The following is a 57,671-nucleotide window of genomic DNA, read 5'->3' as shown; positions in this document are numbered from 1 at the left end:
TCGGCATGTCGCCGGTGAAATCAATTGCGCCAACGGCATAGGCATTGTCATGCAGGTTTGATGGGTGAAGACCCGCTTCGCCTCCGTCGCTGCGCGCCCATTTTGGTGCCGGACCAATCAACCGGACGCCGGTGCGCGCACTATTGAAATGCACCTCGTAAGCGCTAGAAAAAAAGACATCAATGTCTTCCTGCTGAAAAAAATCCGGTGCGCCGTGCGGCCCGTAGAGCACGCCCACCTGCCATTCCTGTGTGATTTCGGCGGGCTCCAATGCGAGCTTCAAGGCCCCAACGGGCTTATTGCGCGCTAGATGCAGCACGTGGCCCGTCTTGAGTGTACCGGTAGCGTTGCCGCCGAATTGGCCAAGCCCAAAGGTGGCACGTGAACCGAGCACAACCGGCGCGGAAAATCCGCCCCTGATAGCAAGATAGGCGCGCTGACCAGCACCCTCGATAGCTCCGATCGAAAGCAGTTGGCCGGCACGTATTGTGATCGCCTTGCCGTGCTCCAGCACTTCACCATCGCAAGTCATGGTCATTCGCGCTCCCGTCAGGGCCACTTCGGCATCCCTATAAAAGCGCAGTGTTGGTCCGGATACCGTTAGTTCAAGCCCGGTCGTAGCGTCGTCGTTGCCAACGAGGCGGTTGGCGTTGCGGAAAGACCTCTCGTCCATCGGGCCGCTCGGTGGTACGCCGACATTCCAGAGACCAAGACGGCCTGGCAGTTCCTGAATGCTGGACTGAGCACCGGGAGCCAGAACTTCGACAATATCCGGAACGAACAAGAAATCGCGCAGAGCCGTGGTAGCGACCCTGCCACTTGCAAGGAACTCCGAATCTGAGATCGCCCGCAGATAATCCAGATTGGTCTCGATACCGGAGATCGCGGTATTGGCTAATGCTGCCTTCAACTTTTTGATCGCGGCAGGGCGATCCTCAGCTGCGACTATCAGTTTGGCGAGCATCGGATCATAGAAGGCGGTCACCTCGGTCCCGGTTTCGATCCAGCTATCGACACGAACACCTTCAGGAAAGACAACTTCTGTCAGAAGACCCGCGCTCGGCCGAAAATCCGCATGCGGCATTTCCGCATAAACACGAACTTCAATCGCAGCACCTTTCGGTGTGAGCAAATCGACACCGGAAAGGATGGCTTCGCCTGCAGCCTGGCGGATCATCCATTCGACAAGATCGATACCAAATACGACTTCAGTAACGGGATGCTCTACCTGTAACCTTGTGTTGACTTCGAGGAAATAGAATTCTTCCCGGATGGGATCGTAAATGAACTCGACCGTACCAGCCGATTCATAGCAAACCGAAGAACCAAGATCTGTCGCAGCCTTGTGGAGCCGCGCGCGCGTCGTTGAGGAAAGACCGGGCGCAGGCGTCTCCTCCAAGACTTTCTGATTTCGGCGCTGCAGGGAACAGTCCCGCTCCCCGAGAGCCACAACCTTGCCCTTGCCGTCGCCAAAAATCTGGACTTCAACGTGCCGGGCATCGGCCACGAAGCGTTCGATGTAGACCCGGGCATCGCCGAAACTGGCACGCGCGATTCGCTGTACGCTTTCGAACGCGGCACGCAGGTTCGCAATGCCGTCACAGAGCTGCATGCCGATACCGCCGCCGCCGGCGGTGCTCTTCAACATGACCGGATAGCCGATCTTTTCTGCAGCGGTAAGTGCGTCGTCGATATCTTCCAGAAGGCCGCTGCCCGGGAGCAGAGGCACACCGCCTGCCTCCGCGAGCTCGCGGGCCGTATGTTTCAAGCTGAATGCCGAAAGATGTTCCGGTCGCGGACCGATGAAGGCAATACCTTCAACCGCTAGCCGCTCAGCAAAACCGATGTTCTCGGACAGGAACCCATACCCGGGATGCACGGCTTCCGCCCCGGTCAACTTGCAGGCTGCAATGACCGCATCGACGTTCAGATAGCTGTCGCTGGCGGGCGCAGACCCGAGATGGATTGCCTCGTCAGCGAGTAGCGCATGCTTGGTAAAACGGTCTGCATCGGAATAGACGGCCACAGAGGCAATGCCCATCTTTTTCAATGTCCGTATAACACGCACTGCGATTTCGCCCCGATTGGCGATGAGAATCTTCTTGAACATATCTCAGGCCCCGGCAAGGGATGCCGTGTCCCCAATAAGGACTCGTATCGGCGTCGGATCAAAGCCATTGCATGGATTGTTGATCTGCGGACAATTGGAAATGACGCAAAGCACATCCATCTCTGCGACCAGTTCGACGTAGTCACCCGGTGAGGAAATACCATCGACAATCGTCATCTCACCATTCGGCTTGATAGGTACGTTCATGAAGAAGTTGATGTTCGGCACGATGTCTCGTTTGCTCATGCCATGCTTCATCACTTCAAGCACGAAATTGTCCCGGCAGGAATGTAGGTATCTGGCGCTATGGCCGAAACGCACCGTATTGCTTTCGCAGGAACATGCACCAGCGGATGTATCGTGACGGCCACAGCTGTCAGCCGTCATCTTCAACATGACATTGCCTTCGTTCGATATAATTCTTGTGCCTATACCTATGTAGGCGGCGCCCTGCTCCCGCATTGTGTCCTGATTGGAATAACGCTCGGAATAATCATCGGCACGGTAGAACAGCGTGTCGATTGCTTGCTGGCCATAACTATCCTCGATACGGATTCTCTGCCCCTTGCGCACGATACCGGACCAGGGCGCTTCTGCGGGAATGAAATATTCCTGGACAAATTCATCAAGGTTGTTTGATGCAGCTGTTGGAGTGAAATCTGTCATTGTCGTTTACTCCTTAGGCCAACATCAGCGCATTGTTTTCAAAGCCGCGAACAGCTTCGGCGGTGGCAGTGCGGGATAAATCATCTGCTGTAGGTGCCGCGGAACGGAAGCGTGTCACGTTCAGCGCATCCGGCGCATAGATGGGGTCGGGATCTAAAGGATGGGGGCAATTCGAGAGGCCGATAATCAGATCCATCTCGGCGCGCAGCTCAACATAGTCTCCATTGTTCGCAAGCTGGCTTTGCCACTGAAAGCGCCCTTCGTCGTCAACACGGACAGGAGCAAACAGATTGAGTACAACGGGAATATCAGGGCGCTCAAGGCCGAGCTTTCCGGCTAAAAGCACCAGATTATCCCGCGTGTTGCGCGTCTTTGCACCTGGATATTTGGCGGAATTCGATGCTGCCGTGGATCCACCCAGCAAGCAATCGTGGGCCCCCGAACTGTCTTCCACGATCGAGAGCATAACCCGGCCCATATCCGAGAAGATGACGCGGCCCTTGCCGAGAGCGATTGTCCATTGCACCTTGACCGTATCCACAAGGCTTAACTTTTCGCTGGTGTCGTTTGCATTCCAGGCCACCAAGGCGACGGTCGAAGGCGCGCCCTCTTGCTCTATACGGATAGTCTCCCCGCACTTCAGTGCTGTCGACCAATACCAACCCCCTGGAATGGTTTCGGCGTGGATTATAGAAGCTTTCTCAATCACAGGTGCAGACAGTGCGCTTGGTGCTGGCAATACCTTCGGTGCGAACTCCAGTCCTTTGCGCTGATGCTCCTCGTAGCGCCGACGGTTTGCGGCGATCTCTTCTGCAGAACGTCTGATATGCATAATGGTTATTCTCCTGACAATGCCGGGTCGTCCCGGTGATACCCTAGAGAATTGATCGGGCCGTCCCGATCGGGGCTGAACTTCGATGGCACGCCTGCAAGACGAGGTGGCCAGATGGAAATGTCCTTGGTGATGGTCGCGCCGTAACGCTGCTTTTCTTCGGGGCGGTCCCGCCGGCGTTCGAAGGCGACGACGCGGCTGGCAAGAGTGAAGGCTTCGCGGATATCGTGCGTAACCATGACTACGGTCATTTGTGTTTCGTGCCACAACCGCTTCATCAACGTGTGGATCTCTGAGCGGATACCGGGATCAAGCGCTCCAAACGGTTCATCGAGTAGCAGGACTTTCGGTTTCATGAACAACGCCTGAGCGAGCGCCAGACGTTGCTGCATGCCGCCCGACAGCTGAGCGGGGTACTTCTGTTCAGCGCCCGAAAGGCCAACTTCCGCTATGAGCTCGCGAGCTTCTTCGACAGCATTGCGCCGCGCAACTCCAAAGAGCTTGGCTATGCGGCGTGAGTTGGAGAATTCCTTTCCTAGTAGAACGTTCCCCAACACAGTCAGATGCGGAAACACAGAATAACGCTGAAACACGACCCCACGGTCCCGCCCTGGCTCTGTCGGTATCGGATCACCGTCAACCAGTATCGTGCCCCGGGTGGGTTGTTCCTGGCCGAGCAATATGCGCAGAAAGGTAGTCTTGCCGCAGCCCGATGGCCCGACAAGGGCGACAAAAGCGCGGGATTCGACTGTCAACGACACGCTCTCGAGGACGATCTGGTCGCCATATTCCTTCCAGACATTCCGGATAATGAGTTCGCTCATGCCTGCTTCTCCAACTCGGACCACGGGAAGACAGCAATGCGAACGCGGTCGAGAATGTAATTGGTGACAACCGCAAGTAACGTGATCCAGACAACATAGGGAAAAATGATGTCCATGGAGAGATAGCGGCGGACAAGGAAGATGCGGTAACCAAGCCCCGAGTCCGATGATATGGCCTCGGCAGCGATAAGGAAAAGCCAGGCAGGACCGAGCTGCAACCTCAGACACGTGATAATCCGCGGCAATACCTGCGGCAGCACGACGCGCAGCGCGATCTGCCACGACGAACCACCGAGTGTTTCAGCTTTGATAATTTGCTCCCGGGGCAGTTCGAGGGCTTTGAGAGTAAGATCGCGGATCATAGTTGGCGCTACACCGATGACGATCAGTGCGATCTTGGAGACTTCGCCTAGGCCCATCACGATGAAGAGGATCGGCAAGAGTGCCAAGGGTGGCACCATGGAAATGACGGCAACGAAGGGCGAGAGCAACGCCCTGAGATAAGGCAGCATGCCAATGGCCATGCCGAGAAGTAATGCCGTTAACGTCGAAATGCCCAATCCCGCGAAAAGGCGGATCAAGCTCGCTGCGGTGTCGGACCAGAGCAGATATTCGCCGGTCCGCGGGTCCGGCAGGAAGGCCACACGATTGATGGCATCGGCAAAACCCGCAAGACTGGGCAACAGCTTGTCATTTGGATTTTCCGTCAGCCGTGCGACCGATCCCATTGTATAGGCAACAATGATCAATACGAATGGCAACAGCAGTAAGATGACCTGCGTACCCCGACTCGGTTTTATGTTGATCCAGCGCATGGACTAAATCCTCAGATGAGAAACGGAAGCGGCGCGAACTGAGCCGCGCCAGACTATCGCTCAGAGCGAGCCATCGGCCGCTGCCCTCATGTAAGTCTCGGTGAAACGCAGTTTTACGTTGCTGCTGTCACCGAGAATCTGCCCGTCTGGCATTTCGATGCCGATAACATCGGGGGACGCTGCACCACTGCCGAGCAGCCCCTTCTCGAAAAGGAACGTGCGCACGAGGTTCATCGTCTTCGGCAGGTTTTTGGAGGTTATGAATTCAACCGCGTCAGTCGGCTTACTGAAGAGTTTCGTGGCAGCAAGTTGGGCTTCGAAACCCTTCAGATCCGTCCCGGAGGCAGACCCCATCGCCTCTCGGGCCGCCCTGCCGTCATCGCTGCTTGCTGTCAGCAACGCCGCGGTTTCAAACCAGATACCTGCGAGGGCCTTGCCGAAATTGGGATTGTCTTTGAGAACACCCGAATTCGCCACCATCAGATCAATGATTTCGCCGGGTATCTGTGAACTGTCGAACACTCTCCTGGCAGTTGGCTCTTCAAGAATGGTCGAAACGAGCGGATTCCATGTAACGACCGCATTCACATCGGTGGCCTTGTAGGCAGCAACCATGTCGGCGTCGGAGGTGTTGACGACTTTCACGTCGCGCTCAGTCAGTTTGATACTTTCCAGCGCTCGGGCCAGCAGGTAGTGCGATACCGAATATTCGACAAGATTAACGTTTTGATTTTTGATATCTGCGAGCGTGGTCTTGTTCTTAAGGATCACAGCATCATTGCCGCTGGAGAAGTCGCCGACAATTACGGCTGTTGTATCAACACCACCAGCGGCCGGAATGGAAAGACCGTCCATGTTGGTGAGCGTTACCGCATCGAAGGCCCCCGCCGTGTACTGGTTCATCGACTCCACGTAATCGTTAAACTGGGTGACCTCGATTTTGATGCCGTATTTATCCGCCCATTTCTTGACGATCCCATGATCGGCCGCATAACCCCACGGCATCCAGCCGACGTAAATCGACCATGCAACTTTGAAATCATTCTTTGGTGCAGCGTCGGCAACAGCGGTGATCCCCAACGCCAACGAGACGCCCAAAACGGTAATCGAGAGCATTTTTGAAAGAATATGCATTAAAATTCCCCTTTTGCTTCTTTTCAAAAAAGGGATTGGCATAGACCATCGCGCCGCCAATCCCTTGGCCAACGAGGTCTCCCGGGCTTTTATCCCGCCGTGCATCCGGCGGGATGTGTCCCCTACCGGTGGCAGCTCTCGGACCAGCACGCTTTTTAAGCGCCGGAACCCTAGCCACCAACTCTGCTATGAAGAAAGCAAGAAGCATGCCAAACTGTATGGCATTGATTTTACTTTATATTTCTTTTCGGAATGTTCTCTGCTTGCGCAGATTATTGACGACATGCTTAGCAATTGAGCATTGCTCATCCGATGGACGAGCGGTTCTTTGCACCTTGAAGCGCTCACCAACAGCATGATTTTTGCCCGACTTTTGTGCAGTTGCGTTCCCCAAGCCTGACACCGGATGGAGGTTCGATTATCGACAGCGCTCGTTAAGCAAGGGGGACGTTGAGGAATCAGCGATCCTCGATTTTCGACGCAGAAATAATACCACGCCTTGATCGCCAACTTACGAGCGGAAGCGCAAAGCCTCTAGCAACAGGGCGAAGGCGGGTGATGCCTGACGTCGGCTTGGATAGTATAGATGGTATCCCGGCCAAGGCGGGCACCAGTCATTGAGGACTTGGCGTAGCTGATCTCCGGCAAGGTGTGGCCGCGCCAAATCCTCAGGCACAAAGGCAAGTCCAAATCCGCACAGCGCGGCATTGAGCACGTGAAATACGTTGTTAAAGATCAATTGTCCTTCGACCCGCACCTTCAGTTCCTGATTATCCTTTTCAAGTTCCCAGGCATATAAGCCGCCGAATGTAGCGAGACGGAGATTGATACATGTGTGTCCGACCAGATCCTGCGGTATGATGGGTGGAGCATGATCTGCAAAGTAGCTTGGGCTTCCGACAACCACGAAACGAATGTCAGGGCCGATCCGCACCGAAATCATGTCATTGGCAACTTGCTCGCCCAACCGCACACCTGCATTGAATCCATGAGCGGTGATATCAGTCAGGTCGGCATCAGCACTGAGTTCGACCTTGATATCCGGGTAGTCGATTAAAAGGTAACTCGTCCGAGGACCAACAATGCTCCGATCGTCAGAACGATCGAAGCCAAGCGGTACGTATTCGATGAAGTTGCTCTGCGCTGGATACGCCAACGCAGCCCTTCATCTGTGCTGTCTCCAACCATATCCCAACCTTCAGGCGCCGTAGCAAGATCGGGAATGAAAGAGCGATAAGGGCAACTGCGAAGGCGGAGGCGAAGAGCAATGTGGTGGGAAGTATGGCCACCTAGGTTCCTTAAGTTCAATTGAGGGATATTTCGTCAACAGCAGAGCCCAAGCCGTATCGGATAGAGGTCAGCGACATTTTGGGGCGGTTTCAGCGTGCAGCGTCGATGACCGAGCCACCAAAAGGCGTGAGGTTATAGCCGGTGATGAATGGCGCGTTCTTGGTAGCAAGGAACAGCACGACTAGCCCGATGTCTTCTTCGGGCAATCCAAACCGCACTAGCGCATTGGTCGGCGCCGGCAGATCGGCTTCGGCCATGGACAGGACATTCTTAACATTGCCAAGCCGCGTCATTTTGAAGGTCAGGCAGCGCGACATCCCAGATGGTCTCGGGTTCCCTTCGAATTGGAAATTTTGACGCCATGGCCATCGGTCACGAGCTTTCTCGCCAGAGTAGCACCAATATTTCCAGCACCTACAATTCCAATTTTCATTACCTGTCCTTTCGTAAAATCCAGGATTGCTCCGCCCGTAAATCCATCCTTCGTTGAGCAGTATCTATTCTGCAGCCCTTGGCGTGTTCATTGCCCGTGCGTCTGCAAGTACGACAGGCCTGGGCATCTCATCCGCGGTTGGCTTGATGCGGAACCACACTGCGTACAGAGCTGGAAGGAAGAGCAGGATCATGACGGTGCCCGCAGCCGTTCCGCCAATCAGCGTATAGGCCATCGATCCCCAGAATACCGAATGAGTCAAAGGTATGAAGGCGAGGATCGCAGCCAGCGCTGTCAGGATGACAGGACGCGTCCGCTGCACCGTCGCTTCAATAACGGCGTGATAGTCATCGAGACCGGCAGCTTGATTTTCCTTGATTTGTTCTGTCAGGATCAACGTGTTGCGCATGAGGATACCTGCCAATCCTATCAACCCGAGAATGGCGTTAAAGCCGAAAGGTTGATTGAAGACAAGCAACGTCGGGACGACCCCGGCAAGTCCGAGTGGCGCAGTCAACATGACCATCGTCATCGTTGACAGGCTGCGAACCTGGAGGATGATGACGATCAACATCGCTGCAATCATGGCCGGGAATATCTTGACGAGTGCGACATTGGCCTTGAGGGATTCCTCGATGTTGCCGCCCATTTCAATGCGATACCCGACAGGAAGCGAGGCGATCAGTGGTTGAAGCGCCTTCATGACCTGCTGTGAGACCTCCGGGGGTTGTGTCGCTTCGTTGATGTCAGAGCGTACCGTAATCACCGGGGTGCGGTCGCGGCGTTTCAGGATTGGCTCTTCAAACCGGATCTCGGAATGGCCGATCTGATCAAGGGGGACCTGATGGCCATCCCTGCTCATGAGCGAGAAATCGCCCAGCCTTGAAGGATCAAGCCGGTTGTCACCCGCGCTACGCGCGACAACAGGAACATTGCGGATGTTGTCGCGCACTTGAGTAACTGGGATGCCGCTGAGCAGCAATTGCATCTGCTGGGCTGCCTCAGAGGGTGAGAGACCGATCAGATTGAGCCGATCCTGGTCCGGGACAAACCGCAGCACCGGAGTTCGGTTGCCCCAATCCCGGTTGGGCTGTCGGATATCTGGAACGCTTTTCATGATAGCAAGAGCCTGTTCGGAGATTTTGTAAAGTTCATCCGGATCCGGTCCCATGATCCGAAACTCGACCGGAAACGGCGTGTAGGGGCCAAAGACAAGCTGTGTTACGCGCACAGATGCCTCAGGAACAAGCCCGTCCGAAACGGCGGCTCGCAGGCGATGCTTCAAAGCCTCGCGTGCGTGCGCATCGGGGGTGAGCACAACGACCTTGGCGAAGGCAGGGTCGGGCAATTCAGGTGCCATGGCAAAGAAAAAGCGCGGGGCACCCTGCCCTACATAGCTGGTGACGATTTTTGCTTCCGGCTGAGCTTGCAGCCAACCCTCGACTTTCTCCACTGCGGCTGTCGTGGTTTCAATGCTCGTGCCTTCGGGCATGCGAACTTCGACCAGTACTTCAGGCCGATCCGATGTCGGGAAGAACTGCTGTTTTACGCCTCCCATCCCGACGACTGAGACAGCCATCGCGATGCCAACGACTGCGCACGTCATAAATTTATGCCGAACCGCGAACTCGATAAGCGAGCGCAGGCGACGGTAGTTCGCCGTATCATAAATGGCGTGATGTCCACCTTCGACCGGTTTGATGTCGGGCAGCATTTTGACGCCCAGATAGGGCGTGAAGATCACCGCGACGAACCAGGAAACAATTAGCGCGAACCCTACCACCCAGAAGATGTTGCCGGCATATTCCCCCGCGGTTGATCTGGCAAAGCCAACCGGCATCAATCCTATGATTGTAACGAGTGTTCCCGACAACATAGGTGCTGCGGTATGGCTCCAGGCATAGGCGGCTGCCTTGATGCGATCCATGCCCTCTTCCATTTTCACGACCATCACCTCAATGGCAATGATTGCATCATCAACCAGCAATCCGAGCGCCAGGATTAATGCACCGAGCGTGATACGGTCGAAAAACCTGCCGGTTTCCAGCATGATGAGGAACACAACGGCAAGCGTCAGCGGTACAGCAAGCGCCACAACGACGCCGACGCGCCAACCAAGGGCAACCAGGCTCACGAACAGTACTACGCCAAGCGCCATAGCGAACTTGAGCATGAATTCGCCAACCGCCTCTTCGATGTTAACGGCCTGATCACTGACTTTGGTGAGCACCATGCCCAGCGGCAGTGTCTGCGCGATTGCGGCGGATCGCGCTTCAAGCGCCTTGCCGAGATCAAGACCATTCCAGCCCTGTTGCATCACGGCACCCAGCATGATTGCCGGCTCGCCCTCATGGCGGATGACGTAAGTCGCCGGATCTTCGTACCCGCGCCGAATATCAGCCAAGTCGGAAAGTTTTAGAGTGCGTCCGGCCGCTGCGATCGGCGTATCGGCAATCGCCTGCACGCTGTTGTAGGCTCCGTCAAAACGGATGAATACCTGTGGCCCACGCGTATCAATGGAGCCGGCAGGCGTGACCGTATTCTGTCTCTGCAAGGCCGCGGCGATATCGGTTGCCGATATTCCAAGCGTCGCCAGCTTGGCGTAGGAGAACTCGACGAAGATCTGCTCGGGCCGTTCCCCGAGGATGTTGATTTTCTTCACACCGGGAACATGCAGGAGATCCTGACGGATGACCTCCGCCTGTCGCACGAGGTCGCGCATCGGCATCCCTTTCGCCTTCAGTGCATAAAGACCGAAGCTGACATCAGAATATTCATCGTTGACGAAGGGACCAATGACGCCGGGCGGAAGGTTTCGGGCTTCATCGCTAAGCTTCTTGCGAGCCTGATAGAACTCCTCTTCGACGGCGGCGGGCGGCATGCTATCTTTCAAAGTCACGGTGAGGAAGGCGTAGCCCGGCCGCGTTGTCGTTTCGACACGATCATACCAGGTGAGTTCCTGAATGCGCTTCTCAAGGGGCTCAGCGACAAGATCCTGCATTTCACGCGCAGTGGCACCTGGCCAGACTGAAGTGACCGTCAAAGTCTTGATGGTGAAGGAAGGATCYTCCGCGCGTCCCAGCTTGACGAAGGCATATACGCCCGCAGCAGCCAATAGAACGATAAAGAATAAGGTAACGGCGCGTTCGCGAACTGCGAGGGCTGAGAGATTGAAGCTCATTATTTTGTCACCTCTTGCTGCGAGGCAATTCTGACTGCTGCGCCATTTTCGAGAAGATGTGCGCCCAGAGCGATCACCTTCTCACCAATGCCAATACCGGTGATAGATGCCATTTCCTCGCTGATCTGTTTAATTTCGACTGGCGTGAACTTCACGGTGGAAGTGGCGCCGTCGACAACCCACACGCCTGTCCGGCTACCATCGTCCAGGATGGCGCCTACTGGAACAGCCACCTCTGACTGCCTGTGCGCGTCCAAGATTTTAATCGTCACCGTCGAACCGAGCGGAGCCGAGGCGGCAGCGCCGTCGAGAACATAGCGTGCCTCGTAAGTACGGGTTTGCGGATCGGCGGCATCGGAGATCTGTCGCAGCCTAGCCTTTCCGCTGAGACCGTCGCCTCCGTAGACACGTGCCTGCGCTTCGGATCCTATATCGGGCCGCAAAGTCTCGGGTAGCCAGACAACGGCTTCACGCGGACCAGCCTGCGCGAGTTGAATGACCGTCTGGCCCGCTGCCACAACCTGTCCGGGGTCTCCAAGCGTTGCGACGACTGTTCCATCCGAATCTGCAAGAAGAACCGTATAGATGGCTGCGTTTTCTGCGACCTTGGCGTCGGCCTCAGCCGCAGCCAGCTGGGCGGAGGCTGTGTCGAGGGCGGCTTTCGCCTGTTCATATCGCTGTGGGGTGGCAGCCAAGCCGTTCTTCACCAGCGCCGCATAGCGTTTCTCATCTGCCTGTACCTGGAGCAGGACAGCCTGCGCTGCGATGACCGTATTGCGCTTCGCTGTAAGCGCGAGCTGGAGATCGGTTTCATCGATGCGCATCAGGACCTGGCCTTTTCTCACCTGCTGACCCACATCGACCATCCGCTGGACGATCTTACCCGGAACCCGGAACCCGAGGTTGCTCTGCACGCGCGAAGCGACGGTGCCGGTAAACGACCTCTCCGCTGTCTCCGTCTTCTTCGCCTCTGCAACTCTTACCAGCGGCGGAACCGTCCTCGGATCTGCGGCTTCAGCTCTTCGTTCGGTCGATTCGGAAACAAGGAAAACGCCGCCAGCGGCCGCCACCCCCAGGAGACCCACGAAAGTCAGGACGTATTTGCGTTTCATTTTACATTCTCTGCTTGACGAGTGATCTTCACAAATTAGATTGCGATCTAAATCTAATTATGCTATAGATGTCAAATGAAATCTAATCGGAGGTCGACATGAGAGTGAGCCGCGCACAGGCCGAGGAAAATCGGGAAACGGTAATCAACGTCGCGAGCCGTCTGTTTCGAGAACACGGCTTTGATGGGATTGGCCTGAAAGATCTGATGAAGGGTGCCGGCCTGACGCAAGGCGGATTCTATAAACAGTTCTCGTCCAAGGACGACCTCGCCGCCCTCGCATCAAGGCGCGCGATGGAAAGCGCCACGCACAGATGGTGGGCAGCTGCAGCAACAAGCTCCAATCCCCTCGAAGCAGTCATAGAGTTCTACCTTTCCCCGGATCATCGTGGGGAAAAGGCAGACGGCTGCCCATTGGTGGCGTTGGGGGCCGACGCGGCGCGACAAAGTGAAGAGGTCAGGCGTCCATTTGAGGACGGTATCCGCGCTCACTTTGGGGTGCTGGATGAGCTGATGAACGATACCAAGAGCTCCGATCCCAGCGCCAAGGCAATGGCGGTACTGTCTCTGATGGTGGGCGCCGTCACACTATCCCGTATCATGCAGGACGAGAATTTGTCGCAAGGCATCCTTGACGCAGCCGCTGGCGAAGTCAGGCGCATTGCGCGCGCCGAAGATGGATGAACGAACTGACCGGTGTGAGCATCGGTTGAACCGGTGATTGAACACTGTCTTTATCCGTTCCTGTTCTTCCCGACACCAGACCTGCAGCCAACAGGCCAACCCACATTTTCGAAACGCGATCCAGCATAAAGAAAGAAGTAATTTCCATGAACAAGACCAATCTCGGCATCGCCCTTGTGACGGGGGCATCCAGCGGCATCGGGCGTGCAACGGCTGTAGCCCTGCAGAACGCAGGCTTTCGTGTGTTCGGAACCAGCCGTCGTGCCGTTGCGCAGAGGAGCGGCGGCGTTACCATGCTGCTTTGCGACGTGACGGACGATGCGTCCGTGGCGAAACTGGTTGACGACGTGCTGGCCGAAGCCGGGCGCATCGATCTGCTGGTCAATAATGCCGGCATGGGTTTGCTTGGTGGCGCGGAGGAGTCCTCGATGACCCAGGCCCAGGCACTGTTCGACGTGAACGTCTTCGGCGTTTTGCGCGTAACCAACGCGGTGCTGCCGGCGATGCGACGCCAAGAAAAGGGCAGAATCGTTAATTTGAGTTCGGTGCAAGGGATTATCCCCGCTCCCTATTTCGCACTTTACTCATCGACCAAACATGCCATCGAAGGCTATTCTGAATCGCTTGATCATGAACTGCGCCCATTCGGAATTCGCGTTGTATTGGTCGAGCCCGCCTACACCCGTACGCTATTCGAAGATAATCTCGCCAAGCCAGACCAGTTGCTTGATATCTACGACTCTGCGCGTGCTGGCATGAACGTAGTCGTGCGAAAAGCGATGGAAAAAGGCGACTCTCCCGACGTGGTAGCCAAAGCCATTTTGGCGGCTGCGACCGATCCCGCTCCGAAGAGGCGCTATGCGGCGGGAAAAATGGCGCGCCAGGCCAGTTTTCTGCGCCGTTTCGTCCCCGCATTCGCATTTGACAAGAGCTTGCGAAAGCAGCTGGGACTGCCCGTCTGATGTCGATATCCACGAGCGCATTTCAACCGATAATACGTTGGGGCGACGACAAGATTACAAACTCTCACGCTTTGTACAAACCCGTAAGTCATCAAAAACGGTCGATTAGACTTGTTGATAGTTGCCTTGCAGCACAGCATTCCCATCAAAGATGTGAATTGATGAAGCTCAACAGATTCAAATTTGTCATTGGATGATTGCTTCTGAAGGCAGGATTCTTGAGAGCATGTCGGATAGCCCCCAGTCATTCCATGTCACGCGTTGTGATCCCGATCGCAACATGGCGCGATATTATAGCCTGACAATTCAGCCAACCCTTTTTGGTGAGATATCGCTCGTGCATTCGCCTGTCAGGCGGCAGGCGCGTCGTTGGTGTGGTAGATTTTGCGATGATCGTCCACGTTCCATCGATTTTCAGGAGATTGAAGTAGTCGGTGAAGCAAAAACCTGACACATCGTTGGAATCGACGCGAGCGCTGGCCGCGGTGTGGTTGATATCCATATAGGCGAACACTGCACGGGCTTCCGGCGAGGGACGGAAGGCCGTGTCAATTCCCTTGTACAGAACTTCGATCGCTCCACTCGACAGTTTGCCGTTCTCCATGCCAAATATCGTTGCCTCTTCGGCGAACGCGGGCTTCATGATTGCGCTATTGGCCTGCTTGCAGCCTTCAATATACTTGTTCAATACTTCGGTGATGGCCGCATGGTCATCTACGTAGGTCGGTTTAGTCATAATCAGTCCTTTCAGGTTGCAACTACAAGCATATTGCGGGTTGCGTGAGCAGTCTTCAGGCTGCGTCTTCAACCAAAACGGGTCCTAGACCTGCAAGACGTTTGGCACGGTTATCGGACGGCGCGAGCCAACAGGAACTGCAAGGCATCGGATCGGCGGCTTTGGCAATGATGCAGTCTAGCCTAACTAAAGGTAACATATGAAACGGGTATTCATCGTCGGCGGCGCGGGGAAAGTCGCACAACATTTGATCAAGCAGCTTGCGGGTGCTGGCCACAATGCTTTGGCCCTACACCGTAAGCCTGAACAAACTCGTGAGCTGGAAACTCTCGGCGCAACCCCTGTCTTGGGCGATCTCACAAAGCTTACCGTCAACGAGTTGGCGCAGGAGATGAAAGGCAGTGATGTCGTCGTCTTCGCCGCTGGCGCCGGTGGTGCGGGAATAGAAGTCACCAATGCGATTGACGGGCGGGGACTAATGCTTGCCGTGGACGCGGCACGAAAGGCGGAAGTGCCGCGGTTTCTATTGGTATCGGTGTTCCCGGATGCCCTGCGTGAGGGTGATCGCAAGGCAGGTTTCGAGAACTACATGCGCGTCAAAAAGCTCTCGGATGCCTATCTCGTCGCCTCGGATCTGGAATGGGTCATTGTCCGTCCCGGCACACTGTCGGATGCTCCTGGCACGGGACAAGTCAAGCTCGACGTGGCTATCTCATACGGCGATGTCCCCAGAGAAGACGTAGCCACCTGTCTGACACGAATTATCGGCGAGCCGAACATGCGCAACGTCATTTTGGAACTGACAGCAGGTTCGGAGCCGATCGATCAAGCACTATCGAGGCTGGTCGCGCGCGCAGCGAAGTCCTGACCAACCTTATCATCTGACTTTAATGTTCCATTCGTGTAGAGGTGTCGCCTTGACCCAGTCATCATCAGTCTTGGGATCACCATGTCTGTTTGTGAACGGTTCGCTTACTCACGTGCTTCGAGCAGGCAGTCAACGAGCGCATTGACGGCTGCATCTGGCCGCGTTGTGCTCAACATGCCGATCTCTCGGGTCAATCGGTGTTTTCCTAGGGGAATCATGCGTACGCCCAACGCTGAAGCCATATTGGATTCGGTTATGGGCAAAATAGCTACTCCCAACCCTTTCCCGACGAGAGTGAGAATTGCCTGCAAGTCGTCGACCTCGATCGACTCCCGAACTGAGAACGACTGGGACTTCAAAAACGGTCAACCTGTCGCCCGCCAAAAGACGTTCGTTCATAACGGATAAAGGGTTCCTGCTGGAGGATCGAAATCCAATCTCTGGCATCCAGGTCCAAAGGTACGGCCAGGACATAGGGTTCCTCAATCAATGGCGTCCACCGCAGTTCCTTCGGTACGCCATGGGAGGGTTTGATGACAACAGCAAGATCAAGCTCGCCCGCGTCGACCTGATCGAACAGATTGAGCGATATCCCTGGTACGATATGAACACGGTGCGTTGGGAAGCGCGCCCGGAACACGACAAGAGCGCGGGCAAGCAGGGTCGACTGAACTGAGGCGATGGCGCCTATCCTCAGGACGGTCGCCATCTTGTGTTCGCAGGGCTTCCCCAGATCATCGAACATGGAGATGATGGTCTTGGCTTGCTCAAGTACCCGCAAACCTTCTGCATTGATGACGGCGGATCGCCCCGTGCGTGTGAACAAGGCGATACCTACCTGCTCCTCCAGACGCTTCATCTGTCCGCTTACCGCTGCTTGGGTAAGCCCAATGCGATCACCTGCCGCCGAAAAGGTTCCAAACCTGGAGACTGCGACCAGAGTTTTCAGTTCCGAAATCATCTTCTATAACTATTCCTATGGCTGAGCCTCACAATATACAGTTTTTCATAATTTTCTGCATCGCTTAAATGTTGTTCGTTGCTGACAACCCATGGAGAACGACGAATGACCACCGCACCGATTTACCCCTTCCATCTGGCTTTCCCTGTCAACGATCTCACAGCAGCCCGCGCGTTCTACGGCGAACTTCTCGGATGTTCTGAAGGTCGCAGCTCACCTGACTGGATCGACTTCAATTTCTACGGTCATCAGGTTGTCGCCCATCTTGCGCCTGCTGAAACCGGAGAAGCCGCTACGAATGCCGTCGACGGTCATGGTGTGCCTGTCCGCCACTTCGGTGTCGTCCTGCCGATGGACGACTGGAACGCGGCTGCGGAAAAGCTTACCAAAGCCGGCATCGATTTCCTCATCAAGCCCTACATTCGTTTCAAGGGCGAACCGGGTGAGCAGGCCACCATGTTTTTCAAAGACCCGAGCGGCAATGCCGTCGAGCTGAAGGCGTTCGCCAACATCGAAAACCTCTTTGCCAAGTAACCTACACTGATGGCGTCGCCCTCTCTGTAGCTACCCAGGATGGAAGCATAAGGCGGGCAAAGCTGGATGATACCTGCCGGGCGTCAGTCGCGCGATATGGACAGTCCCGCGAGAAGTGGAGTGTAAGCGGCGAGCCTGCGCGATACGAACTCCGTAAAGAGCCGCACGCGCTTCGTCTTGCGTGTCTCCCCCTGTGTGAGAAGCCAGAGCGTTCCGTACATGTGCAGGTCGGTACCCGGCACCCTCGCCAGCAGGGGGTCGGCATCTCCGATGAAGCACGGCAGTGTCGTGATCCCGAGCCCCTGCCGTACGGCCGCAATCTGCGCCGCGGCGTCCGTGGTTCTGAATGGAACGCCCGTGGTGCGAACCTCACCCTCGCTGGCCCACTCCGGAATGCCATGCAGGCTTATGACGATCCACCGGAGGGGATCCGCCGCACCCGCACGCCATTTGGCTAGTCGACCGCGGGACATGTAGACCCCGCCAAACAGCTCTGGTCCCTTCAAGCCGTAAAGATTGAGCGGCAGGCTCTTGCGGTCGTAGACGACACGGATCGCTACGTCGGCCTCTCGGTTGGTCAGATTTGCCAGCTCGCCGGACGACAAGATTTCCATCTCGATGTCCGGATGCAGACGCGCGAAATCGGCGAAGTCCGGCATGAGCAGGTGTGTCGCCAGAATCGGTGTCAACGTAACCCGCAGAAGCCCGCGCACGCTCTGGTCGCGACCGAGGACGCGCGTTTCCAGCTGGTGTGACGATGCTTCCATTTGGTTTGCGAGCTCGAGGACCTCCTCGCCCGCAGGCGTCAGGCGGTAGCCCGAAGGCAGCTTCTCGAACATTTCCGCCCCGAGGCGTTCCTCGAGTTGTGCGATGCGTCGCAGCGCGGTCGAGTGATTCACCCCAAGGCGTTCGGCGCCGGCTCGCAGTGAGCCTCCGCGCGCCACGGCGAGAAAGTAACGAACGTCATCCCAGTCGATCATGGTGTAAGTCGATCATGGTGTAATTTGGCACCGCGCGGTGCGCCTTCCAAACTTCGTATCGCTCACACCGTACAGCAGTACGGGCAGTCATAATAGCTCCCTCAACGAGCGCGACCCAATTCTGAATGGTGGACACCGATCGTCGAGGCTGACGTCAGTTATCTGGCTGGATCGTTTTTGCACCACCGATGTGCACGCTTGCGCCCTGATACGCGCCGAACTTTGCACCTACTTCAACGATCACAGGTTTCCATACAACTTCAACAAAGGATGCAGAACATGACTAGACTGAATGGAAAGACTGCCGTGATCACCGGCGGCGCTACCGGCATCGGCCTCGCCGCTGCTAAGCGCTTCATTGAGGAAGGCGCCTTCGTCTTCATCTTCGGCCGCCGGCAGGAAGCGCTCGCCGCGGCTCTGGCCAAGCTTGGGCACAACGCCCGCGCGGTGAAGGGCTCGGTCTGCGATGAGGGCGACCTCGACCGGCTTTACGCGGCGGTGAAGGCCGAGCGCGGAACGCTGGACATCGTCTTCGCCAATGCCGGGGTGGGAAGCCAGCTTGCACTCGGCAGAATCACTGCAGAGCACATTGATGAGACGTTCGACACCAATGTGAAGGGTACGATCTTCACGGTCCAGAAGGCGTTGCCGCTAATGGACCAAGGCAGTTCGATCATCCTGACCGGATCGAGCGCCGGCACCACGGGCGCCCCGGCATTCACCGCCTACAGCGCGAGCAAGGCGGCAGTGCGCAATCTCGCGCGTACCTGGGCGGAGGACCTGAAGGGCACTGGCATCCGGGTAAACGTGCTGTCACCCGGTGCGACGGCGACCGAACTCGCGAAGGAAGCGCTGGGCGAGGAAGGCCAGAAGGCCTACGGCGCAATGACTCCGCTCCAGCGCATGGCCGATCCGGCGGAGATCGGGGCGGCAGCTGCCTTTCTCGCGTCGTCGGATAGCAGCTTCATGACCGCCAGCGAAGTCGCTGTCGATGGCGGCCTGGCACAACTCTGACGCGCCACGCCCGGCGGTCGCTCCATTCGATATCCGGAGCCCGCAGGGCTTAGTAAAACAAAGGAGAATATTATGAACTATGCAATTATCGGCTTTGGCAATATCGGCCAGGCTTTGGCTAAGGCGTTCGCCCGCAACGGCATTGAAGTATCCATTGCAACCACGCGCGACCCGGAAAGCTTTGTATCCGCCGCAGCCGCGATCGGACCCACAATCATTCCCAAAAAGCTGGCGGAAGCGGTCAAGGCAGACATCGTCTTTTTGGCTGTCCGTTTCGAGTCGCACCAGGATGTCGCGAAGGTGCTGCCCACCTGGCAGGGGAAGACGATCGTCGATGTGACCAATGCCTACGGCGTGCCCCCTGAGGAACTGGGGGGACAACCTTCTTCCAAGGCCGTCGCGCAGGCTTTCACTGGCGGTAGACTGGTCAAGGGCTTCAACCATTTGGTCGCTGCCACCCTTGACCAAGACCCAGCCGTACATGGTGGCAGGAGAGTCGTGTTCCTGGCGAGCGACGATGACGCTGCCGTAACAGAGATTGGTGCGCTTGCGGAAAATCTCGGCTTCTCGCCGGTCAAACTTGGCGGGCTTTCAGAGGGCGGACTGCTAATCCAGGCGCACGGAAATAACTGGGGTCATCTGATCTTTAAGGACTTGGTCAAGTTCGACTGATGAACACGACGTTCCCACCGGCAAGGACACGACGCACGGATCGGATCGAGCATGATCCGATCCGTGCGTCATATCCTGTCAAGTCCTCGGTATTTGGGATCTGGGAGTGGCCGCCTCAGGCAGAGGCAGCGCTTTCCGATGCAAAGTTGCGATAGGAGCGCAGCGGCCGACCCAAAAGTGTCGTCAGGCGCTTGATGTCACCACCCTCAGGCAGCATGCCGTCAGTCAGGAACCGCTCGCTCATCATGCGCATATCGTAGGCCATCCAGGCCGGCATGAACTGCTTGAGGTTCTGCTCGAAAGCCTGTGTATCGCCACCGCCGTAGATGATCGGGCGGTGGAGCACGTCTGACCAGATGGCGGCGATATCCGTACCGGTCAGTATATCGGGACCGACCAGGTTCATACGATGGATCGGAAGCGGTTGGGTAGCCTGCTCGCGGCGTAGCAGTTCAAGGGCAGCGATCTCCGCGATATCGCGGGTGTCGATCATTGCAAGCCCCTTGTCGCCGATGGGCATCGGGTAGACGCCGTAGCCGGTGATGGCATCCTTGATCGTCAGATCGTTTTGAATGAAATAAGCCGGGCGAAGGATGGTCGCGTGCAAGCCCATCTGCTCGATCATCCGTTCGACGCCGAACTTGCCGGCGAAATGCGGCACGTTCACGTAGACGTCGGGATGGATCACCGACAGATAGACGATCCGTTCGATGCCAACCGAGCGGGCGACATTGAGGGCGATCAAAGCCTGGGTGAATTCGTCCGGCACGACGGCATTTAGCAGGAACAGTGTGGACACGCCATCAAAGGCACTGCGGAGCGAGTCAACATCGAGAAAGTCACCTTTCACAACAGTAACGCCTGCCGGGAAGTCGGCTTTCGAAGGATCGCGGACGAGGGCATGGACACCAGCCCCACGGTTGACGAGCTGTTCGATGACTTGGGAACCAATACTGCCTGTGGCACCAGTAACGAGAATAGTCATTGGATTTTCTCCGGGTTAGAATTTCTTGACACCCCGAATATGGATGGTTCGTTATTGATCCAATAGACCATCGATTTAGACACAGCGTCTCACAGGTGAGACGGTATGATCTCTCTCCACGCCAACATTGAAGGGCCAACGGCGCGAAAACCACCAAACGCTGAGAATGGATCACAGTTAAATACGCTGAGGCCATGGATGCCCGGGCTGCGATCAGCAGCAGCAATTTCTCTTGGCAAGCGGGACGTTTTTAATGGCAAAAGAGTATGCTTTCGCGGCAGTCGAAATGCACATCCTCGTTGCCACTGAACAAAGGGCACGACCAATTGAATCAGCCGCATCTAATATCTAGTCTCTGGAGGCAAGCGCGGGCAAGTTGATCTTAACGCGCGGAAAGCGACAAGGCTTTCACGCCAGCGGGGAATGTCCGCGTGCGGCTTATCAAGCAATCGCAGCGTTGTCGCTTCAGCCGCGACGCCGAAACGTTTCCTATGAGTCAGACTCTTGGGGAAGCAGAGCAGGTCGAGGCGGATGGTATGGAAGTGAAACGGTCGGCGCTGAGCGCCAGACACTTGAAAGGCTATCGCCCCATCCTGCGGTTTCACGGGCTTTGCCGCCTACGACACAACGTTGTCGGCTTGGCTGGCTGTTTGGCACACAGTCGACGGAAGTTCTATGGTAAGCGGTTAAGCCATCTCTGATTGTTCGATTGAGGCAACGGCTTGATCTTAGGCGATACTGCGCCCAGATATGCTTCGCCCGGGTTTCGCTGCAGTGATCAGCACAGCGGTCTTTGCAGACTAAGATTGAAAACCCGCTAGAGGTTATTCTTCAAAAGGCGGGTTTTCCCCTTTTCCACTACCAGGTGATAAACGGTATTTTTCTCAGCCATTCATCAGAGGCGACTTGATCTAGAATGAACGTCGCAACATCTTCCCGCGAGATGTTGCCGCCGTGGAAATGACTCAAATCGGTGAGCGTCCGGATCTTGTTGCGCGCGGGCTGGTTGTTGAGGATCGAGGGACGAACGATTGTCCAATCGAGGTTGCTGCTTGTGATGATGGCTTCCTGGCGGTCTTTATCGGCGTATACCTTGCGCAGTAGCAGGGGGAAGATCAGCTTGTCGAAGAGATAACCGCCGTGCCCTGCGCTGTCGCCCGCGCCCATACCGGTGATGGCGATAAGACGCGAGACCTTCTCTGCCTTCATGGCGCTTGCAAGGGCTTGGGTTGCGATCGAAAGAAGAGTGACCTCACGAAGTGGGCTTGCGGGTGTGCCGAGTGCGCTGATCACGATGTCCTGACCCTTGACTGCCTGTCGCAGGGCTTTTTCATCGCGGGCATCTCCGACTACAAGTTTTGCTCCCTTGATATCCTGGGCTTTTTCCGGCGAACGCACCAGCACGGTGACGTCATAGCCGCGACCTACGGCCTGGCTGACAATGTGGCGGCCGGTCGGCCCGGTAGCACCGAGAACCACGATCTTCGGTGCAGCGACTAAACCTGTTTCTGTTGCAATCGTATTCATGAGAGTATCTCCGGGTTGGAAGTTCTTGACACCTCGAATATGGCTGGTTCATTGTTGATCCGATAGACCATTAATTTAGTCACGACGTCTCACACATGGAACACTCATGGATCTCGTCGCACTTGCCGATTTTAATCTCGTGGCTCGTCACGGTGGCTTCGGCAAAGCCGCCCGTGCGGGCGGGCGTCCCAAGGCAACCCTTTCCCGGCGTGTTGCGGAACTGGAGGTTGCACTTGGCCTGCGGCTGTTTGAACGTGGTGCGCGCAACCTGAAGCTCACCGAGGAAGGGCGCGCCCTTCATGAACGTACAGCCGCTCTCCTGACAGAGCTGGACGAAACGGCAGCCACCATTGCCTCAGGGGCGGAGAAGCCACGTGGCCGATTGCGGATCAGCGCGCCGCTCCTTTTGTCACAGACCGCCATGGGCAAGATCGCGGCCGGTTTTGCACTGAAATATCCGGATGTGAGACTGGAAATCACGACTGAGGACCGAGCGGTTGATATGATCGAGGAAGGCTATGATCTGGTTATCCGGGTCAACCCGGATCCGGACGAAAGCCTTGTGGGCCGAGCGTTTCTGCATGATCGCCTCGTCGTGGTGGCAAGCCCCAATTTTCCCCGAGCCGCTGCAGGCCGCCCAGTTCCAGGCATTGTGCGCGGTGTTGGCAATCTGCAGACTTGGGATGTCACAACCCCGGACGGACATTTGACGATCAGCATTGAGCCAATCCTCGCCCTTTCATCCATAATCATGGTTCGGGATGCGGTACGGGCAGGCGTTGGCGCAGCCCGTTTGCCGATCTCCTTGGTGAGCCACGATATGGCCGACGGCACATTACTGCATTGGGGCGATATCGATGGGTCCGACATTGCGTTGTGGGCGCTCTACCCATCGCGCCGTCTGTTGAGCGCTCGCGTGTCTGCATTTCTGGATTTTCTGAAACAGGCCTTCCCGAATGGAACGCCCGACGAACTGGCTGCCTACATCGACAAGTAGCGGGCTAAAGCCTACTCACCCACTAGTGTGTCTCGCTAGTCGTCGCGGCCAGCACGCGTTCTGCGCCATCATCAATGACACCGCGCATGGCTTCCTTGGCAGCTCCGACATTACGATCCTTGATTGCGTCAGCAATGGCTCTATGCCGTGCGACCGAATAGCTGTGTCTCTCGGGATTAGGTATGGGCGAGCTGATCGTGAATGTAGTCACTAAAGCCACCTCAATGAGCGCGCTGATCGAGCGCATGAATGGATTGTGGGACGCATCAGCAATCGCGATATGAAACTGAAGATCGCTGTCAACAAAGCTGGACGCCGATTGGCCTGCCTCTCCCATTTTCTCAACCCAATGATAGAGATTTTCCAATTGTACATCAGTTCTACGCAGGGCAGCGAGGCCTGCGGCTTCTGGCTCCAATGCCAACCGCATTTCAAGAAGGCTTGAAAGGAACTGCGGAGTGGGACCTGCCTCGAAATGCCAGACCAGAATGTCCGGGTCGAACAGATTCCAATGGGAACGCTCGAGCACACGTGTACCAATCTTGGCTCGAGGCTGAATTAACCCCTTGGCTGCCAATGTCTTGAGGGCTTCGCGTACCACAGTTCTGGACACGCCAAACTTTTCGAACAATTCTGCATCACCGGGCAAAATACTGTTTTCAGCATAATCACCGTTGATAATGCGCAAGCCAAGCGCGCGCATGACATGACCATGATGGGTATGCGAATAACCAGCTGTGCGGAAATCATAGTTTGAAAGGTCGTTGCGTGGCAATTCATCCCCCACCGATAGCCGTTGTTCTTTTCGACGATAGGAACACCAATATACGCTGCATGGCAATGAACGAGAAAAGCAGGACACCCACAACAATCTTTGTCCACCAACTGGACAATGTACCGTCGAAGACGATGTAGGTTTGAATAATACCTTGGATAATCACACCGATAAATGTACCTGCGACATAGCCGACCCCTCCTGTCAGCAACGTTCCCCCGATGACAACAGCAGCGATCGTATCGAGCTCGACACCGACGGCTGCCAGTGAATAACCGGCAGAGGTGTAAAGGGAAAAAACAATACCTGCGAGCCCCGAGAGGAAGCCCGACATTGCATAAATTCCAATCGTGGTTCTGGCCACCGGTACGCCCATCAGCTCAGCCGATGTCCGGTTGCCACCGACTGCGTAAATATAAGAACCAAACTTGCTGAAATGCGCCATCACGATGCCAGCGACGAATACGATGATCATAAGGCAACCAATGAAGGTCAGTCTGCCACCGCCAGGGAGTCGATAAAAAAGACCCTGCAAAGCTGTATAGAATTGGTGATCAATCGGTATTGAATCCGTTGTCATCACAAAGCACATGCCGCGCGCCAGAAACATGCCCGCCAATGTTACGATAAAGGCAGGTACTTCGAGATAATGGATAATGGCACCCATACTTGCGCCGAAGACTGTGGTTATCGACAGCGCGATTGCAAAAGCAATCAGCGGATGAACGCCATAATGCGTAATAAGGACTGCGAGCAACACGCCTGTAAAAGCGATCACTGACCCCACGGAAAGATCAATCCCGCCAGAAAGAATGACGAAAGTCATACCGACAGCGGCGATACCCAGAAATGCATTGTCCGTCAGCAGATTACCTGCAACGCGGAATGAGAGCATCGCCGGGAATTGAAACACACACGCGGCGTAAGCGAGCGCACAAATCAGTAGTGTCGCATAGAAGGGTAGAAGTCGCGTGTTCATTATCGCTTTGCCCCCTTCGAGCGGAACTCTGCCTTGAGAAACGCCCATCCGCCCAGAGATGAAAACGATTGTGCCAGCAGGATGACGATGATGACCAAAGCTTTCAGGATGAGGTTGTATTCCGGCGGGAAGCCGGACAGCAAAATACCCGTGTTCATCGCCTGAATAATGACTGCGCCAAGTGCCGACATAATAATCGAGAAACGGCCACCGAAAAGCGACGTACCACCGATAACGACAGCCAGAATTGCGTCCAACTCCAGCCAGAGGCCAGCATTATTGGCATCGGCTCCCCGGATATCAGCGGCAATAATGATCCCGGCGAGTGCAGCGCAAAATCCGCAAAAACTATAGATAACAAGCAGCAAAAGTTTGCTGTTCAGCCCGGCATAACTGCTGGCACTCCTGTTGATACCGATAGACTCGATCAACAGTCCAAGTGCCGTCCGCCGCACGACTGTAATTGCTACAAATAAAAGCAATGCGGCAATCAGGATGGGCATGGGAATACCGGCAAATGAGCCGGTTCCGAAGAAGATCAGTCCAGGCTCATTGAAGGTCACAATGGAGCCTTCTGTAATCAACTGTGCGATACCGCGCCCTGCAACCATGAGGATCAGTGTCGCTACGATCGGTTGCAAATCGAAATAAGCAACAAGAATGCCGTTCCATAAGCCGCACAACAAACCTGTACCGAGCGCGGCGAGAATAACGACAGGCACCGGATAACCGGCCACAGTCATTGTGGCGGCGAGTGCTCCTGAAACAGCCATAACAGCTCCAACGGAGAGGTCGACGCCACGACTGGCGATCACAGTGGTCATCCCTATCGCAAGGATAATGACGGGCGCACCACGGTTTAGAACGTCAATCAGACTGCCGAACAGTCGTCCGTCTTGAAGGCGTATTTCAAAAAAACCGGGAAATGCCAGATAGTTGAGAAAAAGGATCAGAGCGAGCGACAGGAGCTGTGGTGCTGCCCTCGTCAACGCTGCGGTATTCAGGCGGTTCATGCCGTCGCCCCTTCTGGATCAGCCGCGATCATCTGCATGATATTTGAAGTCGTGATGTCATCACCGGAAAGCTCACCCCGATGCACGCGGTCCCGCAGGACGATAACCCGTGTGCTGTAAGCAACGATCTCATCAATCTCCGAAGAAATGACGAGGAGCGCCATGCCGTCATCACAAAGCTGATTGATCAGCGTGATGATCTCGGCGTGCGCACCCACATCAATGCCGCGGGTTGGTTCATCGAGAATGAGAAAACGCGGACTGGTTGCAAGCCAACGAGCCAGAATGACCTTTTGCTGGTTTCCGCCTGACAAAAGTTTGACCGGCTTTTCAATGTCGGTGGTTCGGATATCGAGTGCCCGCACGAACTTGTCAGCCAAAGCGGTCTGCTCACGGCGCGACAAACGGTTGAACCAGCCTCGTTGCGCCTGCAGTGCCAACGAAATATTCTCCCGCACAGAAAGATCGCCTATAATTCCATCGGACTTGCGATCTTCCGGACATAGTCCAAAGCCTAGTGCGACAGCCTCCCGCGGCGTTCGAATGTGAACTGGTTTACCTTCTATGGATGCCTGTCCCTTATCGGCGGCATCGATTCCGAACAAAAGTCTGGCTGTTTCGGTGCGGCCCGACCCTAACAGACCCGCCATACCGATTACTTCTCCCTGGCCGATATCGAGATCGAACGGCGCTATGCTACGGCTGCGTCCGAGCCCCTTGAAGGAAAATTGCCTGACCTTTGGCGCAGGTCGGGCACGGCGCACATTGTGCGTGGCAACCGCAAGAGTTCGCCCCAACATCAATGAAACGAGCTCGATTTTTGGCAATACTTCCGTCGTTGCGCTGCCTGCCAGCTTGCCGTTGCGCAGCACCGTGACCCGATCACAGATTTCATAAACCTGATCGAGAAAATGCGTAATGAAGACAATACCGAGACCACGAGCCTTCAGCTGGCGTAATATTGCAAACAGGATCTCGGTTTCGTGGCTATCAAGGCTGGCTGTCGGCTCATCCAGAATGAGAATGCGGCCGGACATATCGACAGCACGCGCGATAGCGACGAGTTGTTGGACGGCGACTGAATAACGGGACAAATCCGACGCAACATCGAGATCAAGGTCGTATTGAGCTAATATTTCCCGGGAACGTTTTTCCATCAATCGCCGATCGGTAAAACCAAATCGCATTGGCTGGCGGCCGATAAAGAGATTATCGGCAACGGACATATTGGGGAGCAGGTTTACTTCCTGATAGACGGTGCCGATCCCGAGTTTCTGGGCATGCTGCGTGTCACGCACGTTCACGGCCTGCCCATCAAGTTTGATCACACCCGCATCTGGTCGATGCACACCTGTCAAAACCTTGATAAGTGTAGATTTCCCAGCGCCGTTTTCACCAAGAAGCGCATGAATTTCACCGGCTCTTACATCAAAACTGACATCATCAAGTGCTTTCATTCCGATGAATGACTTGCCAATGTGTTCAGCGGCCAGAAGACTGGGTTTGTCCGTCATTGCGCTCTCCGGTGAGCCAAATGTCGATCAGTGGCCAGCCGCTTAAATAAGCGACTGGCACGACGGGCTTAATCAGTAGCCCAGACCCTTTTTCTCCTCATAGACCTTCTTCGGATCGTCGGCCTGCGTGTACAGTTTCGATTCCGTTTGGATCCACTTTGCAGGAGCCTTGCCGCTGTCCTTAAAAGCCTTCAGAGCATCAAACGCGGGGCCAGCCATATTAGGCGTAAGCTCAACGGTCGCATTCGCTTCACCCTCAGACATTGCCTTGAAAATATCAGGAACGGCATCAACCGATACGACGAGGATATCCTTGCCCGGCTTCAAACCAGCCTCTTTGATGGCCTGAATTGCACCTACCGCCATATCGTCATTATGTGCGTAAAGGGCGCAGATATTCTTGCCGCCGTTCTCGGCCTTAAGGAAACCTTCCATCACTTCCTTACCTTTGGACCGCGTAAAGTCGCCTGTCTGGCTTCGGACGATCTTGATGTTGGAGGCAGATGCGATGCCTTCTTCAAAACCTTTCTTGCGGTTGATGGCTGGGCTGGAGCCAACCGTGCCCTGAAGTTCAACAACCTTGCAGTCCTTGCCAGCAACGGTTTTTGCAAGCCATTCACCGGCCACCTTGCCTTCATGCACCGTATCGGACGTTACCGCAGTCAGATAAAGGCTGTCATTTGTCGTTTCGATCGTACGATCCAAAAGGATAACCGGGATTTTGGCTTCCTTGGCCTCTGCCAGAACCGTATCCCAACCCGTCGCCACGACAGGTGCAATGAAAATAGCGTCGACGCCCTGAGCAACGAAGCCGCGGATCGCTTTGATCTGGTTTTCCTGCTTCTGCTGCGCATCAGCAATCTTAAGTTCCACACCCCGTTTTTTGGCTTCAATCTTGGACACGGATGTTTCAGCGGCACGCCAGCCGGACTCCGAGCCGATTTGCGAAAAACCCACCGTCAAATCAGCAGCACTCGCTGTTCCAGCGAATGCCATGGCAATCGTACTGGCAAGCAGAATTCTCTTCATGGAAATCATGATTTCTCCTCCCGAAATTGGTCAAATTTTCAAGATCCTCCCAGACCTCACCGTATTATTATAATATAGTAATACAAATGACAATAGCACCTTTTTGACACTTTAGATTGAACAAAAATCCAACGACGCAAACCATGGTGCCTTCCTTTAACTCATGGCGTGACCCGAATGCAGGTCCGCTGGAATGAGAGCACCTCTTCAACATATCCGCGCGCTAGGTCACCCGGAGGTGTTGTCCGCAACATGTGATGGGTTCCTGAAGCACTCGATCAGCATCTCGGTAAGCACTCGCATCTTGCGCGCCGGGTGCTGGCCCGGTGGGCGAACGACAAAGATGCCGAGCTCTGGTGCTGGAAAGCTTGTCATAACCGGAACGAGCGCCCCAGAGACTAGATGTTCGCAGATCAGGTCTTCAGGCAGTCCAGCGATACCGATCCCGGCAAGTGCTGCCGAGACCAGAGCAACGCCATTGTCGGCCTTGAACCGCCCTTGCACTTTCATTGCGATGAGCGTGTCTCCATCCATCACCGGCCAGGTTTCATTTCCTTGCATCACAGCTTGGTGGGTGATGAATTCCTCCGGCGTCGCGGGCGCCCCGTGCTTTTCGATGTATGCCGGGCTCGCGACATACTTTGCGGATATCGTCCCAACCCGCCTGGCGACAAGGCTGGAATCCGGAAGCGTGCCAACTCGTATCGCACAGTCGAACCCTTCGGCGAGCAAATCGACGAACCGGTCAGTATAGCAGGCTTGAACCTGCAACGCCGTGTGACGGCGCGCCAACTCCGCGATCACCGGTGCAAAATGTGTAGAACCGAACGAGTGTGGCGCTGCGATGCGCAGGCGGCCTCGCAACTCGCCCGCCGGCAGGATCGTCTCCCTGGCTATATCGATTTCGCCACATACACGCGCTGCATAGTCTCGAAACGTGATCCCGGCTTCGGTGAGCGCCGCCCCTCGCGTTGTGCGGGCTAGAAGCTGGACACCCAAGTCCGCTTCAAGTCGTGCAAGCCGTCGACTGACGATCGATTTGGACACGCCCAGTCGTCGCGCGGCAGGCGACACCCCACCAGCGTCGGCAACTTCTACGAACGTACGCAACTCTTCGATATCCATTCAGCGTTCCCCAATCTGCGACACAGCACATCATGAATCGACGCTACCGCATCGAAAACAGGAATGGCAATCCTTTGTCAGAGACACCGCTTCGCAATTGTCTCAAGCAACCCATTCAACTCAACGGCAGCAAAGGAATTATTATGACATTTCGCAACGGCCTCGATTCACTTCTTCGTCCCGAAGATTCGGTCCTCGTCCTGATCGACCACCAGCCCTATCAACTTGCCAATCTGAACAGCCATGACCCGCAGATGGTCGTCAACAATACAACCGGCCTCGCCAAGGCGGCCAAGGTGTTTGGCGTCCCGACCATCCTGACCAGCGTGATCGCAGCGCGCGGCGGTCTTCTGTTCCCGTCGATTACCGAAGTATTCCCGGGCCAGGAGGTGATCGACCGTACCTTCATCAACACCTGGGAAGACAAGAAGGTCGTGGACGCGGTCAAGGCGACCGGCCGTAAGCAGATGATCATCGCTGGCCTTTGGACCGAGATCTGCGTCGCGATGCCTGCGATCCAGGCACTGGGCGAAGGCTGGGACGTGACCGTCGTCACCGACGCGTCGGGCGGCACGTCACTTGAAGCACATCAGGTCGGCATCCAGCGGATGATCGCAGCTGGCGCGAACGTGATGACCTGGGTGGCGGTGGCCGCCGAGTGGCAACGCGATTGGGCCCGCGCCGAGTCCGCCGAGAAATTGAACAAGGTCATCGGTCCGCACTCGGCGGGCAGCGGCATCGCCTATTTCTGGGAGCAGCAGCTTCTCAACACGCCAGTAGCTGGCTGATCCCGGCGGATGACGGGTGTATGGCGCGATGGACTGCAATGGAAGCAGATCGCGTGTCGGGGCCCGTCACTGCCCTTCGCCGAGTTGCACCGGAAGTTCCCCGTATTTGAGGTCGGTTTAACCTAACCACACAACCAACCCTCTTTGGTGAGATATTGATTGTGCCCAACTCGGGAAGAATTGGCACAAGAGGCTAACAGAGCGCGGCAAAGGATACCGGAAAGTTCCTTTACAAATGTCGCCAAGCRTAAGTTTTAGATAATTTTGATAAGAGACAAAAAATCCATAAACGCTCGTCGATTCTTCTTAAAACCATATCAAATGATGATCGAATGCCGCGAGCGGACACGGATCGGAATCGTATAAACGGTCTTTTCCGATCCGTCCCTCAACGCCTAACTGAATAAACGCATCGAGCGGCTGCCCACTCGGCAACTGGCCGGCCTGCAATGTTGAGGGCTGAACCCTGCCCGTCGATGAGACTCGGCATCTGTCAGGATGGCATTTTAACCTTGCACACAACGCATTTCTAATTGGCTGCCACACTTGGCAAACGGATAATGACTTCAAGTCCACCATGACTAGAACATGTAAACGCAATCGTTCCGTTGTTGAGGGAGACAATCTCAGAAGCAATGGCCAGGCCAAGGCCAGTGCCCGTCCCTGTCTCATCCAACCGCCTGTCACGTAGACCAATCTTACTGGGATCTGAAACCTGAATGCCCGGACCATCGTCGGATATTTGCCATTCGACAAACGCGCCATCCAGCTTAGCATTGATGTGAATTTGCGTGTTCGCCCATTGCGCAGCGTTCTCCAGTATCACACCGACAAGCTCCACAAGGTCGTTTACGTCGATGTCGACGTTCAGACCATCCATGACATTAACGACCCAGACCAGCTGTTCGCCTTTGGGTGTTCTTTTCAACACCGCAATCGTGCGGGGAACAACGCTGCTTAATGACGCGCTAAGTGCATGCATCCGAACGCGTTGACGCAGTCGGACCAGTCTTAACTGATAATCTATCCGGTCACGCATCTCGTTCGTCAGATCGACGATTGATGCTGCGCTGCGCGTGTTGCCGCCTTTTTCGAGCTCATAGGCGATCGTGCCCAACACGGTGAGCGGAGTTTTAAGCCCGTGAGCAAGATCGGACGCACGGGATCGCGCAAAATCCATAGATTTCTGTTGCATGGCAAGGAGGGCATTTACTTCGCCGACCACAGCTGCAACTTCCAGCGGGTAGATGGCATCGATTGAAGAAGCAACACCATTGCGGATACTTTCAATATCCTTACGCAATTTCTTAAACGGAAAAAGACCGAACTGCACCTGCAAGATGACGGCAACGACAAGGACGAGGCCGAGGACCAGAAGTGCTAAGGCCAGTTCCCGCCCAAATCGGGTGATCGCTTCATCGAGGATAGACCTGTCTTGAGCGACGATGATCTGAAAGCGCCGTTCATCTTTAGTTTTTGCAAAGCGTGCCGTAAGGGACAATGCAAGCAATGATTGGCCCACCGGCCCTTGAACGGTAGAAAGCTGTCCTCGTTCATTTGACGGGCTAACCTTGAGAACATGATCCCATAGCGATCGTGATCGGATGTTTTGCTGGGTACCAAGATCTGTTATCTGCCAATAGAGACCGCTGACCGGTGTTTGATAGCGTGGATCAGGCAAAGCGCCAGTAAGCAAAGGTGAGGCACCGGGCGCGTCCGGATTGATCAAGGCGACAAGGCGTGACATTGTCGCCGATAAATCTGCGGATGCGCCCCGCTCCACATTATTGGTAAATAGATATCCGATAGTTACACCCGCCAATACGAGGGCAATGGCAATCCAAATAMCAGCTCCCAGTATAAGACGAACCCGTAAAGACCGGATTCTCAAGGGGCATCCCCACCGAGGATATACCCAAAACCACGACGCGTTGCGATGATATCGGCACCTAATCTCTTGCGCAGGCGACCGACCAGGACTTCAACGGCATTTGAACCGCCCTCGAAGTCTTGCGTGTAGAGGTGTTCGGTAATCTCGATCTGTGAAACGACACGTCCGCCCTGATGTGCCATGAAAGCGAGCAGCCGGTATTCTTGTGGTGTCAATACAATTGGAACGCCTGCGCGCGAGACCTGTCTCATCCGTGTATCGAGAACCAGTTCACCAATTTCAATCTGAGATGATGCAAAGCCACCTGATCGGCGCACGATCGCACGTATGCGTGCCACAACCTCCTCCATCCGGAAAGGTTTAACAACGTAATCGTCAGCGCCGGACTCGATTCCTTCCACTCTTTCGTCCCATTGTCCGCGCGCGGTGAGAATCAATACGGGAACGTTACGTCCTGCGCGGCGCCAGCGCTTCAGGATCGTCAAGCCATCCAGTGTTGGAAGGCCCAGATCAAGGATCACGGCATCGAATGTCTCGGTGTCACCACGAAACCAGGCGTCTTCTCCATCCCTCGCATATTCCGCGAGGAAACCGGCGGCCGATAGTGCTGCGCCAAGCGACTCTGCTATGCGGCGGTCATCTTCGGCAACAAGTATGCGCATGTTTACCTCACTCTTATGAGTTTGCCTGTACGGGCATTGAAAGAATAGCGGCTGACTTCGCTGTTGGTCTCAAGCACCTTTAACTCATATTGGAGAACACCCCCCACGGAGCGTAACCGCGCGTCAATGATCTGGCCGTTGGTAAGGTTGCGGGCAATGGTTACAATGTCATCCAGTGGGAGGGCTCTATTGGCCTGGACGGCTCTCAAAGCGCCATTTGGTCCGACAAATTTCTCGTCGGGCCGGTTGCCGCCAGGACCGTTGGGGTAAGATTGCTGATCGCCTTGGGAATCATCAGAATCGGAGCCCCCGTCGTCCGAGTCCGATCCACCCACAGTGCCACCGTCACTCGGTGAACCATCCGAATCTCCATCGTCGGAGATTTGGATGTAATGGACACCCTCTACGTCACTTGCCCATTTATGTGCCTGCACCGCCTTGGGAAGGTGTAGTGCCAAGACAACAATCGCCCACCGCAACACGGCTCTCAGGGGCCGAAAACGCACTCGCATCCTCCTAAAACCATCTACGCCCGTCAAGGAGATAGCTTAGTTCAATGAAGCTGACAATTCGCTGACAACGCACTCACGGGTTTTTCAGGCGCAATAAAGTATACCCGCCACCGTCAAAGCATAACAAGTGAATTGGCAACGAGGTCAAAACCATGCAACCGAGCAGACATTAGGCGATCGCACATGATGGTACGTTTCTTCGAAATCCGAGCAAAACCAGGAGCTTCAACATGAGCGTGCTGTTTCGTTTTGTACCAGTCTTCATTTATGTGGCTGCGCTATCCGGAATGTTCTTTACGATGCTGGTTGCCTGGCCCGACATGCCTGCGGGACGTTTCAGATTTTCATACAGTATCGGACAAACCGGCGGCCCTTATGTCAAAACGATAAACTGGTAACGAGTCTTCGCCAGCCTTCGATATGCCCGACCGGGACGAATTCCCAATACGCTAGATCGCAGGGTCCTAACCTTCAGGATCGCCTCGATTAAAGTCTCCAAGGTCACACATTTTCGACGTTTGATAGCCTCCAAAAGGAATATAAAATGCAAATGCTATTTCGCGTTATGCCAGCTGCCATCTATATGGCCGCTCTATTTGCAATCATCTCGTCGACGTTGATCGTTCGGCCATCGCATGTCGGCAGATCATTCAACCTACATTGCCAGTATGAGAAATACTCCGATTGCAGATTGGTGCCCTGAGATTGACGGCACGGTGTAGAGGGCCGCTTCTTTATGGTGCATCCACCCCCGCTCGTTTCTTCGATTCATCGTGCGATCGATGCCTAACACCCGGCAGAACCTAACGCTTTACCCCTCCATAGGAAAGCATACAGGGGCAGTGCGGATGAACGTTCAGCACAAAAGCAAGCGCGCAGACCAAGCCCAACGGTGATCACGACAAACCGAAGCGGCTCGAAAGCCGCACCCGAACCTGACAACGCTGCGCGTGCGACTTGCCCGCGCCTACCCAATACACAAGAGGACAAGAATGAACTCGATCAGAAAAACACGCCGTGTAGCGATGATGTTGAGCAGCGCCCTTCTTTTGGCCATGACTGGATCAATCACCGTTCCTTTGTTTGAGATCAGTCAGGCTATAGCTGCATCATCTACAAAGATTGATGCAGGCCAATTGCAACTCAATATGCGCCGGTCTCTTTCAACCATTCTTGTTGCTTACAAAAACGAACCCAAAAAAGGCTCGCGGGTGGATGCCATGCTTATGAAAGCGACAAACGAAGCACTGCAGGCACTTGGGGGCCTTGAAAAAGGTCTTAACTCCCGCGACCCAAGGAAAATGACGACTGCTACAAGCAGTCTTTCTGTTGCAGTTGGCCGCATTGAAGCAATTTCGGATTCTGCCAGGATTGCCAATCCGACGGTGCGCGAAGGCGTCAGGGCTCTTTCCGCGAACTGGGCCGCCTATGGGACGCGCTATGCGCTTAACGAACCAGTCAAATCAAAACCCGTGAAGGCAAGTTTCGAGCAGGTAAAAGAACTTAAGGCGCAGGTAACTAAGCTTCGCTCACAGGTGAACAGGCTGCAAATCGAAACAAGGTCAAATACCCAGCTCGCAGCCAATGTCAGAAGACTGTCGTCCCAATTGGACCAGGTCGAACAGGACCGTATTGATGACGCAAACTATCAGCGAACCGTCTTTCTCCTTGGTTCGTTTATGGGCTGGATGGACGGCTATCGGGTCGTCACGACGACCTACTACCCGGCTTATACCCGCTACTTCGTAGTGGAACGGGTTACCTATGAATATTGGCAGACCTGCTGGTCCGACTATTACGAGCCTTATTACACCTATACAGACTGGGGCTACTACGACGATCCGTTTACGCCCACTGTCAACATTAACATCAATATCGACGCATCGACACAAGTGGTGGTCAACAACTACGCTGAACAGAACGTCAGCGTCATGATTGACGAGAGTCATCAAACCGAAAATTATTTCGAGAACCTGCCAATTGCAGAAACTGACATCGACATGAAGCAGGTGGACTACACACCTTCCACACCCGCTTATGAATTGGAGAAAGAAGCCGCCAGATCCTCATTGGACTCTCCAGAAACGATAACCGCTCCGATTGAGAGAGGCAGCCAGATCGAACCCAATGACAATACTGCCGATGAAACTTTAACGGGCGATTCAAATACACGAGTGCCGTCGACCGCAGAAGAACCGGTAGTTGAGCCTATCGTCCCGGGTAGCGAACCGGAGGAAAAAAAGAGTAGCGCGCAGCCTGAACCATCCGTCAGCACCTCGGAAGAGCCGATAATCATTGATCAGGATGAACAATCCCCCTCCACGAAAAAAGAGCAGGTCATCGAGCCTTCCGACAATAATGATGCGAACGTGCAAAGGCCTGATCGCGAGCCGGCGGCAATCGACGAAACGTCGCACGAAAGCGAAGATGAGCAGCCTGCTCAATGAGAGCAGGCATATGTAAGCTTTGCCGCCTGATGAGCCGTGTTCCAGTGATTGATCGGATCTGATTGAGATTAAGGGTGTGATCAAACAAAAGGTCGCGAAGCTTATCTATGCTGGAAACCATGACCGATACCAACACTAACGCTACGTGCCGCTCCTTACATGCAAGTGCCTGACATCGTGCTGAGCCGATCTGGTTTCCGTACCAGAGATGAGATCGACACCACTGCTACAAGTTTTTTCTGTCGAGCCAATCGCGGATCGCCTGTATGTGCTCAGCCTTACGTTCCAACGGCAGCCAATGGCCGCTGGGCAAGCTCACAAAACTCAGGTCACCGCAGGCGGCGCGCATTGGATCCCCCTGGCGATTGCCGAGGATGCTGCAGATCTGGTCATAGTCGCCGTTGACGAATAGCACCGGCATCGACAATCGACCTTCATCGGGCGCTTCCCGCGCATAGGCAATGTTGGCTTTGTCATTCACATACCAGGAGCAAGGCGGATGGAACCCATGCGCGTCGAACGACTTTACCAGCGCCTCGAAGTCCGCCACTGGCCATAGAGCTGCATCGGGCTGCGTCGGCGGGGCACGGTGGGCAGCTCCGAAGCGGCCTCCGTTGCGCGTGACTTTAGCCATCGGCGATACCGTGCCGACGGAAGCAGGACTGCCGGATCGATAGGCCGATGCCAGATATGCGGCCTTGTCAGTATTGAGGTCGGCGACCGCCTGGTCGAAATGCGTATTATAGTAGCGGGCATAATCCCACTGGCCATCGGGATACTCTTCGGCGGGATAGATATCGCGGTCGACCAGCGAGACGAGCGTGTCCAGGCTGTTGCCCTGCGGAAAATACGCCCAGGAGGTCAACACGACGCCGCGGCATCGTTTGGTCTCATGGGCGGCCAGCGAACCGACGACGATGCTTCCCCAGTCGTGACCCACCCAGACGGCGGGTTTGCCGCCAAGGTGATCGTGAAGTTCCGCCATGTCCTTGACGATTTCCTTCATAGCGTAGGCGTCCCTGGCCGAAGGTGCCGAAGAACCACCATAGCCACGCATATCAGGAGCGATGCAACGCCATCCATCCACGGCAAAGGCTTCCATCTGAGCGCGCCATATCAGGCTCGAGCTGGGAAAGCCGTGAACGAAGACGATCAGCTGCCCATCGGCAGGTCCGCTTTCAAGGTAGTGGGTGGTGTGGCGATCCGTGCTGACGGTGCGCGACGACAACGGCGGCGTAGGTGCTCCCCGTGCCGTGCCGGATAGGGACGCCGCCGCACACATGTCGAGAAGGGCGGCGCGCCGATCAAGCGTCGGTCCGATTGCGAAATCCACTGATTGACGTGAAGCAGTCATCGTCAGGTACTCCTGTTGAAGTCAGATGATTTCGGCCGCTATCCGGTCGTTCGATGCCGTTAGCTCTGTTCCCCAAAGCTGTTTATCAGCCCGCGGTTGAGTGCCGTGACTTACCAGACAACCCACATTGCCATGTTTCGCCATTGGCTTGGGCGCCATCACTCTGAATGGCATCAGTTCGCGGGTTACCCGCTAATGATTTTGGTTAAGTCGGCCAGAAATATTTCGTCGTCTGTCTGATCAACCATCTGTGGTGGCTCGTAGCGATCCATCACCTCGAGCAGATAGGAAGCGAGTTTTTCGTCGCCACGGGCTAGGTGTACCTCCCACCTCAGCATCAACACTTCGTAGGTGATGATGTGGTGAAAGCAAGCCAGAGCGTATCGATAGAGCCCCTTCAGCACAGCGTGCATTGCCGTTGCGTCTTCGGCATTTTCCAGCACGGGATAAATATCATCAAGATTACGCAGCGGGCTGATTGCAGTCACGAGGCCGAGCGTTGACCAGACTGTGTTCATGGCCAACATATGATTTGCCAGAGAAGATGGGTCGATGCGCAGATAGATCAGGGCCAAGAGCAGGATTTCCGCTGTCCAGATATCCTGCGACCAGTCGTTACCAATGTCTGGCCAGTACTGCCCTAGTGGAGCCGTCTTGCCTGTCGCAAACCAATTCACGGCTGCGTGCCTGAATAGATTACGCAGCGCTGCCTGTTCATCTTGTGGCCAAGACAGTAAGCCCAGTCTGGCAATCTGATCGGGCAACGAAGGAGTCAAGCACATGTCAAATATGGCACATTCAAGCGCGCGCGGTAGCCAATATCGGAATGTGGTAAGGCCGCCGGAACAATTGGGATGCTCGAGGTAGATTGGCGAAAAAGTAGCGTAGTCCGCCCTGCGAATATTGCTCTGGCCACATATCTGCTCCTCTTGCTCTACCGGGAAGCACTGCCGACAGAAACCCCGTACCGGCCGGTACGACGAGAACACCTCATAGACCTCCCCCAGACATGCATTTGCGTCTGGACCAGAATTGTCGAATGCGAAAAACAAGGGCGCATGGGCTTTCATCAACACAGCTTAATGGGAAGCGTGTGAGAAGTGAATGCTCGTACCCACCTTGGCCACCTGAATTAACTCTCAATAATATCCAATTATCGTTGTTTTTATTACATTATTCCACTTATCACGCATATATACTTAGAATAGCTTCTTCATTATGGACTCCTAGCTCGAGGATCGGTCGGGAGTTATCCCGTCTTCTCCTTCTGTCGGGTCTGATTTAGCTTTGTGGCCGTCCAAGTTCCAGATCTGCACCCAATCCCTGCGCTTGCTGGGCTCTACAGCACTGATTTCAATGTGTTTTCTGGAACTCCCTGCTCTCTCCGCTTGGCCCATTGCCTTTCCCATTCACGTCTGTTTTCTTCTTATCGGCATATATAACTGTTCGTTTTCCAATAACTTATGTGTTTGTACAAAACCGCTTATGACGAAGATAATGGGTCGATACAATTCGATTTTATCGACCCATATTCGAAAACTGTCACTCCCATCGACACTTTATGCCGACGACGGTAGTTCTTTTAATGGGTTCCACCATTTCACGCCCATTGGATCAAAATGCTTTTCGTTGGCGGTTAACACTGTTAAGCCATTGGCATCCGCTGTAGCTGCAACGGCAACGTCTGCAAAACCGGGCTCATACGCTCGAGCGCGATCAAGAATGGCACCCGCTGCGTAAGCTTCTTTGATGCCAAATGGGAGAATTCTGCTTCCATACAAATTCTCGATCAAGGTCACCCAATTGCGCAGCCTTTTGGCCTTGGTGACCGCCTCAATCCGCTCGGCACGATGAATGCCATGCCAGATTTCAGCAATTGTCACTGACGAAAGATAAATTTCGGAGCCATGCAACTCCAGCCAACCAAGAATTGGAGGGCGGTTGCTTTGAGCGGCGGCAACTGGTGATGTCGCAGATACGATGTTTGTATCAAGCAGGAACAAGCTCAGAACTCCGGACTATAGGATCGCGATGGCTTCTGACTGCGTTCGGGAACGTCACCCGTCTCTCCCGGAAACGCTGCTAGAAGTTCACCGAAGCTGGGAACCTTGGAGAGCCTTTCATATTCTTCAAAGGAGAGAACCACGGCTTCCTTGCGTCCGTGGCGCGTAACAACGGTCGGTTCCCCCGCAACGGCCCGATCAACAATTGCCGAGAAAGTTGCCTTCACGTCTTTTAATTGCGCCTCCTTCACTATGATCACTCCTATATGACTACCGATAGTCATATTATATCGCGTGGCATTTTCTGCAAGGCTCCATTTTGGAAGATTTATCGCGCCTTTCAACAATATTTGGAGCCCCGCCTCAAATTTCCACCTCCTCACCTTCCTTTGACGAGTCTGACGTGTTGTCCATTTGCGCGCAGTTGGGCAAGGAGCATGGGCCAGACGGAGAATTCGCCTTTTGCGGCTTTGTCGGTGAGGGATCTGAGATAACCGCCGGCGGAATTGATCTGATCGGCCCTTTGCAGGATGCAGGCCATGGCAATGGCGGCGTTTTCCTGGCCGAGTACCGAGCAGGCTTCCTCATAGGCAGACGGGCTGACCCCGAGCATGGAGCGCACGACAATGGCGGCGCCCATCAGTTCGGACCAGCTGGCAAGGCCGTTTTTGGCATAGGCTGATATGTCGGGACAAGCCTGGCGGACAAGACCGAGCGGAACGGGTTTTGCATCAAAGACGGAGGTAAAAGTCTCACTGGCGGGCAAGTCAGCGCGTTCTACCGCAGCACGATTGGCCGGGCCAGCAGCCGCAGCGGCCAGCGGCCCTGCCCTATCGGGGTTTTCTGATCCTATATTCCTCGTTTCAGCATCTGTCGTCTCAGCAGGTTCATTGGGTGCAGTGTTTGGCACGTGGGTTTGGCCTTGGGTTTTTCTAAAGCCGGGTTCAAGATCAGAAGTGGATTTTGTATTTGAATTTTGTTTGTGGCGCTCAGAATGAGACTCTCTGGCGCTTGTTTGTTGTAAATTCAGCTTATCCTGCAACAACTTGCAGATCTCCAGCTGTATGCACTCAAGCCCGTCCACAACCGGCTCCAGATCGCGGATCGTTGCCTGGCGCGGAATATCATCCATCACAGCGCGAAACGCCGTGTAGTGGCCGCTCCAGTCAATGTGAGGCATCTCCTCAAAGCCAAGCTCGATCAGCTTGACGATATCACGGCGCAATAGCGTCACCTTCTCCTTCATCAGCTTCAGCTGCAACCGTTCAGAACGCACTTCTTCGGCCATCGCCTCGAATTCCTGCGATCGCACCACCAGCGGGGCCAGCGAGAAGCCAAACGCCTCACCGCCCTCCCCTGCCCCTGTCGCCCCTGTTCGTGGCTTGCGCGCATAGCGCTTGCCATTGGGGCTGTCTTTACGAAAGATCACGCCGGTTTCCACCAGCGCGCTCAAATGCCGGCGCAAGGTTGCAGGTGCCATGCCGTGGGCGCGCAATGACAGTTGCGCATTGGATGGAAACACCACCAGCCCGCTCATCTCACTGAGTTCATTGTGTGGATAGAACGTCAAAAGCGCGTTCAGCACCACCAGCGCCCGGTCGGATATCCCGATCAGCGCCCTTGCCTCGCACAATGCGCGAAACAGCTTCCATTTGTCGACCGAAGCCTCTGGATCGACCTCCATCGCGCCAGCCTGCGTTGCCAGCATGCCAAGCGACAGCGATCGCCGCCCAAACGGCGTCGTGAATGCATTCCCCGACTGCATCGTCCTCTACCTTTCAATAGGCAAAAGATCCACGCTCGCCCAAACGACGCCAATTACTCTTGACACTGATTCCCGGAAATGCGATTCTCAAGTTACCACACTGTGAGAAGGGCTTCCGCGACGGCAACGTTCGGGAGCTTTTTTCTTTTGCGGTGTCTAGTCTCCTGTTTCCTTCTGGAATTCTTCAAACAAAGTCAGCAGCTTGCGCTCAACGAAAGCGCCAAATTGCGAACCAATCCGCTTGTCGAATGCTATACTAAGTGCCGCATCGGTTTCCTTGATCTTCGCCGGAGATGTTCCATCTGGCGCAGTCCAGGCCGTTACCCGCGGTTTATCTTTGGTAATTTTCATCAGATCGAAGATGATTTGGAAGCGTGCATCGCTTTTCGCGGCAAGAAAATCCGCATCATCAATGTGTTTCAGCGCTCGTGCGCGCTTCGATTTATCTTCGAGCATGTCGGCGATCTCAGCCCAGCGCTGCCGCCCAAAGGCGGGTGCTGGGCCAATCGCTTCAATCAATGGCGATGGGATGCGCTTAACAAGAGCAATCATGCGCGACAACGCCGCCTTATCAACGCCGAGCGATGACATGATCGTCTCACGGTTAAAACCCTTGGTCTCCAGCTTCGCTGCGAAATAGCAGCGCTCGACAAAAGACAGATCAGTGCGTGAGTTGTTTTCTTGGCCCTGCGAAACAATCAACTGCTCATCGGTAAGGTCACGTACAACTGCCTTGACCTTGCCACCGATCTCTTTAACGGCCGCCAGGCGCCTATGCCCATAAGCAACCTGAAACCGCCCTTCCCTTTCAGGGTGCGGACGCACCAGAATGGGAACCTGTTGTCCATGTTCGCGGATCTGTACAACCAGGCCGGATTGATCTTCCGCATCAACACCAAGACGATCAACAACGAAAGAGGCGTCCACAAGTGAAGGATCCAGCTCAATAATAGCCTGCCCTTCCGCAAGACGTTTTTCAATTTCCTCAGCGCGCTGCGCCTTGGCAGAAATACCATCGAGCGACTGCGATATAGCCCCTACAGGGCTTGCAGGCCGCAAAGGACGATCGAGACCAAGCAGTGGTCGTCCCAACGTTGTCCTCACTGGTGTTGCAGATTCTGCTTCGTCGCTTTCCGGCGTCATTTCAAACAGGTTTTTACGCGCCATGGGTTATTTCCTTCCCCACGTTCTACGGAGCAATTCCTCAATTTCACCATTGACCAGCGTCAGGCTTTCCAAAGCCCGGTCATAGGTGCCACGCGTAAACAGCGAACGGTCCACCTCATAAAGAGTTTGCTTGGTCAAACCGGCATCGGAAATCGCCGTGGATTTCAACATCTCACTCTCAAGAACACGATTACCAAAAATTGACCGCATAAAGCCGGCCATCTGATTTTGCGGGCCGTCATTGGGCTCGAAACGCGTAATTAAATAGCGCATCCAGTCATATTCAGTTTTGCCGCCAGCGTTTTCGACCACAGCAAGGAGATCGCTGGTCATGTGCAGGAACTGCGACATGGACATTACGTCAAGCATCTGTGGATGAACGGTGATCAAAATGGCCGTTGCCGCACAAAGTGCTGAAAGCGAAAGGAACCCCAACTGCGGCGGGCAATCCAGAATAACCACATCATAGGCGGATTCAATATCCGCAAGACATTCGCCGATACGCGAGAAAAACATCGTATCAGGACGCTTGTCAGCCAGAACCTTCGGTGTTTCGTGCTCAAACTCCATCAATTCCAGATTACCCGGAATGATGTGCAGGTTTGGCGTGTAGGTTGCCCGAACGATTTCGGTGATATGCCGGCGTTCAGCACCATAGCGAATAGCGCCGTACAACGTCTCGTTCTGATCAACATCAAGCTCCGGCTGGTGGCCAAACATGGCCGAGAGCGACGCCTGAGGATCAAGATCAATGGCAAGCACGCGATAACCGCGCAGTGCCAGATACTGGGCCAGATGCGCCGATGTCGTGGTCTTCGCGCTGCCACCCTTGAAGTTCATGATCGAAATGATTTGCAGCTTTTCGCCATCCCGGCGATGCCGCACATATTTCGCAGCACTCTTGCCATTGGCGTCAAGCAAACGGCGCAACTCTTCCAGATCATTGACGGAATAAAGCCTGCGTCCGTTCGACTGTGGTGCCGGGCCATGACCATCGGCCACGATCTGGCGCAGATACCCTTCGTGAATACCGATAAAATCGGCGGCCTCTGCCGGCGTGAACATACGAATTGTTTTCTGCGCTGTCGGCGGGAAAATGCGCGATTGATGAGCTTGTAGCTGACGCGCCAAATCTTCAGCGTCAGATGCAATCAACGACCGCAACGTCGTTGCGGGCGCATCTGCCGGGTTCTGATCAAGCATCTCCAACCTCTCATCTGCGCATTTTCGTCCAAACTTTAAAAATATGCGCTGATTCCAATATGGAGAGATTCTCTTTTAGTGGCAAACTGTTTTAGGTTAACCAACAGTTAAGTGCAATTTTGCCAAACAAGGCTAATAACGGTTGTACGCGTACAACTTAGTTGCAGTTATTTAGGCAACTTGGCCTCTCCGGCCACCCAACCCCAAACATCCTGCTGAGCTTCACATAAGTTGTACACGTACAACAACGATCTCCGATGATCACGTATGCACAAATCATATTCATCAAATCGAATCGCCCTCCAACGATAATATAGCGACTTCCATACCATTTCACCTCCGTTACGAAAGCAACGGAGGTGATACTGGCCTTATGTCAGAGGTGACCGAACTTTACGCGGCTCGCTTAGGCGGCTTTGTCCCAGACCGGAGCGAGACCGTTGGGGCTGACGATGCGACCATCGGTTCGAGCCAGAGCGTGGATCGCCTTCATATCATCCGAACTAAGCACGAAATCAAAGATTGCAAGATTCTCGGCGGCACGGGCCTCACCCACAGTCTTTGACAAAGCAATCACATTCTCCTGCTGTACCAGCCAGCGCAAAACAATCTGGGCAACGGTCTTGCCATTACGCACGGCTATCTCATTGAGAACCGCATCGTCAAAGACCGCGCCATCGGCCATGCCGTAATAGCCGGTAACTGACATCCCTGCTTCTCGCGCTGCGTCAATCACCGGTTTCTGATTGAGATAAGGATGGTACTCCACCTGATTGGTGACCAGCGGCGCATCGCTTAATGCAATGGCTTCGGCCATCAGTGCCGTGCTGAAGTTGCTCACGCCAATATGTCGTACCTTACCCGCCGCCTTGACTTCGTTCAACGCACCAATCTGCTCGGCAAACGGCACCACAGTGTTCGGCCAATGCAATAGGAGCAGATCGACGTGATCTGTCTTCAGTTTCTTCAAGCTCTCATTGACCGAGGCGACGAATGCATCCCGTCGATAATTCTCAACCCAGACCTTGGTCGTCAGGAAGACGTCACTACGCGCAACACCTGACTTGACGATGCCCTCGCCGACCTCAGCTTCATTGCCATAGATCTGGGCCGTATCGACGTGGCGGAAACCAAGTTTCAAAGCGTGCGGCACCATGCGCAACACATCCGCGCCCGGCATACGAAATGTACCAAAACCCAAAGCAGGAATAGAGGCTCCATTGGCTGTTACAAAATGCATAATATTCTCCTGTGTTATTCGGCCGCTGTCTGAAGGGCGGATGAGGATTGATTGAACTGTGGCAAGACCTCGCTCGCCAGTTCATCGATAACTTCGTTCAAAGGGCGCTGCGATGGCCGCAGCAGCAATGCCAGATGGTCGACGCCAATGGCATTGAGGTTTTGCAAATGCTCAATGAATGCATTGCGGCCAAGCCGTGCGCCAAACCGGCGAGGTGTGGCGGGTTCATTGGCATTCTCCGCAAGATCCAGATGGAACGCGCTGATAAACGCACCGTCATAAATACTGTTTGCCGAGCGGGCGGCACGCCAATCACTCGCTTGAGCGGCAAGTCGTTCAACACCGTTCGGATAAACGAAGCGACCGTCCATCTGCTCTGCAATCCATTCCGGTGTCTGGCGTCCCTGTCCAGCAATGATCATTGGAATATTGCCACGCGGTGGCTTCGGCAGCAGATCAAATGCGGGCTCCAGTTGTCCACGTGCAACCGGCAGGCCGTTGGATTGCCAAGCTGCGCGCAAATAAGCGACTGCGTCACGAAAGGCGTCGCCGCGGCCTTCAAAATCAAGTCCGAGCAGCGGATATTCAACTGGCCTGTCGCCGGAAGCAACGCCGAGGATCAAGCGCCCGCCGGAAAGTGCGTCAACAGAAGCTGCCGCCTTCGCAACCATCATTGGATGGCGCAGGGGCAGAACAACTGCCGCGGTTCCAAGTGCAACATTGTTGGTTATACCGGCGAGAAAACCCAGATTGACGAACGGATCATAGACTGATCCAGCATCGCCGAAATTATTCGGATCAAATACCGGGACATCGCGCATCCACACGGCTGCAAAGCCGGAGCGATCAACCTGCTGAACAAGTTCCGGGTACAAACGCAAATCAGGAACACCGAAGGGACGACCTTCGGCAGCTCGCCTTGCTTCACGTTCCGGTGCCCAGTCATTATCCAGGGGCAATTCTATGCCGAGTGTGATTGTGCCTGGCTTCCGGATAAGATCGAGGGACGAAAACTGCTTTAACATGGAGTGTTACTCCCGTTCTTGGATCGCGAGCGAACTGCTCTGTTGACGGAGGCGCCACCTGGACGCCCTGTTGATCGACATATGGCGCAAACCCATTGCTGTTATAATGCAGTAAAATAAACTAAGGTCTGTGAATTGAATTCACATAGTCAATTGAGGTGTTTCGCATGAACAACCGGGCAGGCGAGATGGAGGTCTTCGTGGAGGCCGTAGAACGCGGCAGTTTCACGGCTGCCGGTGAACGGCTCAACCTGTCACCGTCGGCAATCAGCAAGTTGATTACACGGATCGAAGAACGTCTCGGCACACGTTTGCTGGTTCGATCGACGCGGGCGCTGCAATTGACGCCGGAAGGCGAGGCGTATCACCAGCGCGCGGCTCGTATCATCGCCGAAATCGACGAGACAGAACGGCTAATGACGTCAGGTGGCGCTGCAGTTCCGCGTGGCCTTCTTCGGGTGAACTCATCGGTTGGCTTCGGCACACGCTATATCGTTCCGCTCGTCCCGGCGTTCCTCGCACGTTATCCGGATGTGGAGCTTGATCTCTCACTGTCCGATGGCGTTATTGACATCATTGAAGAGCGCGCCGACGTGGCCATCCGCACCGGTCCCATGCGGGATTCGGGGTTGAAGGCGCGCAAGCTCGGCGAGAGCCGCCGTGTCGTTGTTGCTTCTCCAGACTATCTTGCCCAGCATGGTGTACCGCAGACACCCGACGAACTGGCGCAGCATAACTGCCTGACATTCAATTTTCGCCGCAGCATGGATGAATGGGCTTTTCGCTATCCGGGTGAGGGGCGTATTCGCCCAATAGCCGTAAAGGGTAATTTTAAAGCCAATAATGGTTCGAGCGTACGGCAACTGGCAATCGCCGGACTTGGGCTCGCACGCATTGGTCAATTCCACGTGCAAAGGGATATTGATGTAGGCGCGCTTGTTCCGGTTCTGGAGGATTATAATCCCGAGGATATCGAATTTATCCATGCAGTCTTTGCCGGACACGAACATATGGCTGCACGTATCCGTGCGTTCATTGACTTCCTAGTGGAAAGTAACCCAGCAGACATGACCGTATGAGACATATTATGATGTAAAATCAAATTGTTAATTGGTTAATACGAAACTAACGCTTACCCGTGTGCTCACCCGTGTGAGAGAATATTCACAACGTTTCCAAAGGGATCACGGACAAAGAAGCGGCGGACGCCCCATAGTTCATTAGTGATATCGTAAGGGATTTCCAATCCGGCTACCTTTGCCCGTTGATATACAGCATCAACATTATCCACCTCAATGGAAAGAGCGGGGAGGGGAGTGCCTGAGCCACCCTCGCTTGCCACACTTACCTCCGGTCTGCAAACAGCATCAGAAGCGAATGTCAGTATCCAGCCGTGATCCATGACGACCTTGAGATCAAGCAGGTCTTCATAAAACTTTCTGGCAAGCTCCGGATCGCTTGCCGCGAGATTTGGCACTATGCGTCGAACAGCCATTATTTCCTCCTGTAACCGCTAGTCTCATTCTTAGCGCCTAAGGAAGGGTTGATCTATAGCCCCAGAAAGCGGAACCCCCTCAACCTCGGAGGAGGGGAGGGGGTTCGATGATTATTCGGCTGGGGCCGGAGCGGGTTGCGCATCAGGCAGGGACGATTTTTTCTTACCCGGGTCTTTCCAGGCAATAAGCCGGTAGAACATTGGAATGAAGAAAGTTGCAATAAATGTTGCAGCAAGCATACCACCGATAACACCAGTGCCGATGGCGTGACGGCTTGCCGAACCTGCGCCGGAGCTGATTGCAAGAGGTACAACACCAAGGATGAACGCAAGCGAAGTCATCACAATCGGCCGGAAACGCAGCCGCGCCGCCTCAATGGCAGCCTCCGCAGCCGAATAGCCTTCCTGACGTTTCAGCACCGCGAACTCGACGATCAAAATCGCGTTCTTCGCCGCAAGGCCTATCAGCGTCACCATACCGATCTGGAAGTACACGTCATTGGTCAGCCCGCGCAGCATCGTTGCAGCAAGAGCACCGAAGAGCGCAAAAGGCACCGCCATAATGACCGCGAGCGGCAAGCTCCACTTTTCGTACTGTGCAGCAAGGATCAGGAACACCATGATGATACCAAAAATCATCGCCTGTGAACCGGTGCCGCTTGTCGCCAATTCCTGGAAGGATGACCCGGTCCACGCGATCTGGAAGCCCTCAGGCAGCGTTTCCTTGGCGACTTGCTGCATAGCCTTGATCGCATCGCCTGAAGTATAGCCCGGAGCCGGATTACCCGTCACCTTGGCGGCACTGAAGGCATTGAACCGCTCAAGCTGATCCGGGCCAACTATGCGCTTCACCGTTACGAGGGCACTGAGCGGAATCATGCTACCGGAATCGGCACGCACAAACACCTGCCGGAGATCATCGGGCGTGCGGCGGAAATCCGCTTCCGACTGCAGATTGACCTGATAGTTGCGGCCATAGAGTGTGAAGTCATTCACATAAAGGCTGCCGAAAGACGCCTGCATCGCATCGAAGACAGAATTGATGGGAACATTGAGAGCCTTGGCCTTGTCGCGATCGAGGTCCAGCTGATACTGCGGCACATTCGCGTCGAATGTTGTTCTCACACTGGTAAGCTCAGGCCGCTTGGACGCTGCTTCCACGATTTTGTTAGTGGCATCTGTCAGCTTGGCCACATCACTGCCCGCGCGGTTCTGCACGTATAATTCAAAGCCGCCTGTCGTGCTTAGGCCCTGAATAGGTGGTGGATTGAACGCAAGGATCATGGCGTCCTTGATCCCGGCATTCATGCCCATGATGGGACCGGCCATATTGCGGGAATCGAGTTCCGGTGTCTTGCGCTGGCTCCAGTCCTTGAGGGTAAGGAAGGTTGTACCAGCATTGGACTTCTGGCCACCGGAGAGAAGATCAAAGCCAGCAATGGCAAAGACGTTCTCGGCGGCAGGATGCTTGGCCAAATTCTGCGATGATTGTTCCATCGCAGCTTTGGTTCGCGTCAGCGAAGCCGCGGGCGGAAGCACCGCAACGCTCAAGAGCACACCCTGATCTTCATCAGGCACCAGCGAACCCGGTATTTTGTAAAACATGTAGGCTGTGCCGCCGATCAGGAAGGCAAACAGTGTCAGGCCAATGGCGACCCGCTTGATCAGAAACCGCACGCCAGAAGTATAGCCTGATGCTATGCGTTCAAAAGCCCGGTTAAAGATGCGGAAGGGGAGGGCCGGTTCGTGATGGCCGGGCTTCAGGATCAGGCCGCAGAGTGCGGGTGTCAGCGACAGCGCGACAATGCCGGAGATTGTCACCGACATGGCAATCGTGACAGCAAACTGCTTGTACATTGCGCCCGCTAGTCCGCCCATGAAGGAGACAGGTACGAACACGGCGCAAAGAACCAGCACGATGGCGACCACAGGACCGGTCACTTCGCTCATCGCCTTGATCGCTGCCTCGCGCGGCGGCAGTTTTTCCGTCGACATGATACGTTCGACGTTCTCCAGAACCACAATCGCGTCATCGACCACGATACCGATCGCCAGCACGAGACCGAAGAGCGTCAGGAGGTTGATCGAAAAGCCCAGGACATACATGCCTGCAAATGTGCCGATGATAGAGATCGGCACGGCAATAACGGGGATAAGTGTTGCTCGCCAGTTTTGCAGGAAGATGAAGACGACGAGAACAACGAGGATAATCGCCTCGATGAATGTCGTGACAACCTCATCGATGGAGGCCTGAATGAATTTGGTCGTGTTATAGGGGATCGAATAATCCATGCCCGTGGGGAAGGCGGCTTTCAGCTCATCCATACGGGAGCGCACCGCGTCCATCGTGTTGAGCGCATTGGCGCCCGGCTGCAGGTAGACCGCGATTGGTATGGCAGGCGTGCCGTTGAGCTTGCTGTCCACCGCATAGCTTTGCGCGCCCAGCTCTACCCGGGCAACGTCACCCAGCCGCAAGGTCGCTGCAATGGGAGAGGATCGCAGGATAATGTTCTCGAAAGCCTTGGCATCAGGCAGGCGGCCCATCGTTGTAGCGGAATAGGTGAACGCATTCGACTGTGGATCGGGCTGGTCACCGAATTTGCCGGCGGCAAACTGGGAATTCTGCTCACGAACGGCCGTGGCCACATCCGTCGGGGTCAAATTATATTGTGCCAGCTTGTCCGGGCGCAGCCAGATACGCATAGAGTAATTTGGATTGCCGAGAACCTGCGCATCACCAACGCCCGGAATACGTTTCAGATCATCAACCACGTTAAGCAGGGCATAGTTGCCGATATAGGTGCGGTCGAACTGACCGCCCTCGGAATACATAGCCACGAGGCCAAGAATCGACGTGGAGCGCTTGGCAACGGTCACGCCCTGTCGGGTCACATCTTGCGGCAGGGTCGATGTGGCGCGCTGCACGCGATTGTTGACGTTGATTGTCGCCTGATCAGCATTGGTGCCGAGCGCGAATGTCACCGTCAGCTGCATCTGGCCACTGGCCGAGTTGGTTGACTGCATATACAGCATGTTTTCAACACCGTTGATCTGCTGTTCAAGCGGCGATGCAACGGTCTGCGCGATTGTTTCGGCACTGGCGCCCGGATAGTTGGCGCTGACAACCACCTGCGGCGGCGTCAACTCGGGATATTGAGCGATCGGAAGGACCCGGATCGCGACAATACCCGCCAGAACGATGATAATCGAAATGACGGCCGCGAAGACCGGCCGATCAATGAAGAAACGGTTCATTGGGTCACCAGCGCCTGTTTGACAGTATCGGTCGCCGCAACAGCCTGTCCCGGCCTGACCTTGATGACGCCTTCTGTGACCACACGATCACCGGCATTAAGACCGGATAAGACAATCCAGCCTTTGGCGACTTGCTGACCAAGGTTGAGGGGGCGAACTTCCGCCTTGCCCTCRTTGTTCACCACATAGACAAACTGACCTTTAGGCCCCTGCATCAGCGCAGCTTCAGGGATGACAATGGTGTCATTGACAGTCACACCAGTGACAGTCGCGCGGACAAACTGCCCGGGCAGGAGGCGCCGATCCGGATTGTCGATAATGGCGCGCACGCCCAGCGTACCCGTTTCCAGATCAAGGCTGCTGGAGGTAAAGTCGATTGTACCGAAATGGTTATAGACAGTTCCATCGCCAAAGGAGAGTTTGACCGAAAGCTTGTTGGCTTCCAGCCCCTTGGCCTTGCGTTCGTCAAGCAGACGGCGGATTTCGGCGGCTTCCGTATCCGTGAAGGAGAAGTTGATATAGACAGGATCGGTCTGGGTAATTGAGGTCAGCAAGCTTGAAGAGGCATCCGTGCCAATAAGACTGCCTTCCGAAACCTGCTCGCGGCTCGTCACGCCATTGATGGGCGCGGTGACCTTCGTGTATTGCAGGTTGAGTTCAGCTGTTCTCACCTGCGCTTTAGCCGCCGCAACCGCAGCAGCATTGAGATCTCGAGTAGACATTGCCGTATCGCGTGCTGCTGTACTCTGGACTTTCTGATCCACCAGCGTCTGGGCACGATCCGCATCACGAACGGATTGTGCATATTGTGCCTGCGCCTGTTGCAACTGAGCCTGCACACGGGCGAGTTCTGCTTCGTAAGGAGCAGGATCGATCTCGAAAAGCAGCTCCCCTGCCTTGACTTCCGAGCCTTCCACGAAATTGCGCTTCATAAGTATGCCGCCGACACGGGCGCGCACCTGCACATCGCGATAGGCTGTGATGCGCGCAGCATATTGGTAGGAAAGGTCCACTTCCTCCGGATGAACGGCAACTGCCGTTACCTGCGGCGGGGGAGGGGCCTTGCCACCAGCCTGCTGAGCATTAGCCGGCAAACTGAATGCCAGTGTCATGCTTGTAACAAGAAAAAGGGGAAGGAAACGGGTGCCGAGCAAAGTCATTGGGAGGATTCGCTTGTCCGAGGAATATCTGGGTGCATGTACAAACATACATCCGTGATTGTAAATATAAGAAAGCGTGATATTGTGTCCGAAAACAGACCGGACGCGATCACGTTTGGGTTATCGAACCGGCGGTACGACAAGGCCGCGGGATCATAACTGACGGACGATGTTCCGGCTTCCCCAGGAGGGATCACCCGAGCGAAGGAGGCGTTATGCGCAGGACCAAAGCCGAGGCCGGAGAAACGCGTGAATCCATTCTGGATTCTGCGGAGGCGGTCTTTTTGGATCATGGTGTCAATCAATCGACACTCAATCAGATTGCCGCGCATGCGGGTGTCACGCGTGGCGCTATTTATTTCCACTTCAAGGACAAGATCGAACTCTATCAGGAAGTGGTCGAGCGGGTACGGCTCCCGCAGGATGACCTGCTGACCAAGGCATTTCATTGCGAGGTCGGCAACCCTCTCGATATTGCTCTGGATGCCGGTATTTTCTGCCTTGAGAATTTTGCGGGAGATCCGCGCAAGCAGCGTGTTTTCACCATTATCACCCAACGCTGTGAATATGTGGGCGAGATGGCGCAGGTTCTGGAACGGCTTCGCACGCTCAACGAAGAGGTGCATCAGATGCTCTTGCGTTTGACAACGCTTGCCAAGAAACGCGGGATGCTTTCAAGCGAATGGCGGCCCGAAATTGCGGCGCGTTCACTGCAAAGTGCGATGAGTGGACTGCTGTCCGAATGGATGCGGCTTAATAAATCTTTTGATCTGGTCGCAGCTGGAACAATGACGCTGACAGCCATCGTCGACTCGTTTCGCAAGAAGGACATTCTGGCTCAGGTGCCTGCCGCAAAGGCGAAAAAGCTAATGGCCGTATCGTAGATATTCGCCGATGGTCTTATGCCGCTTCCCCAGATAAATCGGCTTCAAGCCTAGTATCCGTGGTCCATACGGGTTAAACAACAGCTCCCTTCCTGCGCTGGCGGCCTGCATCGGCAATCCCTATCGCTCATCAGGGCGAACATGAGAGGATTGAACCATGGCTATCAAGTTTACTGCCAAGGACTCTGCGACAAGCGAGCGTCCGGCACCGGTAAAGGCACCCAAGCCCGAGAAGATTGAACAGGACGCGGCAGGTTCAGATGCCGAGGCAGGCGATAGTGATCTGTTCAATGCAACGTCCAAGACGCCTGCACGCAAACGCAAGGGCAAATAAAACGCATGGATGCAGGCGAGATTTATGATTGCCAGACCTGCGGCGCCTGTTGCTGCTATTCATCGCAGTGGCCGAGATTCTCCATCGAGGACGATGAGCAGCTTGCGCTTATTCCTGCCAAATATGTCGCTAGCGACGAGAGCGGCATGCGCTGCGTCGGTGTTCGCTGCTCCGCATTAACGGGCGAGGTCGGCAAGACCACAGCTTGCGGAATTTACGATGTACGCCCTGACGTGTGCCGTTCCTGCATGCCCGGCGATCCGGAATGCCTCATGGCGCGCAAAGCGCACAATCTCCCGGCCTGACCCAAGAACAAGCGCGACAATTTTCATCCGGGTTCCCAATTAGGCGGCCGGAAAACCGTTAAAATTTACTCCATTATTCCAATCAATAAGAGTTGATTTTGATGTGTTCGCATAGGTCAAAAACTTGCCTCTATTGCGTCCGTATTTCTGGCGGCCTTTCAAATCGAATGACCTGCATTCAACGTTTTAAAACTATCCGGAGATTCATCATGCATAGAAGCAATGTCGATCGTGAACCGGACTATGTAAAAGAACGGACTGAAGGACCACAGAATCTTGGGCGGATCTATCTGCTAAGCTTGGCGCTCTGTGCAGCGTTGGTTGCCACGACAGCGGTAGGATATGAGTCCAACTGGCCGGATACCATGATGGTAACCGCCTCCACGACGCAGGCAGGAATCAACCAGCGGGTTGATGACAAAAACCCTCTGACTTTTTGCAACAACGTTGAGTGTTCCACTAATGTCGACCAAAAGTCGTCCCTCTGGAAGAAGTTTGATATCTGATATCCAGCCCTAAAAGGCTGTGGCCCGACCAGATCAGGCGGTCCATTGCGGAATGTCGTCGCGCTCCCCAATGAGCGCCAACCCATGCGCGATTGAAAGCAGCTCGCCGCCGCTCTCGATTTTGTCCTGTGGAAAGCGTTCGGTGAATATGCGCCGAACCGCCGGGACGAAGGATGTGCCGCCTGTCAGGAAGACCTTGTCGATATCGCCCACCGCCGTGTGGGTCTTCTCAAGAACATCGTCAAGCGCGCCTTCAATGCGCGTCAGATCGGCCGCAATCCACTCTTCAAAGTCGCTGCGCTTGATCATCTTTCGGCCACCACGTCCCAATGGTTCAAAGTTGAACTCTGCCTCATCAGCTGTGGACAGCGCCATCTTGGTTGCCGAAACGGCCTGATAGAGCGGATAGCCTTCGTCATGATCGACGAGATCAACGAAAACCTCGAGCTTCTCCGGCTCAAGGCTGGAGCGAACCAGCTTCTTCAGCTCAGAAAACTCCCGTGTTGTCTTGAAAATGGAAAGCTGGTTCCAGCGGCTGAAATTGGCATAGTAGGAGGAGGGCACTTCGAGTGTCTTGTCGAAACTCTTGAAATAGCTTCCCTTGCCGATTTGCGGTGCAACGATGCTGTCGATCATCCGGGAGTCGAAATGATCCCCTGCAATGCCGACACCGGAATGACCGATTGGTGTTGCACTGAGTTTACCGGCCTTCTTCTCGAAGCGGATGAGCGAATAGTCGGTCGTCCCGCCGCCGAAATCCGCCACGAGAACGGTCGCATCAGCCTTGAGATTTTGGGCGAAATAGAACGCTGCGGCCACTGGTTCGTAGACATAGTGGATTTCAGGAAAGCCGAAACGGGTCAGCGCCTCGTTATAGCGCGCGGTTGCCAGCGCAGGATCGGGATTGGCACCGGCAAAATGCACTGGCCTGCCGGTGACAATACGTTTGACATCCCCTGGCCATTCATCGCCTGCATAGGTCTTTAACCGCCGCACGAAAATTTCCATCAGATCTTCAAATGTGTGGCGCTTGGCAAAAATCAAAGTGCCTTGAAAGAGCGCACTTGCGGCAAATGTCTTGATGGACTGCAAAAAGCGGCTTTCGCCGGGATTATCAATGAACTGGCGGATTGCGGCATGTCCCGCTTCAACCTTCAATGCCGCTGCACCGGCAACAGGGTCTTTCATGAAAGACAGCGCCGTGCGCATGCTGTCGGCCGTGCCGGTCGCATTGGTGAATGACAATGAGCGTGTCGTTGTTCCATCCGCCAATGCCAGAACCGTGTTGGTCGTGCCAAAGTCGAAACCCAGCGCCTGAGCCATTGCCGCGCTCCTTTATGCCATGAATGTCAGAAATCGGGACAAGGCCCGTCGAATGGACACCGCGCGCCCAAATCAAGGACGCGCGTCATGACATAGCGGCGGTGGAGACGCAAGAGCACCCGCGTCTTTTACTTTAAGAACTAGTCCGGCATGTCGCCATTGGCGAATGGCGCATTGTCCCTGTTATGCGAGAGAATTTCCCGCTTGCCCACATGGTTGGACGGTCCGACCAGCCCTTCCTTTTCCATACGTTCCACCAGTGATGCAGCTCTGTTATAGCCGATCTGCAAGCGGCGCTGGATATAGGAGGTGGAGCATTTCTTGTCGCGCATAACCACTTTGACCGCCTGGTCATAGAGTTCATTGCCATCTTCAGCCGCAACAGAGCCCTTATCGAAGACGGCTCCGCCGGTCTCCGCTTCAGGTTCTTCCTCTTCACTCTCATCGGCTGTGACCGTGTCGAGATAATCAGGGCGACCCTGTGCCTTCAGGTGCGCCACGACACGTTCAACTTCCTCATCAGACACAAACGGTCCGTGTACGCGGGAAATCCGCCCGCCACCGGCCATGTGCAACATATCGCCCTGACCAAGCAATTGTTCCGCGCCCTGTTCACCGAGAATAGTGCGGCTGTCGATCTTCGATGTCACCTGAAACGAGATGCGGGTCGGGAAGTTCGCCTTGATTGTACCGGTGATAACATCAACCGACGGGCGCTGTGTTGCCATGATCAGATGGATACCGGCAGCGCGTGCCATCTGGGCCAAGCGCTGAATGGCGCCTTCAATGTCCTTGCCCGCCACCATCATCAAATCGGCCATTTCGTCGACAATGACCACGATATAAGGCATCGGTGTCAGATCGAGGGCTTCCTGCTCATGAATGGCCTCGCCAGTTCCCTTGTCAAAACCTGTTTGAACAGTACACATCACTGTCTCGCCCTTTTCCTTGGCCTGTGCAGCACGGGCGTTAAAGCCGTCAATGTTGCGCACTCCAAGTTTTGACATCTTCCGGTAGCGGTCTTCCATCTCCCGAACTGCCCATTTCAACGCCATAACCGCCTTTTTGGGGTCTGTTACGACAGGGGTCAGCAGGTGCGGAATACCGTCATAAATCGACAGTTCCAACATTTTCGGATCGACCATGATCAAGCGGCATTCTTCCGGTGTCAGCCGGTAGAGCAGCGAGAGGATCATCGTGTTGATAGCGACAGACTTGCCCGAACCGGTTGTACCGGCCACCAGCAGGTGAGGCATTTTTGCAAGCTCGGCAATGACAGGTTCACCGCCAATGGTCTTACCAAGGCAAAGCGCCAGCTTGAGTTTGGTACTCGTGAAATCTGCTGATGCGATCATCTCGCGGAAATATACCGTCTCGCGGATCGCGTTCGGCAACTCGATACCAATGACATTGCGTCCCGGCACGACCGCAACACGAGCCGATAAGGCGGACATGGAACGGGCGATATCATCAGCAAGACCAATGACACGTGAAGACTTGATGCCGGGTGCGGGCTCGAATTCATAAAGTGTGACCACGGGGCCGGGGCGCACATGAATAATCTCGCCGCGTATGCCGAAATCCTCCAGTACACTCTCCAGAAGTCCGGCATTCTGTTCCAGCGCTTCCTGCGTAATGACCACTTCCGTACGCTCCGCCGGTTCCTGCAACAGGGATAGCGGCGGGCGCTCATAGGTTTCGCCATAGGACTGGACCGGTAGTGGTGAGAGACGTGCGGGAACGATAACGGGCTGCTCCTGACGAACCGTTACCTGAAGGCGTGACGGCTTCTCTTCGACCGCTACTGCACCCTGCGCTGGTGCAGTTTCCACAACAGCCGCAACCACGGGTTCCGGTGCTACGATGATCGGTTTTACAATCACCGCTTTTTCAACGACGGGTTCTGGCTGATGCAAGGGCACAGCAGGCGCAACAACCTTCGGCGCGACCGGAACAATGGGGGCGACAGGCAATGGCATGGGCGTTGCAGGCACTGCCGTTGCAGCGACCTGTTGATGCGGCTGCCGCAGTTCAACCACGCGGAACAGGGCTGTGATCGCATCTGGCGCAATTTTGCGCACGGCCTGCGATGCAGACGCAGCGGGGATCGGGGCAACACCGCCGGAAAATTCCATCGATTCCCAGAATGCAAAATCCGAAAGATAGTCAAGTGGTCCGGATTTGTGCGGCACAGACTGCGCGCCAGCCACCTGCAGGCTGGGCCGGCTCTCGCGAACAACCGGGGCATGGGTCACCACGGGCGTGGCGTAGCTTGCAGGAAATGCCGGGCCGCGAAGCAGGCTAGCCTCAATTGGGGCAGGGGCCTTTTCGTGAGCGACATTTGTGGTGGCGATCTTCTTTTCGGGCGAGATATTCACAGAGGCACGCGCTGGCTCCATTGGCGTTTTTGACACGGCAACGGATTTGTCTGGTTTGACGGCAGGTACAGGCGCTGCGTTTTCCGTTCCGCTGCGATGCTTGTTCAAAACAGCATCCGGTGTGCGCGTGAACCGTACATTGGCAGAAAGCGAGAACATGCGCTTGGAAATAGGTGCAGACGGGTCCGTATCGGGTTCAAGGGTAACGGCCGCCCGCACTGGC

General features: G+C 55.0%; 52 protein-coding genes, 3 pseudogenes and 1 riboswitch (2 of these 56 cut by a window edge). Of the genes and pseudogenes, 15 read left to right on the top strand and 40 right to left on the bottom strand.

Going from position 1 to position 57,671, the window contains the following annotated elements; all coding sequences use genetic code 11:
• The 11 genes and pseudogenes from uca to AB4Y96_RS15800 all read right to left on the bottom strand — a co-directional run.
• Positions 1-2,110 carry the 5' portion of an urea carboxylase gene (uca, locus tag AB4Y96_RS15850; RefSeq protein ID WP_441918393.1) on the bottom strand. It extends 1,430 nt beyond the left edge of the window, so only the first 2,110 of its 3,540 coding nucleotides appear in the window; it begins with the start codon at positions 2,108-2,110; the stop codon falls past the left edge of the window.
• 3 nt (positions 2,111-2,113) lie between these two features.
• A complete protein-coding gene (locus AB4Y96_RS15845) occupies positions 2,114-2,776 on the bottom strand; it encodes an urea amidolyase associated protein UAAP2 (protein WP_091881891.1) in 663 nt (220 codons plus the stop codon).
• A gap of 13 nt (positions 2,777-2,789) precedes the next feature.
• The gene (locus AB4Y96_RS15840) at positions 2,790-3,611 is read right to left on the bottom strand and encodes an urea amidolyase associated protein UAAP1 (protein WP_441918404.1); all 822 of its coding nucleotides are present in this window, start codon (positions 3,609-3,611) and stop codon (positions 2,790-2,792) included.
• Between the two features lie 2 nt (positions 3,612-3,613).
• Entirely contained in the window at positions 3,614-4,432 is an 819-nt protein-coding gene (locus AB4Y96_RS15835) for an ABC transporter ATP-binding protein (protein ID WP_091881894.1), read from the bottom strand.
• Complete coding sequence (locus AB4Y96_RS15830) at positions 4,429-5,247, bottom strand: ABC transporter permease (protein WP_091881897.1); 819 nt, start codon at positions 5,245-5,247, stop codon at positions 4,429-4,431. Before AB4Y96_RS15830 ends, AB4Y96_RS15835 begins: the two co-directional genes overlap by 4 nt.
• A gap of 60 nt (positions 5,248-5,307) precedes the next feature.
• Positions 5,308-6,381, bottom strand: coding sequence for a putative urea ABC transporter substrate-binding protein (locus AB4Y96_RS15825; protein ID WP_441918403.1), 1,074 nt, complete (start codon positions 6,379-6,381; stop codon positions 5,308-5,310).
• A gap of 76 nt (positions 6,382-6,457) precedes the next feature.
• A riboswitch (guanidine-I (ykkC/yxkD leader) is annotated at positions 6,458-6,566 on the bottom strand.
• Positions 6,567-6,892: 326 nt separating this feature from the next.
• A pseudogene (locus tag AB4Y96_RS15820) lies at positions 6,893-7,468 on the bottom strand (LysR substrate-binding domain-containing protein); the annotation flags it as partial.
• 292 nt (positions 7,469-7,760) lie between these two features.
• Positions 7,761-7,946 (bottom strand): annotated as a pseudogene (locus AB4Y96_RS15815) (3-oxoacyl-ACP reductase); the annotation flags it as partial.
• A gap of 59 nt (positions 7,947-8,005) precedes the next feature.
• A pseudogene (locus tag AB4Y96_RS15810) lies at positions 8,006-8,104 on the bottom strand (NAD(P)-binding domain-containing protein); the annotation flags it as partial.
• 64 nt (positions 8,105-8,168) lie between these two features.
• Positions 8,169-11,285 carry an efflux RND transporter permease subunit gene (locus AB4Y96_RS15805; protein ID WP_441918392.1) on the bottom strand — a complete coding sequence of 1,039 codons (3,117 nt, stop codon included), beginning with the start codon at positions 11,283-11,285 and terminating at the stop codon, positions 8,169-8,171.
• On the bottom strand, positions 11,285-12,397 hold the full coding sequence (locus AB4Y96_RS15800) for an efflux RND transporter periplasmic adaptor subunit (RefSeq protein ID WP_441918391.1): 1,113 nt from the start codon (positions 12,395-12,397) through the stop codon (positions 11,285-11,287). Before AB4Y96_RS15800 ends, AB4Y96_RS15805 begins: the two co-directional genes overlap by 1 nt.
• 98 nt (positions 12,398-12,495) lie before the next feature.
• On the opposite strand from AB4Y96_RS15800, the gene AB4Y96_RS15795 reads away from it, so the two are divergent.
• Together AB4Y96_RS15795 and AB4Y96_RS15790 are read left to right on the top strand one after the other, a co-directional pair.
• The gene (locus AB4Y96_RS15795) at positions 12,496-13,080 is read left to right on the top strand and encodes a TetR/AcrR family transcriptional regulator (RefSeq protein ID WP_441918390.1); all 585 of its coding nucleotides are present in this window, start codon (positions 12,496-12,498) and stop codon (positions 13,078-13,080) included.
• A gap of 146 nt (positions 13,081-13,226) precedes the next feature.
• Positions 13,227-14,042, top strand: coding sequence for an oxidoreductase (locus AB4Y96_RS15790; protein WP_441918389.1), 816 nt, complete (start codon positions 13,227-13,229; stop codon positions 14,040-14,042).
• A gap of 244 nt (positions 14,043-14,286) precedes the next feature.
• Here the strand turns inward: AB4Y96_RS15790 and AB4Y96_RS15785 are convergent, their stop codons facing one another.
• Positions 14,287-14,778 carry a nuclear transport factor 2 family protein gene (locus tag AB4Y96_RS15785; RefSeq protein ID WP_441918388.1) on the bottom strand — a complete coding sequence of 164 codons (492 nt, stop codon included), beginning with the start codon at positions 14,776-14,778 and terminating at the stop codon, positions 14,287-14,289.
• A 199-nt stretch (positions 14,779-14,977) separates the two neighbouring features.
• On the opposite strand from AB4Y96_RS15785, the gene AB4Y96_RS15780 reads away from it, so the two are divergent.
• Positions 14,978-15,646: an NAD(P)H-binding protein gene (locus AB4Y96_RS15780; protein ID WP_441918387.1), complete on the top strand. Its 669-nt coding sequence runs from the start codon at positions 14,978-14,980 to the stop codon at positions 15,644-15,646.
• Positions 15,647-15,750: 104 nt separating this feature from the next.
• On the opposite strand, the gene AB4Y96_RS15775 is transcribed toward AB4Y96_RS15780, so the two are convergent.
• Both AB4Y96_RS15775 and AB4Y96_RS15770 read right to left on the bottom strand, forming a co-directional pair.
• On the bottom strand, positions 15,751-15,957 hold the full coding sequence (locus tag AB4Y96_RS15775) for a hypothetical protein (protein ID WP_441918402.1): 207 nt from the start codon (positions 15,955-15,957) through the stop codon (positions 15,751-15,753).
• Between the two features lie 44 nt (positions 15,958-16,001).
• Positions 16,002-16,607, bottom strand: coding sequence for a LysR family transcriptional regulator (locus tag AB4Y96_RS15770; protein WP_441918386.1), 606 nt, complete (start codon positions 16,605-16,607; stop codon positions 16,002-16,004).
• A gap of 105 nt (positions 16,608-16,712) precedes the next feature.
• Here AB4Y96_RS15770 and AB4Y96_RS15765 point away from each other — a divergent pair, with 105 nt between their 5' ends.
• Complete coding sequence (locus tag AB4Y96_RS15765) at positions 16,713-17,141, top strand: VOC family protein (RefSeq protein ID WP_441918385.1); 429 nt, start codon at positions 16,713-16,715, stop codon at positions 17,139-17,141.
• 83 nt (positions 17,142-17,224) lie between these two features.
• Here the strand turns inward: AB4Y96_RS15765 and AB4Y96_RS15760 are convergent, their stop codons facing one another.
• Positions 17,225-18,121, bottom strand: a complete 897-nt coding sequence (locus AB4Y96_RS15760) for a LysR family transcriptional regulator (RefSeq protein ID WP_441918384.1) — start codon at positions 18,119-18,121, stop codon at positions 17,225-17,227.
• 279 nt (positions 18,122-18,400) lie between these two features.
• Between AB4Y96_RS15760 and AB4Y96_RS15755 the strand changes: the two genes are divergently transcribed.
• Complete coding sequence (locus AB4Y96_RS15755) at positions 18,401-19,135, top strand: SDR family NAD(P)-dependent oxidoreductase (protein ID WP_441918383.1); 735 nt, start codon at positions 18,401-18,403, stop codon at positions 19,133-19,135.
• Between the two features lie 72 nt (positions 19,136-19,207).
• Positions 19,208-19,807 carry an NADPH-dependent F420 reductase gene (locus AB4Y96_RS15750; RefSeq protein ID WP_441918382.1) on the top strand — a complete coding sequence of 200 codons (600 nt, stop codon included), beginning with the start codon at positions 19,208-19,210 and terminating at the stop codon, positions 19,805-19,807.
• Between the two features lie 115 nt (positions 19,808-19,922).
• Here AB4Y96_RS15750 and AB4Y96_RS15745 read toward each other — a convergent pair whose 3' ends face one another.
• Positions 19,923-20,792 carry an NmrA/HSCARG family protein gene (locus AB4Y96_RS15745; RefSeq protein WP_441918381.1) on the bottom strand — a complete coding sequence of 290 codons (870 nt, stop codon included), beginning with the start codon at positions 20,790-20,792 and terminating at the stop codon, positions 19,923-19,925.
• 858 nt (positions 20,793-21,650) lie between these two features.
• Entirely contained in the window at positions 21,651-22,319 is a 669-nt protein-coding gene (locus AB4Y96_RS15740; RefSeq protein WP_441918380.1) for an NAD(P)-dependent oxidoreductase, read from the bottom strand.
• A 106-nt stretch (positions 22,320-22,425) separates the two neighbouring features.
• Here AB4Y96_RS15740 and AB4Y96_RS15735 point away from each other — a divergent pair, with 106 nt between their 5' ends.
• Entirely contained in the window at positions 22,426-23,316 is an 891-nt protein-coding gene (locus AB4Y96_RS15735; protein WP_441918379.1) for a LysR family transcriptional regulator, read from the top strand.
• Between the two features lie 22 nt (positions 23,317-23,338).
• Here the strand turns inward: AB4Y96_RS15735 and AB4Y96_RS15730 are convergent, their stop codons facing one another.
• The 6 genes from AB4Y96_RS15730 to AB4Y96_RS15705 form a co-directional block, all read right to left on the bottom strand.
• The gene (locus AB4Y96_RS15730; RefSeq protein ID WP_441918378.1) at positions 23,339-24,091 is read right to left on the bottom strand and encodes a FadR/GntR family transcriptional regulator; all 753 of its coding nucleotides are present in this window, start codon (positions 24,089-24,091) and stop codon (positions 23,339-23,341) included.
• Between the two features lies 1 nt (position 24,092).
• Positions 24,093-25,070 carry a galactofuranose ABC transporter, permease protein YjfF gene (yjfF, locus tag AB4Y96_RS15725; protein ID WP_441918377.1) on the bottom strand — a complete coding sequence of 326 codons (978 nt, stop codon included), beginning with the start codon at positions 25,068-25,070 and terminating at the stop codon, positions 24,093-24,095.
• Positions 25,070-26,083, bottom strand: a complete 1,014-nt coding sequence (locus AB4Y96_RS15720) for an ABC transporter permease (RefSeq protein ID WP_441918376.1) — start codon at positions 26,081-26,083, stop codon at positions 25,070-25,072. The genes yjfF and AB4Y96_RS15720 overlap by 1 nt, the downstream gene beginning before the upstream one ends.
• Positions 26,080-27,597: a sugar ABC transporter ATP-binding protein gene (locus tag AB4Y96_RS15715; protein ID WP_441918375.1), complete on the bottom strand. Its 1,518-nt coding sequence runs from the start codon at positions 27,595-27,597 to the stop codon at positions 26,080-26,082. The genes AB4Y96_RS15720 and AB4Y96_RS15715 overlap by 4 nt, the downstream gene beginning before the upstream one ends.
• A 72-nt stretch (positions 27,598-27,669) precedes the next feature.
• Positions 27,670-28,626 carry a galactofuranose ABC transporter, galactofuranose-binding protein YtfQ gene (gene ytfQ, locus AB4Y96_RS15710; RefSeq protein ID WP_210276010.1) on the bottom strand — a complete coding sequence of 319 codons (957 nt, stop codon included), beginning with the start codon at positions 28,624-28,626 and terminating at the stop codon, positions 27,670-27,672.
• Between the two features lie 228 nt (positions 28,627-28,854).
• The gene (locus AB4Y96_RS15705; RefSeq protein WP_091881933.1) at positions 28,855-29,751 is read right to left on the bottom strand and encodes a LysR family transcriptional regulator; all 897 of its coding nucleotides are present in this window, start codon (positions 29,749-29,751) and stop codon (positions 28,855-28,857) included.
• Between the two features lie 143 nt (positions 29,752-29,894).
• On the opposite strand from AB4Y96_RS15705, the gene AB4Y96_RS15700 reads away from it, so the two are divergent.
• Positions 29,895-30,539, top strand: a complete 645-nt coding sequence (locus AB4Y96_RS15700) for a hydrolase (protein ID WP_441918401.1) — start codon at positions 29,895-29,897, stop codon at positions 30,537-30,539.
• A gap of 529 nt (positions 30,540-31,068) precedes the next feature.
• On the opposite strand, the gene AB4Y96_RS15695 is transcribed toward AB4Y96_RS15700, so the two are convergent.
• From AB4Y96_RS15695 to AB4Y96_RS15685, 3 genes are all read right to left on the bottom strand, one after another.
• Positions 31,069-32,286: a sensor histidine kinase gene (locus AB4Y96_RS15695; protein WP_441918374.1), complete on the bottom strand. Its 1,218-nt coding sequence runs from the start codon at positions 32,284-32,286 to the stop codon at positions 31,069-31,071.
• A 140-nt stretch (positions 32,287-32,426) separates the two neighbouring features.
• Positions 32,427-33,092, bottom strand: a complete 666-nt coding sequence (locus AB4Y96_RS15690) for a response regulator transcription factor (RefSeq protein ID WP_441918373.1) — start codon at positions 33,090-33,092, stop codon at positions 32,427-32,429.
• 2 nt (positions 33,093-33,094) lie between these two features.
• Positions 33,095-33,598, bottom strand: a complete 504-nt coding sequence (locus tag AB4Y96_RS15685) for a PepSY domain-containing protein (RefSeq protein WP_441918372.1) — start codon at positions 33,596-33,598, stop codon at positions 33,095-33,097.
• Positions 33,599-33,834: 236 nt separating this feature from the next.
• Here AB4Y96_RS15685 and AB4Y96_RS15680 point away from each other — a divergent pair, with 236 nt between their 5' ends.
• Positions 33,835-34,002, top strand: coding sequence for a hypothetical protein (locus tag AB4Y96_RS15680; RefSeq protein WP_441918371.1), 168 nt, complete (start codon positions 33,835-33,837; stop codon positions 34,000-34,002).
• 594 nt (positions 34,003-34,596) lie between these two features.
• A complete protein-coding gene (locus AB4Y96_RS15675) occupies positions 34,597-36,051 on the top strand; it encodes a hypothetical protein (protein WP_441918370.1) in 1,455 nt (484 codons plus the stop codon).
• 226 nt (positions 36,052-36,277) lie between these two features.
• On the opposite strand, the gene AB4Y96_RS15670 is transcribed toward AB4Y96_RS15675, so the two are convergent.
• The 9 genes from AB4Y96_RS15670 to AB4Y96_RS15630 form a co-directional block, all read right to left on the bottom strand.
• Positions 36,278-37,405 carry an alpha/beta fold hydrolase gene (locus AB4Y96_RS15670; protein WP_441918369.1) on the bottom strand — a complete coding sequence of 376 codons (1,128 nt, stop codon included), beginning with the start codon at positions 37,403-37,405 and terminating at the stop codon, positions 36,278-36,280.
• 185 nt (positions 37,406-37,590) lie between these two features.
• On the bottom strand, positions 37,591-38,169 hold the full coding sequence (locus AB4Y96_RS15665; RefSeq protein WP_441918368.1) for a hypothetical protein: 579 nt from the start codon (positions 38,167-38,169) through the stop codon (positions 37,591-37,593).
• Positions 38,170-38,964: 795 nt separating this feature from the next.
• The gene (locus AB4Y96_RS15660; protein WP_441918367.1) at positions 38,965-39,408 is read right to left on the bottom strand and encodes a PIN domain-containing protein; all 444 of its coding nucleotides are present in this window, start codon (positions 39,406-39,408) and stop codon (positions 38,965-38,967) included.
• Positions 39,409-39,410: 2 nt separating this feature from the next.
• Positions 39,411-39,659 carry a type II toxin-antitoxin system Phd/YefM family antitoxin gene (locus AB4Y96_RS15655; RefSeq protein ID WP_091884490.1) on the bottom strand — a complete coding sequence of 83 codons (249 nt, stop codon included), beginning with the start codon at positions 39,657-39,659 and terminating at the stop codon, positions 39,411-39,413.
• Positions 39,660-39,787: 128 nt separating this feature from the next.
• Positions 39,788-41,173 carry a plasmid replication protein RepC gene (repC, locus tag AB4Y96_RS15650; protein WP_441918366.1) on the bottom strand — a complete coding sequence of 462 codons (1,386 nt, stop codon included), beginning with the start codon at positions 41,171-41,173 and terminating at the stop codon, positions 39,788-39,790.
• A 156-nt stretch (positions 41,174-41,329) separates the two neighbouring features.
• Complete coding sequence (gene repB, locus AB4Y96_RS15645) at positions 41,330-42,340, bottom strand: plasmid partitioning protein RepB (RefSeq protein WP_091886867.1); 1,011 nt, start codon at positions 42,338-42,340, stop codon at positions 41,330-41,332.
• A gap of 3 nt (positions 42,341-42,343) precedes the next feature.
• Positions 42,344-43,543 (bottom strand): plasmid partitioning protein RepA, encoded by a 1,200-nt coding sequence (gene repA / locus AB4Y96_RS15640; RefSeq protein WP_091886865.1) that lies wholly within the window; start codon positions 43,541-43,543, stop codon positions 42,344-42,346.
• Between the two features lie 406 nt (positions 43,544-43,949).
• On the bottom strand, positions 43,950-44,783 hold the full coding sequence (locus AB4Y96_RS15635) for an aldo/keto reductase (protein ID WP_441918365.1): 834 nt from the start codon (positions 44,781-44,783) through the stop codon (positions 43,950-43,952).
• A 14-nt stretch (positions 44,784-44,797) separates the two neighbouring features.
• A complete protein-coding gene (locus AB4Y96_RS15630; RefSeq protein WP_441918364.1) occupies positions 44,798-45,808 on the bottom strand; it encodes an LLM class oxidoreductase in 1,011 nt (336 codons plus the stop codon).
• A gap of 167 nt (positions 45,809-45,975) precedes the next feature.
• Here AB4Y96_RS15630 and AB4Y96_RS15625 point away from each other — a divergent pair, with 167 nt between their 5' ends.
• Positions 45,976-46,887 carry a LysR family transcriptional regulator gene (locus AB4Y96_RS15625; protein ID WP_441918363.1) on the top strand — a complete coding sequence of 304 codons (912 nt, stop codon included), beginning with the start codon at positions 45,976-45,978 and terminating at the stop codon, positions 46,885-46,887.
• Between the two features lie 65 nt (positions 46,888-46,952).
• On the opposite strand, the gene AB4Y96_RS15620 is transcribed toward AB4Y96_RS15625, so the two are convergent.
• The 3 genes from AB4Y96_RS15620 to AB4Y96_RS15610 all read right to left on the bottom strand — a co-directional run bounded on the left by AB4Y96_RS15620 (position 46,953) and on the right by AB4Y96_RS15610 (position 51,670).
• Positions 46,953-47,303: a VOC family protein gene (locus AB4Y96_RS15620; protein WP_441918362.1), complete on the bottom strand. Its 351-nt coding sequence runs from the start codon at positions 47,301-47,303 to the stop codon at positions 46,953-46,955.
• Positions 47,304-47,414: 111 nt separating this feature from the next.
• Positions 47,415-50,558 (bottom strand): efflux RND transporter permease subunit, encoded by a 3,144-nt coding sequence (locus AB4Y96_RS15615; RefSeq protein WP_441918361.1) that lies wholly within the window; start codon positions 50,556-50,558, stop codon positions 47,415-47,417.
• Positions 50,555-51,670, bottom strand: coding sequence for an efflux RND transporter periplasmic adaptor subunit (locus AB4Y96_RS15610; protein WP_244518567.1), 1,116 nt, complete (start codon positions 51,668-51,670; stop codon positions 50,555-50,557). The genes AB4Y96_RS15615 and AB4Y96_RS15610 overlap by 4 nt, the downstream gene beginning before the upstream one ends.
• A gap of 263 nt (positions 51,671-51,933) precedes the next feature.
• Between AB4Y96_RS15610 and AB4Y96_RS15605 the strand changes: the two genes are divergently transcribed.
• From AB4Y96_RS15605 to AB4Y96_RS15590, 4 genes are all read left to right on the top strand, one after another.
• Positions 51,934-52,602 (top strand): TetR family transcriptional regulator, encoded by a 669-nt coding sequence (locus AB4Y96_RS15605; protein WP_441918360.1) that lies wholly within the window; start codon positions 51,934-51,936, stop codon positions 52,600-52,602.
• Between the two features lie 157 nt (positions 52,603-52,759).
• Entirely contained in the window at positions 52,760-52,936 is a 177-nt protein-coding gene (locus tag AB4Y96_RS15600) for a hypothetical protein (RefSeq protein ID WP_441918359.1), read from the top strand.
• A gap of 5 nt (positions 52,937-52,941) precedes the next feature.
• Entirely contained in the window at positions 52,942-53,241 is a 300-nt protein-coding gene (locus tag AB4Y96_RS15595) for a YkgJ family cysteine cluster protein (protein WP_441918358.1), read from the top strand.
• Between the two features lie 209 nt (positions 53,242-53,450).
• Positions 53,451-53,747 (top strand): hypothetical protein, encoded by a 297-nt coding sequence (locus tag AB4Y96_RS15590; protein ID WP_441918357.1) that lies wholly within the window; start codon positions 53,451-53,453, stop codon positions 53,745-53,747.
• Positions 53,748-53,780: 33 nt separating this feature from the next.
• On the opposite strand, the gene AB4Y96_RS15585 is transcribed toward AB4Y96_RS15590, so the two are convergent.
• Together AB4Y96_RS15585 and AB4Y96_RS15580 are read right to left on the bottom strand one after the other, a co-directional pair.
• A complete protein-coding gene (locus AB4Y96_RS15585; protein WP_441918356.1) occupies positions 53,781-55,070 on the bottom strand; it encodes an Hsp70 family protein in 1,290 nt (429 codons plus the stop codon).
• Between the two features lie 140 nt (positions 55,071-55,210).
• Positions 55,211-57,671, bottom strand: the 3' portion of a protein-coding gene (locus AB4Y96_RS15580; protein WP_441918355.1) for a DNA translocase FtsK. The gene runs 230 nt beyond the window's last position; the window shows 2,461 of its 2,691 coding nt (coding positions 231-2,691); its start codon lies beyond the right edge, outside the window; it ends in the stop codon at positions 55,211-55,213.

Origin of the sequence: Phyllobacterium sp. TAF24 (genome assembly GCF_052113785.1) — a bacterium.
Classification (GTDB): Bacteria; Pseudomonadota; Alphaproteobacteria; order Rhizobiales; family Rhizobiaceae; genus Phyllobacterium.
Note: the sequence above shows the minus strand (reverse complement) of the source record. Positions and strands in the feature narration are given on the sequence as shown.

Excerpts from the sequence above, each read along its gene's own strand:
- AB4Y96_RS15845 (WP_091881891.1), bottom strand. The coding sequence starts at position 2,776 with ATGACAGATTTCACTCCAACAGCTGCATCAAACAACCTTGATGAATTT.
- AB4Y96_RS15835 (WP_091881894.1), bottom strand. The coding sequence starts at position 4,432 with ATGAGCGAACTCATTATCCGGAATGTCTGGAAGGAATATGGCGACCAG.
- AB4Y96_RS15830 (WP_091881897.1), bottom strand. The coding sequence starts at position 5,247 with ATGCGCTGGATCAACATAAAACCGAGTCGGGGTACGCAGGTCATCTTA.
- AB4Y96_RS15825 (WP_441918403.1), bottom strand. The coding sequence starts at position 6,381 with ATGCATATTCTTTCAAAAATGCTCTCGATTACCGTTTTGGGCGTCTCG.
- AB4Y96_RS15800 (WP_441918391.1), bottom strand. The coding sequence starts at position 12,397 with ATGAAACGCAAATACGTCCTGACTTTCGTGGGTCTCCTGGGGGTGGCG.
- AB4Y96_RS15795 (WP_441918390.1), top strand. The coding sequence starts at position 12,496 with ATGAGAGTGAGCCGCGCACAGGCCGAGGAAAATCGGGAAACGGTAATC.
- AB4Y96_RS15790 (WP_441918389.1), top strand. The coding sequence starts at position 13,227 with ATGAACAAGACCAATCTCGGCATCGCCCTTGTGACGGGGGCATCCAGC.
- AB4Y96_RS15785 (WP_441918388.1), bottom strand. The coding sequence starts at position 14,778 with ATGACTAAACCGACCTACGTAGATGACCATGCGGCCATCACCGAAGTA.
- AB4Y96_RS15780 (WP_441918387.1), top strand. The coding sequence starts at position 14,978 with ATGAAACGGGTATTCATCGTCGGCGGCGCGGGGAAAGTCGCACAACAT.
- AB4Y96_RS15770 (WP_441918386.1), bottom strand. The coding sequence starts at position 16,607 with ATGATTTCGGAACTGAAAACTCTGGTCGCAGTCTCCAGGTTTGGAACC.
- AB4Y96_RS15765 (WP_441918385.1), top strand. The coding sequence starts at position 16,713 with ATGACCACCGCACCGATTTACCCCTTCCATCTGGCTTTCCCTGTCAAC.
- AB4Y96_RS15760 (WP_441918384.1), bottom strand. The coding sequence starts at position 18,121 with ATGATCGACTGGGATGACGTTCGTTACTTTCTCGCCGTGGCGCGCGGA.
- AB4Y96_RS15755 (WP_441918383.1), top strand. The coding sequence starts at position 18,401 with ATGACTAGACTGAATGGAAAGACTGCCGTGATCACCGGCGGCGCTACC.
- AB4Y96_RS15750 (WP_441918382.1), top strand. The coding sequence starts at position 19,208 with ATGAACTATGCAATTATCGGCTTTGGCAATATCGGCCAGGCTTTGGCT.
- AB4Y96_RS15745 (WP_441918381.1), bottom strand. The coding sequence starts at position 20,792 with ATGACTATTCTCGTTACTGGTGCCACAGGCAGTATTGGTTCCCAAGTC.
- AB4Y96_RS15740 (WP_441918380.1), bottom strand. The coding sequence starts at position 22,319 with ATGAATACGATTGCAACAGAAACAGGTTTAGTCGCTGCACCGAAGATC.
- AB4Y96_RS15735 (WP_441918379.1), top strand. The coding sequence starts at position 22,426 with ATGGATCTCGTCGCACTTGCCGATTTTAATCTCGTGGCTCGTCACGGT.
- yjfF (WP_441918377.1), bottom strand. The coding sequence starts at position 25,070 with ATGAACACGCGACTTCTACCCTTCTATGCGACACTACTGATTTGTGCG.
- AB4Y96_RS15720 (WP_441918376.1), bottom strand. The coding sequence starts at position 26,083 with ATGAACCGCCTGAATACCGCAGCGTTGACGAGGGCAGCACCACAGCTC.
- AB4Y96_RS15715 (WP_441918375.1), bottom strand. The coding sequence starts at position 27,597 with ATGACGGACAAACCCAGTCTTCTGGCCGCTGAACACATTGGCAAGTCA.
- ytfQ (WP_210276010.1), bottom strand. The coding sequence starts at position 28,626 with ATGAAGAGAATTCTGCTTGCCAGTACGATTGCCATGGCATTCGCTGGA.
- AB4Y96_RS15705 (WP_091881933.1), bottom strand. The coding sequence starts at position 29,751 with ATGGATATCGAAGAGTTGCGTACGTTCGTAGAAGTTGCCGACGCTGGT.
- AB4Y96_RS15700 (WP_441918401.1), top strand. The coding sequence starts at position 29,895 with ATGACATTTCGCAACGGCCTCGATTCACTTCTTCGTCCCGAAGATTCG.
- AB4Y96_RS15695 (WP_441918374.1), bottom strand. The coding sequence starts at position 32,286 with ATGTCACGCCTTGTCGCCTTGATCAATCCGGACGCGCCCGGTGCCTCA.
- AB4Y96_RS15690 (WP_441918373.1), bottom strand. The coding sequence starts at position 33,092 with ATGCGCATACTTGTTGCCGAAGATGACCGCCGCATAGCAGAGTCGCTT.
- AB4Y96_RS15680 (WP_441918371.1), top strand. The coding sequence starts at position 33,835 with ATGAGCGTGCTGTTTCGTTTTGTACCAGTCTTCATTTATGTGGCTGCG.
- AB4Y96_RS15675 (WP_441918370.1), top strand. The coding sequence starts at position 34,597 with ATGAACTCGATCAGAAAAACACGCCGTGTAGCGATGATGTTGAGCAGC.
- AB4Y96_RS15670 (WP_441918369.1), bottom strand. The coding sequence starts at position 37,405 with ATGACTGCTTCACGTCAATCAGTGGATTTCGCAATCGGACCGACGCTT.
- repC (WP_441918366.1), bottom strand. The coding sequence starts at position 41,173 with ATGCAGTCGGGGAATGCATTCACGACGCCGTTTGGGCGGCGATCGCTG.
- repB (WP_091886867.1), bottom strand. The coding sequence starts at position 42,340 with ATGGCGCGTAAAAACCTGTTTGAAATGACGCCGGAAAGCGACGAAGCA.
- repA (WP_091886865.1), bottom strand. The coding sequence starts at position 43,543 with ATGCTTGATCAGAACCCGGCAGATGCGCCCGCAACGACGTTGCGGTCG.
- AB4Y96_RS15635 (WP_441918365.1), bottom strand. The coding sequence starts at position 44,783 with ATGCATTTTGTAACAGCCAATGGAGCCTCTATTCCTGCTTTGGGTTTT.
- AB4Y96_RS15630 (WP_441918364.1), bottom strand. The coding sequence starts at position 45,808 with ATGTTAAAGCAGTTTTCGTCCCTCGATCTTATCCGGAAGCCAGGCACA.
- AB4Y96_RS15625 (WP_441918363.1), top strand. The coding sequence starts at position 45,976 with ATGAACAACCGGGCAGGCGAGATGGAGGTCTTCGTGGAGGCCGTAGAA.
- AB4Y96_RS15620 (WP_441918362.1), bottom strand. The coding sequence starts at position 47,303 with ATGGCTGTTCGACGCATAGTGCCAAATCTCGCGGCAAGCGATCCGGAG.
- AB4Y96_RS15615 (WP_441918361.1), bottom strand. The coding sequence starts at position 50,558 with ATGAACCGTTTCTTCATTGATCGGCCGGTCTTCGCGGCCGTCATTTCG.
- AB4Y96_RS15605 (WP_441918360.1), top strand. The coding sequence starts at position 51,934 with ATGCGCAGGACCAAAGCCGAGGCCGGAGAAACGCGTGAATCCATTCTG.
- AB4Y96_RS15600 (WP_441918359.1), top strand. The coding sequence starts at position 52,760 with ATGGCTATCAAGTTTACTGCCAAGGACTCTGCGACAAGCGAGCGTCCG.
- AB4Y96_RS15595 (WP_441918358.1), top strand. The coding sequence starts at position 52,942 with ATGGATGCAGGCGAGATTTATGATTGCCAGACCTGCGGCGCCTGTTGC.
- AB4Y96_RS15590 (WP_441918357.1), top strand. The coding sequence starts at position 53,451 with ATGCATAGAAGCAATGTCGATCGTGAACCGGACTATGTAAAAGAACGG.
- AB4Y96_RS15585 (WP_441918356.1), bottom strand. The coding sequence starts at position 55,070 with ATGGCTCAGGCGCTGGGTTTCGACTTTGGCACGACCAACACGGTTCTG.